General features: G+C 67.6%; 37 protein-coding genes, 2 rRNA genes and 1 riboswitch (2 of these 40 cut by a window edge). Of the genes, 25 read left to right on the top strand and 14 right to left on the bottom strand.

Annotation, left to right across the window (positions count from 1 at the left end):
* From JVH1_RS14530 to ehuA, 6 genes are all read left to right on the top strand, one after another.
* Positions 1 to 1,523, top strand: a 23S ribosomal RNA gene (locus tag JVH1_RS14530); it begins 1,613 nt to the left of the window's first position.
* A gap of 134 nt (positions 1,524 to 1,657) precedes the next feature.
* A 5S ribosomal RNA gene (gene rrf / locus JVH1_RS14525) occupies positions 1,658 to 1,774 on the top strand.
* A 226-nt stretch (positions 1,775 to 2,000) separates the two neighbouring features.
* Positions 2,001 to 2,885 (top strand): ectoine/hydroxyectoine ABC transporter substrate-binding protein EhuB, encoded by an 885-nt coding sequence (ehuB, locus tag JVH1_RS14520; protein ID WP_011596789.1) that lies wholly within the window; start codon positions 2,001 to 2,003, stop codon positions 2,883 to 2,885.
* A gap of 22 nt (positions 2,886 to 2,907) precedes the next feature.
* Entirely contained in the window at positions 2,908 to 3,639 is a 732-nt protein-coding gene (gene ehuC / locus JVH1_RS14515) for an ectoine/hydroxyectoine ABC transporter permease subunit EhuC (protein WP_009477432.1), read from the top strand.
* Entirely contained in the window at positions 3,636 to 4,280 is a 645-nt protein-coding gene (ehuD, locus tag JVH1_RS14510) for an ectoine/hydroxyectoine ABC transporter permease subunit EhuD (protein WP_009477433.1), read from the top strand. Before ehuC ends, ehuD begins: the two co-directional genes overlap by 4 nt.
* A gap of 19 nt (positions 4,281 to 4,299) precedes the next feature.
* Positions 4,300 to 5,061: an ectoine/hydroxyectoine ABC transporter ATP-binding protein EhuA gene (ehuA, locus tag JVH1_RS14505; RefSeq protein ID WP_043780719.1), complete on the top strand. Its 762-nt coding sequence runs from the start codon at positions 4,300 to 4,302 to the stop codon at positions 5,059 to 5,061.
* Between the two features lie 7 nt (positions 5,062 to 5,068).
* Here ehuA and JVH1_RS14500 read toward each other — a convergent pair whose 3' ends face one another.
* The gene (locus JVH1_RS14500; protein WP_009477435.1) at positions 5,069 to 6,073 is read right to left on the bottom strand and encodes a bile acid:sodium symporter family protein; all 1,005 of its coding nucleotides are present in this window, start codon (positions 6,071 to 6,073) and stop codon (positions 5,069 to 5,071) included.
* Positions 6,074 to 6,156: 83 nt separating this feature from the next.
* On the opposite strand from JVH1_RS14500, the gene JVH1_RS14495 reads away from it, so the two are divergent.
* On the top strand, positions 6,157 to 7,017 hold the full coding sequence (locus JVH1_RS14495; RefSeq protein WP_043780722.1) for a LysR family transcriptional regulator: 861 nt from the start codon (positions 6,157 to 6,159) through the stop codon (positions 7,015 to 7,017).
* A gap of 39 nt (positions 7,018 to 7,056) precedes the next feature.
* Here the strand turns inward: JVH1_RS14495 and JVH1_RS14490 are convergent, their stop codons facing one another.
* Positions 7,057 to 8,631: a hypothetical protein gene (locus JVH1_RS14490; protein WP_009477437.1), complete on the bottom strand. Its 1,575-nt coding sequence runs from the start codon at positions 8,629 to 8,631 to the stop codon at positions 7,057 to 7,059.
* Between the two features lie 314 nt (positions 8,632 to 8,945).
* Between JVH1_RS14490 and JVH1_RS14485 the strand changes: the two genes are divergently transcribed.
* Positions 8,946 to 10,328, top strand: coding sequence for an MFS transporter (locus tag JVH1_RS14485; RefSeq protein WP_009477438.1), 1,383 nt, complete (start codon positions 8,946 to 8,948; stop codon positions 10,326 to 10,328).
* 3 nt (positions 10,329 to 10,331) lie between these two features.
* On the opposite strand, the gene JVH1_RS14480 is transcribed toward JVH1_RS14485, so the two are convergent.
* Positions 10,332 to 12,023 carry a CdaR family transcriptional regulator gene (locus tag JVH1_RS14480; RefSeq protein ID WP_009477439.1) on the bottom strand — a complete coding sequence of 564 codons (1,692 nt, stop codon included), beginning with the start codon at positions 12,021 to 12,023 and terminating at the stop codon, positions 10,332 to 10,334.
* Between the two features lie 178 nt (positions 12,024 to 12,201).
* Between JVH1_RS14480 and JVH1_RS14475 the strand changes: the two genes are divergently transcribed.
* From JVH1_RS14475 to JVH1_RS14430, 10 genes are all read left to right on the top strand, one after another.
* Positions 12,202 to 12,648 carry a heme-binding protein gene (locus tag JVH1_RS14475; protein ID WP_005262083.1) on the top strand — a complete coding sequence of 149 codons (447 nt, stop codon included), beginning with the start codon at positions 12,202 to 12,204 and terminating at the stop codon, positions 12,646 to 12,648.
* Between the two features lie 152 nt (positions 12,649 to 12,800).
* Positions 12,801 to 13,520, top strand: coding sequence for a TenA family transcriptional regulator (locus JVH1_RS14470; RefSeq protein WP_009477440.1), 720 nt, complete (start codon positions 12,801 to 12,803; stop codon positions 13,518 to 13,520).
* Positions 13,521 to 13,588: 68 nt separating this feature from the next.
* Positions 13,589 to 13,945 (top strand): Rieske (2Fe-2S) protein, encoded by a 357-nt coding sequence (locus JVH1_RS14465; protein ID WP_009477441.1) that lies wholly within the window; start codon positions 13,589 to 13,591, stop codon positions 13,943 to 13,945.
* A gap of 16 nt (positions 13,946 to 13,961) precedes the next feature.
* Positions 13,962 to 15,200: an NAD(P)/FAD-dependent oxidoreductase gene (locus JVH1_RS14460; protein ID WP_009477442.1), complete on the top strand. Its 1,239-nt coding sequence runs from the start codon at positions 13,962 to 13,964 to the stop codon at positions 15,198 to 15,200.
* Complete coding sequence (locus JVH1_RS14455) at positions 15,197 to 16,639, top strand: aldehyde dehydrogenase family protein (protein WP_009477443.1); 1,443 nt, start codon at positions 15,197 to 15,199, stop codon at positions 16,637 to 16,639. The genes JVH1_RS14460 and JVH1_RS14455 overlap by 4 nt, the downstream gene beginning before the upstream one ends.
* 29 nt (positions 16,640 to 16,668) lie before the next feature.
* Entirely contained in the window at positions 16,669 to 17,031 is a 363-nt protein-coding gene (locus tag JVH1_RS14450) for a non-heme iron oxygenase ferredoxin subunit (RefSeq protein ID WP_005245019.1), read from the top strand.
* On the top strand, positions 17,028 to 18,620 hold the full coding sequence (locus tag JVH1_RS14445; RefSeq protein ID WP_009477444.1) for a gamma-glutamyltransferase family protein: 1,593 nt from the start codon (positions 17,028 to 17,030) through the stop codon (positions 18,618 to 18,620). The genes JVH1_RS14450 and JVH1_RS14445 overlap by 4 nt, the downstream gene beginning before the upstream one ends.
* Positions 18,613 to 19,053, top strand: coding sequence for a RidA family protein (locus JVH1_RS14440; RefSeq protein WP_009477445.1), 441 nt, complete (start codon positions 18,613 to 18,615; stop codon positions 19,051 to 19,053). Before JVH1_RS14445 ends, JVH1_RS14440 begins: the two co-directional genes overlap by 8 nt.
* 40 nt (positions 19,054 to 19,093) lie before the next feature.
* On the top strand, positions 19,094 to 19,741 hold the full coding sequence (locus JVH1_RS14435; RefSeq protein ID WP_009477446.1) for a GntR family transcriptional regulator: 648 nt from the start codon (positions 19,094 to 19,096) through the stop codon (positions 19,739 to 19,741).
* Positions 19,738 to 20,994 (top strand): MFS transporter, encoded by a 1,257-nt coding sequence (locus JVH1_RS14430; protein ID WP_009477447.1) that lies wholly within the window; start codon positions 19,738 to 19,740, stop codon positions 20,992 to 20,994. The genes JVH1_RS14435 and JVH1_RS14430 overlap by 4 nt, the downstream gene beginning before the upstream one ends.
* A 7-nt stretch (positions 20,995 to 21,001) precedes the next feature.
* Here JVH1_RS14430 and JVH1_RS14425 read toward each other — a convergent pair whose 3' ends face one another.
* Together JVH1_RS14425 and JVH1_RS14420 are read right to left on the bottom strand one after the other, a co-directional pair.
* Positions 21,002 to 22,318, bottom strand: coding sequence for a M1 family metallopeptidase (locus JVH1_RS14425; protein ID WP_009477448.1), 1,317 nt, complete (start codon positions 22,316 to 22,318; stop codon positions 21,002 to 21,004).
* Positions 22,315 to 26,205 carry a Pls/PosA family non-ribosomal peptide synthetase gene (locus JVH1_RS14420; protein ID WP_009477449.1) on the bottom strand — a complete coding sequence of 1,297 codons (3,891 nt, stop codon included), beginning with the start codon at positions 26,203 to 26,205 and terminating at the stop codon, positions 22,315 to 22,317. The genes JVH1_RS14425 and JVH1_RS14420 overlap by 4 nt, the downstream gene beginning before the upstream one ends.
* 220 nt (positions 26,206 to 26,425) lie before the next feature.
* On the opposite strand from JVH1_RS14420, the gene JVH1_RS14415 reads away from it, so the two are divergent.
* Together JVH1_RS14415 and JVH1_RS14410 are read left to right on the top strand one after the other, a co-directional pair.
* Complete coding sequence (locus JVH1_RS14415) at positions 26,426 to 27,127, top strand: YciI family protein (RefSeq protein WP_009477451.1); 702 nt, start codon at positions 26,426 to 26,428, stop codon at positions 27,125 to 27,127.
* Positions 27,127 to 28,362: an RNA polymerase sigma factor gene (locus JVH1_RS14410; RefSeq protein WP_009477452.1), complete on the top strand. Its 1,236-nt coding sequence runs from the start codon at positions 27,127 to 27,129 to the stop codon at positions 28,360 to 28,362. Before JVH1_RS14415 ends, JVH1_RS14410 begins: the two co-directional genes overlap by 1 nt.
* Here JVH1_RS14410 and JVH1_RS14405 read toward each other — a convergent pair.
* From JVH1_RS14405 to JVH1_RS14390, 4 genes are read right to left on the bottom strand one after another with little or no spacing between them, the layout of a single operon-like run.
* Positions 28,359 to 29,384: an agmatine/peptidylarginine deiminase gene (locus JVH1_RS14405; RefSeq protein WP_009477453.1), complete on the bottom strand. Its 1,026-nt coding sequence runs from the start codon at positions 29,382 to 29,384 to the stop codon at positions 28,359 to 28,361. The two genes, JVH1_RS14410 and JVH1_RS14405, sit on opposite strands and share 4 nt — an antisense overlap.
* The gene (locus tag JVH1_RS14400) at positions 29,381 to 30,379 is read right to left on the bottom strand and encodes a nitrilase-related carbon-nitrogen hydrolase (protein WP_009477454.1); all 999 of its coding nucleotides are present in this window, start codon (positions 30,377 to 30,379) and stop codon (positions 29,381 to 29,383) included. Before JVH1_RS14400 ends, JVH1_RS14405 begins: the two co-directional genes overlap by 4 nt.
* A 2-nt stretch (positions 30,380 to 30,381) precedes the next feature.
* Positions 30,382 to 31,002, bottom strand: a complete 621-nt coding sequence (locus JVH1_RS14395; RefSeq protein ID WP_009477455.1) for a TetR/AcrR family transcriptional regulator — start codon at positions 31,000 to 31,002, stop codon at positions 30,382 to 30,384.
* A 28-nt stretch (positions 31,003 to 31,030) separates the two neighbouring features.
* Positions 31,031 to 32,512, bottom strand: a complete 1,482-nt coding sequence (locus tag JVH1_RS14390) for a cytosine permease (protein ID WP_009477456.1) — start codon at positions 32,510 to 32,512, stop codon at positions 31,031 to 31,033.
* Positions 32,513 to 32,808: 296 nt separating this feature from the next.
* On the opposite strand from JVH1_RS14390, the gene JVH1_RS14385 reads away from it, so the two are divergent.
* From JVH1_RS14385 to JVH1_RS14370, 4 genes are all read left to right on the top strand, one after another.
* Positions 32,809 to 34,056 carry an MCE family protein gene (locus tag JVH1_RS14385; protein WP_009477459.1) on the top strand — a complete coding sequence of 416 codons (1,248 nt, stop codon included), beginning with the start codon at positions 32,809 to 32,811 and terminating at the stop codon, positions 34,054 to 34,056.
* A 79-nt stretch (positions 34,057 to 34,135) separates the two neighbouring features.
* Positions 34,136 to 34,250, top strand: a riboswitch (SAM riboswitch).
* A 51-nt stretch (positions 34,251 to 34,301) separates the two neighbouring features.
* Positions 34,302 to 35,597, top strand: a complete 1,296-nt coding sequence (locus JVH1_RS14380; protein ID WP_043780731.1) for an aminotransferase class V-fold PLP-dependent enzyme — start codon at positions 34,302 to 34,304, stop codon at positions 35,595 to 35,597.
* A gap of 4 nt (positions 35,598 to 35,601) precedes the next feature.
* Positions 35,602 to 35,694 (top strand): putative leader peptide, encoded by a 93-nt coding sequence (locus tag JVH1_RS14375; RefSeq protein ID WP_371112984.1) that lies wholly within the window; start codon positions 35,602 to 35,604, stop codon positions 35,692 to 35,694.
* 49 nt (positions 35,695 to 35,743) lie between these two features.
* Positions 35,744 to 36,370 carry a hypothetical protein gene (locus JVH1_RS14370; RefSeq protein ID WP_009477461.1) on the top strand — a complete coding sequence of 209 codons (627 nt, stop codon included), beginning with the start codon at positions 35,744 to 35,746 and terminating at the stop codon, positions 36,368 to 36,370.
* Positions 36,371 to 36,375: 5 nt separating this feature from the next.
* Here JVH1_RS14370 and JVH1_RS14365 read toward each other — a convergent pair whose 3' ends face one another.
* The 3 genes from JVH1_RS14365 to JVH1_RS14355 form a co-directional block, all read right to left on the bottom strand.
* Entirely contained in the window at positions 36,376 to 36,885 is a 510-nt protein-coding gene (locus tag JVH1_RS14365; protein ID WP_337460725.1) for a flavin reductase family protein, read from the bottom strand.
* A 179-nt stretch (positions 36,886 to 37,064) separates the two neighbouring features.
* Positions 37,065 to 37,538 (bottom strand): YbaK/EbsC family protein, encoded by a 474-nt coding sequence (locus tag JVH1_RS14360; protein ID WP_005244991.1) that lies wholly within the window; start codon positions 37,536 to 37,538, stop codon positions 37,065 to 37,067.
* Between the two features lie 34 nt (positions 37,539 to 37,572).
* Positions 37,573 to 38,664 (bottom strand): membrane protein, encoded by a 1,092-nt coding sequence (locus JVH1_RS14355; protein ID WP_009477464.1) that lies wholly within the window; start codon positions 38,662 to 38,664, stop codon positions 37,573 to 37,575.
* Here JVH1_RS14355 and JVH1_RS14350 point away from each other — a divergent pair.
* Positions 38,657 to 39,367 (top strand): TetR/AcrR family transcriptional regulator, encoded by a 711-nt coding sequence (locus JVH1_RS14350; RefSeq protein WP_051033752.1) that lies wholly within the window; start codon positions 38,657 to 38,659, stop codon positions 39,365 to 39,367. The two genes, JVH1_RS14355 and JVH1_RS14350, sit on opposite strands and share 8 nt — an antisense overlap.
* Before the next feature lie 2 nt (positions 39,368 to 39,369).
* Here the strand turns inward: JVH1_RS14350 and JVH1_RS14345 are convergent, their stop codons facing one another.
* Positions 39,370 to 40,437, bottom strand: coding sequence for an alpha/beta fold hydrolase (locus tag JVH1_RS14345; protein WP_009477466.1), 1,068 nt, complete (start codon positions 40,435 to 40,437; stop codon positions 39,370 to 39,372).
* Positions 40,438 to 40,512: 75 nt separating this feature from the next.
* Positions 40,513 to 41,537 carry the 3' portion of a hypothetical protein gene (locus tag JVH1_RS14340; RefSeq protein WP_009477467.1) on the bottom strand. It continues 295 nt past the right edge of the window, so the window shows 1,025 of its 1,320 coding nt (coding positions 296-1,320); its start codon lies beyond the right edge, outside the window; its stop codon occupies positions 40,513 to 40,515.

Below are 41,537 nucleotides of genomic sequence, written 5' to 3'. Positions count from 1 at the left end.
GGATGTGGATGCATGGGACCTGATCTGGTAGTAGCCAAGCGATGGGGTGACGCAGGAAGGTAGCTGAGCCAGTCAGTGGTAATACTGGTGTAAGCCTGTAGGGCGAATGGTAGGCAAATCCGCCATTCATACAGCCTGAGAGGTGACGCATAGCCGAATGAGGCGAATTCAGTGATCCTATGCTGCCGAGAAAAGCCTCTAGCGAGCTTTCACACGGCCCGTACCCCAAACCGACACAGGTGGTCAGGTAGAGAATACTAAGGCGATCGAGATAACTATGGTTAAGGAACTCGGCAAAATGCCCCCGTAACTTCGGGAGAAGGGGGGCCTCGTCCGGTGATCACTCTTGCAGTGTGAGCTGGGTGGGGCCGCAGAGACCAGTGAGAAGCGACTGTTTACTAAAAACACAGGTCCGTGCGAAGTCGTAAGACGATGTATACGGACTGACGCCTGCCCGGTGCTGGAAGGTTAAGAGGACCGGTTAGCCACTTCGGTGGCGAAGCTGAGAATTTAAGCCCCAGTAAACGGCGGTGGTAACTATAACCATCCTAAGGTAGCGAAATTCCTTGTCGGGTAAGTTCCGACCTGCACGAATGGCGTAACGACTTCTCAGCTGTCTCAACCATAGACTCGGCGAAATTGCATTACGAGTAAAGATGCTCGTTACGCGCGGCAGGACGAAAAGACCCCGGGACCTTCACTACAGCTTGGTATTGGTGTTCGGTTCGGTTTGTGTAGGATAGGTGGGAGACTGTGAAGCGCTCACGCCAGTGAGTGTGGAGTCGTTGTTGAAATACCACTCTGATCGTATTGGACCTCTAACCTCGGACCATGATCTGGTTCAGGGACAGTGCCTGGTGGGTAGTTTAACTGGGGCGGTTGCCTCCCAAAATGTAACGGAGGCGCCCAAAGGTTCCCTCAGCCTGGTTGGCAATCAGGTGTCGAGTGCAAGTGCACAAGGGAGCTTGACTGTGAGACTGACAGGTCGAGCAGGGACGAAAGTCGGGACTAGTGATCCGGCACCGGCAAGTGGAAGCGGTGTCGCTCAACGGATAAAAGGTACCCCGGGGATAACAGGCTGATCTTCCCCAAGAGTCCATATCGACGGGATGGTTTGGCACCTCGATGTCGGCTCGTCGCATCCTGGGGCTGGAGTAGGTCCCAAGGGTTGGGCTGTTCGCCCATTAAAGCGGCACGCGAGCTGGGTTTAGAACGTCGTGAGACAGTTCGGTCTCTATCCGCCGCGCGCGTTAGAAACTTGAGGAAGGCTGTCCCTAGTACGAGAGGACCGGGACGGACGAACCTCTGGTGTGCCAGTTGTTCCACCAGGAGCACCGCTGGTTAGCTACGTTCGGAAGGGATAACCGCTGAAAGCATCTAAGCGGGAAGCCTGTTCCAAGATGAGGTTTCTCACCCCCTCGAGGGGGTAAGGCCCCCGGCAGACCACCGGGTTGATAGGCCAGAACTGGAAGTCCGGTAACGGATGCAGGTGACTGGTACTAATAGGCCGAGGACTTACCACAAAGAAGCTACGCGTCCACTGTGCAGTATCTGAAACAACACACACGTTTCAGAACAGAAGAAAGAAGAACACCACCAACAACACTGTTTGTTGTGTGTTTCTTCGCTGATGTTCCGTGTGACAGTTTCATAGAGTTACGGCGGCCATAGCGGAGGGGAAACGCCCGGTCCCATTCCGAACCCGGAAGCTAAGCCCTCCAGCGCCGATGGTACTGCACCCGACAGGGTGTGGGAGAGTAGGACACCGCCGAACATCCGTTACCGAAAGCCCCCCAACCTTGTTGGGGGGCTTTCGGCATTCCCGGGGACATTCGCCGACCGCTATTTGATAACGCTGCGGTAACGTCCCCCCGGTTCCCCTATGGCGGATCCTTCGCCTGCGTAACGTGGCCCGGGCAGATCCGTTGGGATCGTGCCGTGCGGTGCGCGTCCTCCCGGATCACCCGAGGTGACGAAGGGAATCTGTGGTGACGAGCACGATGTCGAAACAACGTCCGGCAGTCAGGGCGGCTGTCGCCTTCGCAGGCATGATGGTGGCCGCCGGCTCCCTGGCGGGATGCACGAAGACCGACACGACCAGCGGCGGATCACTCCTCCAGCAGCTGCAGGACAGCGGAACGGTGACCGTCGGCTTCGCCGGCGAGGCCCCGTACAGCTTCGAGCAGGACGGCCAGCTGACCGGCGCCACCGTGGCCCTGCACCGCGAGATCTTCAAGAACCTGGGCATCGACAACGTCGAGGGCGTGAGTACCGACTTCGGAGCGCTCATTCCCGGACTGCAGGCCCGCCGCTTCGACGTCGTCAGCGCCGGCATGTCGATCCTGCCGCAGCGGTGCGAGCAGGCAGCGTTCAGTGAACCGGAGTTCAATTACACGACCGCGCTGATGGTGCCCAAGGGTAATCCCGCGAAGCTCACCGATATGCAGTCGGTGCAGCAGAGCGGGGTGCGGATGGCCGCGATGACCGGGGCGATCGAATCGGACTACGCGCAGCAACTCGGGATCGATGCGATGCAGGTGGCGTCGCCGCAGGACGGAATGGACGCCGTCGCCAACGGGCGCGCGGATGTCTTTGCGCTCACCGGAATCTCACTGAACTGGCTGGCGCAGAACAACCCGCAGGCCCCGGTGGAGGTGACGAACTCGTTCGTCGCCGAGATCGACGGGGTACCCCAGGTCGGTGCCGGGGGCACGGTCTTCCGCAAGGAAGACACCGAGTTGCGAGACGCCTACAACGCCGAGCTGGCCAAGATCACCTCCGACAAGGACAAGTACCTGTCCATCGTCGGACCGTTCGGATTCACCGCGGAGGAACTGCCCGATCCGAACCTGACCACCGCCAAACTCTGCGGCGGGGCCGGCTGATCGTCGTAGAGGTCTGCTGCCTGTGAAGGAAAACATCGATGCCTTCCTCGATGCGTGGCCGAGCATCCAGGAAGGCATCGTCGTCACGCTCCAACTGACTGCGGGAGGCGCCCTCCTCGCGTTCGTCCTCGCGCTCGCGCTCGGACTGGCTGCGCGTGCGCACAACATCGTGATCAGGGGATCGGCGCGCGCGTTCATCGAATTCTTCCGGGGTACTTCGCTGTTGGTGCAGCTGTTCTGGTTGTTCTACGTGGTTCCGTTGTTCGGCTACCTCCTCGACCCGGTGCTTTGCGGGATCCTCGCGCTCGGGCTGAACTACGGCGCCTACGGAGCCGAGGTGGTGCGGGGCGCGATCAACTCGGTGCCGCAATCGCAATGGGAGGCGGCGACAGCCCTGGACTTCAGTCACTGGCAGCGGTTGCGCCGGGTGGTCTTCCCGCAGGCCTGGGCGGAGATGATTCCTCCGTTGACCAATCTCCTGATCCAACTCCTCAAGGGCACGGCGCTCGCGAGCTATATCCTTCTGCAGGACTTGACCTTCGAGATCGACCAACTCCGGCAGACGACCGGAAACACGCTCTTCGCCTTCGGCGTCGGGCTCGTCATCTACTTCGTCATCGGCTACGTGCTGACACTGGTGATGAACGCGCTTGAGGTGCGGGCGAAGAATCGCCTCGGCACAGGTCCGTCCCTGCGTGAGATCTTCAGCCTCGCACCCTCCGATCCACGGGGACTGGAGGCGGCGAAGCAATGAGCGTCCAGTGGAGTTGGGATCGAGCGTTCGAGGCACTGCCCGTGCTGCTCGAGGGTTTCAAGATCACCCTCATCGCGACCGTTCTCGGGTTCCTGATCTCCGTCGTTCTCGGTCTCGTCATCGCATTGATCCGGCAGGCGGCGCCGCGGTGGGTGAGTGTCCCGGTCCGCGCCGTCAGCGAGTTCATCCGGCTGACCCCGCTCGTCGTGCAACTGCTGTTCGTGTACTACACGTTCACGGGACTGTCGCCGCTGCAGATCGGTGTCGTCGTACTCGGAATCCACTATTCGACATACATGGCCGAGGTGTACCGGGCGGGTATTGAAGCGGTGCCCGTCGGCCAGTGGGAGGCGGCGCGGGCGTTGTCCATCGCGCCCACCCGGACGTGGCGTGCGATCATCCTGCCGCAGGCCATCCGTCGCGTCGTCCCGGCGCTGGGCAACTACGCGGTGTCGATGTTCAAAGACACCCCGTTCCTGTTCGCCATCACGGTGGTGGAGATGGTGACGGCCGCGCAGCAGTTCGGCGCCCGGCATTTCCAGTACCTCGAACCGTTGACGCTGGCGGGTGTGATCTTCCTGGTCGCCAGCTACCCGACGTCCCTGCTCATACGGCGATTGGAGAGACGTCTTGCCCGATGACGCGAGCGCAGCAACCCCGATGATCCGATTCGACGATGTCGTGAAGCAGTTCGGCGACCACGTCGTGCTCGACCACCTGGACTTCCAGGTCGCGCGCGGTGACCGGGTGACCCTGATCGGTCCGAGCGGATCGGGGAAGACGACCATCCTGCGGCTACTCATGACCCTCGAGAAGGTGAACGAGGGCGTCATCTGGGTGGACGGGATACCTCTGACCCACGAGGAGAAGGGAAGCAAACTCGTGCCGGCGTCGGAGAAGTACGTGCGCCGGATACGACGCCGGATCGGCATGGTCTTCCAGCAGTTCAACCTGTTCCCCAACATGAACGTGATCGAGAACATCACCGAAGCGCCGATCCACGTGCTCGGTCTGGACAAGGCCGCGGCCGTGACGAGGGCACGCGAGTTGCTCGAGACGGTCGGTCTGTCGGACAAGGAGACCGCGCACCCGACGCAACTGTCCGGTGGCCAGCAGCAGCGGGTCGCGATCGCGAGAGCACTCGCCATGGACCCCGACATTCTGCTGCTCGACGAGGTCACGTCGGCGCTGGATCCGGAGTTGGTGGCGGACGTCCTCGACGTGCTGAGGAACGTCGCGCGCACCACCGACATCACGATGCTGATCGTCACGCACGAGATGCAGTTCGCGCGGGACGTGTCGAACCGGGTGATGATGTTCGACGCCGGGCGGGTCGTGGAAGAAGGCGACCCGGCGACGATCTTCACCGCGCCGAAGAACGAGCGCACCAAGACCTTCCTGAAGGCCGTATTGGCCGAATGATTTCCGGCTAGCTCGAACTGGTCGCGAGTTCCGTCTCCTCGGTGGCGGCGCGTCGGGCCAGCCGGCCCGCCATCCACGCGCACACCAGCAACTGCAGTTGGTGGAACAGCATGAGCGGCAGGACGATCAGGCCGATCGGCTGGCTCGCGAACAGGACGGTGGCCATCGGAAGCCCGGTGGCGAGGCTCTTCTTCGACCCGCAGAACGTGATCGTGATCTGGTCGGCCCGGTCGAAGCCGAGTCGCTTCGACCCGAACCACGTGACGGACAGGACCACGCCGAGCAGCACCGCGCACACCGCGAGCAGAGCCAGGAGCCGGCCGACGGACAGTGTGCCCCAGATGCCCTCGTTCATTCCCTCACTGAATGCGACGTAGACGACCAGCAGGATCGATCCCCGGTCGACGAGCTTGAGCGGTGCGCCGTGCTTCTTCACCCAGGGACCGATCCACCGTCGCACCGCCTGGCCGGCGATGAACGGGAGCAGGAGCATGACGAGAATGCCGATCGCGGAGGACGCGTCGAATCCTGCCCCCTCGCTCGTCATCAGCAATGCCACGAGGAGTGGTGTCACGAAGATGCCGAGGATGTTGGAGAACGAGGCGCTGACGATGGCGCCGGGCACGTTGCCCCGGGCGATCGACACGAAGGCGATCGACGACTGGACGGTCGACGGCAGCAGGCAGACGTAGAGGAGGCCCAGGTACAGCGGTTGGGTCAGGATCGTCGGAACCAGCACGCGCGCAGCGATTCCGAGTAGCGGGAAGATCACGAACGTCGCCGCGAGGATGGTGACGTGCAGACGCCAGTGACGCAGGCCGTGCAGCGCCTCCTGCGTGGACAGTCGGGCGCCGTAGAGGAAGAACAGAATTCCGACGGCAACCTTCGTGGCCCACGTGAACGCGGTCAGGGCCGTGCCGTCCGCGGGGATCAGGCTGGCGATCCCGACGGTGATCAGGATGCCGAGAATGAACGGATCGAGTCTTCTGAGCAGCGGGATCTTCGTCAGCATGGTTCGACCGTAAGGAATGCGCGGATATTTCGAAAGACGATAGTCGCGTTTACTGTAATGCCGAACCGTGATAACAATGGGTGATGTTCGATCCCGTTCATCTGCGGAGCTTTCTCGCGGTCGCGCGCACCCGCAGTTTCACCGCCGCGGCCCAGCGACTGAACCTGCGGCAGTCGACGGTCAGCCAGCACGTGGGAAAGCTGGAACTGGCCGCCGGGCGCCGCCTGTTTCTGCGGGACACGCATTCGGTCGAGCTGACCGCGGACGGCTCGGTGATGGTGGGTTTCGCGACGTCGATTCTCGAGCGGCACTCGGACGCCGAGCGCTACTTCACCCAGTCCGGTGTGCGGGGACGCGTCCGGTTCGGGGCGTCCGAAGATCTGGTTCTGCACGAGCTACCTCATATTCTGGGCGAGTTCCGCCGCAGCCATCCGCTCGTCGATCTCGAACTCACGGTGGCGTTGAGCGAAGTGTTGTTCCGGCAACTGCACGAAGGCCGGCTGGACCTGGTCTTCGGGAAGCGTCGCAGAGGAGACCGGCACGGCGAACTGGTGTGGTCCGACCGGTTGGCGTTCTTCGCGGCCCCCGACTTCGTTCCGGATACCGAGGGGCCGGTGCCGCTGGTGACGTATCCGCCGCCGTCGATCACGAGGGAAGCGGCGCTCGACGTCCTGGAGAAATCCGGGCGCGGCGCGCGGGTGGCCTGTGTGACGGACAGTTTGAACGGGTTGCGGGCCGCGTGTCTTGCGGGTCTCGGCGTCGTGTTCCATGCGGAGACGCTGCCGCCCGCGGGACTGGCGCCGGTGCGGATGCGCTCGTGCGACGAGTGGGGGCCCGCCGTCGACGTCGAATTCGTGCTGGAGGCCCGCCGGAGTGTTCTCAGCGAACCGGAGCAGGCGCTGCGCGCCGCCATCCTCGAGAACGCGGATCGACTGCGCGCGTGACCTCGGCGGGGAAACCGCCCCGCCGAGGTCGTCGAACTGTCAGAAGATGAGCACCGACAGCGCGGTGGACAGCAGCAGGCCGGACACCACGGGCACGAAACACTTCCTGGCGAGTTCGAGGACGGGCACACGGGCGAAGCCGGCCACCGCGATCAACGACGACCAGGCGACGAGCGTTCCACCGCCGGACCAGATGTTCCCCATCTGACCGATCGCCGCCAGGGTTGCGGGGTCCATCCCGACGGCAGGCCCGAGCGCGCCCGCGAGTGAACCGGTGAGCGGCAGCCCGGTGAATCCGGAGCCCTCGAGGCCCGCGATCATGCCGATGGCGAGAATGCCGAACGACGTGACGAACGCGTTCTGCGGCAGGTGGGACTGCGCGGCGTTGACCAGGTCGAAGAGCAGCGTCGGACCGGTCGCATCCGCGGGAAGTCCGAGAATGGCGGCGGAGAAGTCACCGTTGCCGATGAAGAAGAATCCGGCGATCGGGATCACGATGCCCATGGCCTTGAATGCGAAGACCAGGCCGTCGATCAGGTGCTCGGACGTCGTCTCGAGGAAGCCCTTCTTGTCGTTGGTCGCGGCCGCGGCGAACAGGATGAGCGCGGCGATGCCGCCGACCATCGCCGCCGCGTCGCCGCCCTTGAGGTCGGGCACCAGGTCGGTGAACTTGCCGACCATGAGGTAGACGATGAACGCCAGATACGCCGTGGGAACGAGTACTGCGAAAGTCTTTGCGGCACGGATGCTCTTGAACGTGTCGTCGATGACCTGCCGCGCGGAGGCCGTGACCGGTTCGGCGAGGACCGCCGTCGACGTCGGGGGAGTGGCACTCGTCGCCGCTTCGGCCGGTGTGCGACTGATCGCGGCGCCGCCGGTGGGGGTCGCACCGCCGTCGGGGGCGTCGCCGCCGGGCTTGCCGAAGTCGCTCTCCGCGCGTGACTCCCAGTCGGTGAGCAGTTCCGGCGCGGGGCGGCGCATGTGCCTGCGCTGCGTGAAGTAGGCGATGAGGAGTGCGGTGAGACCGACGATCAGGGACATCACCAGGGCGCGGTCCGCGACGACGTCCGGATCGACTCCTGCCGACTTCGCCGACAGGCCCGGCGCCACCTTGATGATGTAGTCGGACGACAGCGCCATGCCCTGTCCGCAGATCGCGATCGCCATGCCGACCGCCATCGGGGGAAGGCCGGCGCGGATGGCGACGGGGATGAGGACGGCTCCGATCAACGGAACCGCAGGGGTGGGCCAGAAGAACAGCGAGATCGTGTAGGTGACGACGGCCAGGACGATGAAGCTGCTGGTGCCGCCGCGCATGACGCGCCGGAACGGGGCGACCATCAACCGGTCGGCCCCCATCTGCCGGAGTGCGCCGAGCATCGCCGTCACCAGCGAGATGATGAGGAAGATGTTGAACAGCTCGCGGGCGGCGACGAGGCTCGCATTGAAAATCGACGCGAGGCCGGTGACGAGGCTGTCCGAGAACACGAAGGCGGTCAGGAACGTGCCGATGACGGCGGGGACGACGATGTTCTTCCGCATGAGCATCGTCCCGAGGATGACGATGATTCCTCCGAGATACACCCAATGTGCGGCGGTGAGACTTACATCCACGGTGCGCCCCTTCGAAATAGGTACAGACTAGTGGCACTAGTCACAGTGCAGTGATACTGCGCGGGGCGTTTTCCAGGGTCAACGTCCAGAGTGCACATCGATAACCAGCGTATTTGTGCATTGTGCCCGGCATTTTTCGCCGGGATTGCTTGTTGTCACGCGCAAGTAAAGGAATGCTCGGCAGAAGCCGTTTCACGGAATCCTGTGTTCATAATCAGGCTTGCCTAACCAAATGTGGCGAGCGGGGTGCGGCAGGGGTTTCCGGCGAGAACGGGCATCGCCGGAACGCGAATTCTCGGATGAAAGTGGACTCTATGAACACGGCGGTCGGTCAGGCTCAGAGTGCAACAGCGGGTGACGAACGCGGACCCGGCACGTCGCCCGCGCTGGCGGCGCTGCTCGCCGGAACGTTCGTCGGCACGGTCAGCAACAACATCGTCAACGTTCCGTTGAACGCGATCCTCACCGACTTCGACGCCGGTCTCGGCAGCGGCATCTTCGTCGTCGTCGGATTTCTCCTCACCTTCGCGGCGACGATGCCGCTGGCCGGGTGGATCGGAGACCGGTTCGGGCGCAGGCGCGTGTACTGCGCGGCCCTACTGGGAACCGCGGTCTGTTCGCTCGGCGCGGCGCTCGCACCGTCCCTGCCCGTGCTCGTGATGTGGCGGTCGCTCGGCGGGATCGCCGCGGCCGCGTTCGCGCCCGCGGTTATGGGCCTGATCGCGTGGCTGTTCGGGCCCGCACGGCGGGCGCGCGCCGTCGGCGCCTGGGCTGCGGTGAACGGGATCGGGCAGGCCGTGGGCCCGTCCATGGGCGGAATCGTCAGCGACTGGTGGGGCTGGCGGTGGGCGTTCGTGCCATTGGTGCCGGTCGCCCTGATCGGGTTCGCCGCAACCCTCCGCTACATCCCGCGCTACCCCGGCAAGAAGATGCGACTCGACGTGATCGGAGCGTCCACCGTCACGCTCGGCGCCGTCCTGCTGATCCTCGGCCTCACGACCGTCTCGATGGAGCAGGTGCCCGCCTGGGTCAGCATCGCGACCGTCGGCGGCGGAGTCGTCGTCACGGCCGGGTTCGTGCTCCACTGCCGGCGGGCGGCGAACCCGTTCGTGCCCATCGACCTGGTGATCGAATCGCGGTTCCTGCGCAGTGCGCTCGCTGCCTTCACCCAGATGTTCGCGCTGGGGGCCCTGCTGCTCGCGCTTCCGCTCTACCTGACGGGCTCGGGCAGTTCGACCACACAGGCGGGGCTGATGCTCTTCGTGCTACCGGTCGTCATGACATGTGTGGCACCCGTCGTCGGGCGTCTCGTCGACAGGATCGGGGCCCGGGTGGTGATGCGAACCGGGCTGGCCGTCTTGATCAGTAGTCAAGTGGCACTGGCGATCACGTTGTCCGCGGGCGTCCGGAACCCGGTCGCCGTCGGCGCCGTGCTCCTCGTCGCCGGAGTGGGGATCGGCATGGTCCAGACACCCGCCGCGGCCGGTTCGACCCGATCGCCCGCCGGGGCCGTCGGAACCGGCCTGGGACTGTTCAACCTCATCCGCTTCGGCGGCTCGGCCGTGGGCGCCGCCTGGGTGGGCGTGGCCGCACACCTGTCGGCCAATCCGTACGGACTGCTGTTCGCAGTGGCGGCACTCGTCGTGCTCGCCGGACTGGTCGGGACGTTCGCCGGCGAGAACCCGGTGGCGGGCTGAGGGCTAGCGGGTCACGATCTCGTGGTTGACGGTGTCCTGCACCTGGGAGAGCAGATCGAGACGGAGGGCCAGCCACAGCGTGAACTGGTTCTCGGGTTCCCGGATGTCCATGCCGATGAGCCGTGACGTGCGATCGAGCTTGGCGATCATCGTGTTCCGGTGGATCCGGAGGCGCCGCGCGGCGGCGTTGATGTTGCCGCCCTCCTCGAGGTAGGCGAACAGCAACTCCTCGGTGTCGGCGTGCGAACTCGACGCCCGAAGGGGACCCAGGACGTCACGGATGAGCCGTCGGCTCTCGTCGGTGTCGGTGGCGCGGGCGAGCACACTGAACCCGCGCAGGTCGTTGTAGGCCACCGAACCGGACAGCCCGAGCCGCTGGGCGATGCCCAGGGTGATGCGGGCCTCGCGGTAGCTGTCCCCGATATCGCGGGCGCCCGCCGCGGGACGTCCGTGGGCCACCGGAATCCGCTGACCCAAACGGGTTTCGAGATCGAGCGACATGGCGTGCGCGTACTCGCTGATCTCGGATTCGACACCAGGCGTGTCGACGGAGCTCAACGATCGGATCACCACGAGCACGTCGCCGATGACGGTGACGTGCGACCGTACGCCCGGACGCGGCAGGACGCCGGCGGCGTACCGTGCCAGCCGGACCATGCTCGCGCCGGGCCGTCCCGACGCGCGGTCGACGAGACCGGGAGCGACGAACACGATGTAGTGCAGGTCCAGATCGATTTCGTGCAGCGCGGCCCGGGTGCGCAGGTCGTGGTCGTTGGCGAAGTTGCCGTGCACGAGGGCCTGGACGAAGTCGCCGCGTGCCCGCTCCTCGGCCTCGTCCACGCTCCGCTGCCGGAGCATCTCGGTGCCGATGATCGTCCCGGCCTGTTCGACGACCACCCGGTGCTGCGCGATATCGTGTCTGCGAGGGTTCGCCCCGGGCACGACGACCACGATCCAGCCCTCGTAGCGGCCGGCGAGTTGCATGGCCCCGGCGACTGCCGTCGTGGGCGCGAACAGTCCCTCCGGATGCTCCAGGCGGAACACGTGAACGTTGTGCATCCGTGCCGGTGGTGATTCCTCGAGGCGCGGCAGGGCGTCCGCGAGAGCCTCCAGCAGGGCGACGGTGCCCGCGTCCTCGACATCCGGAAGTCCCGCGTGCGCGAGGAGGCGTCCCCGGACGTCCAGGGCGACGGCGACGTCCGAGGTCAGCGTCGCGACCTCGCGGATCAGCATCGGCAGGCCCGCGCCGCGGTGCAGCAAGCCCGCGAGCGACTGGTGCACGGTGAGGGCGTAGCGCATCACGTGCGCTTCCTGGGTGAGAGCGCGCTCGGCGAGGAGCCGGTTGAGTGCGGTGAACCCGACGGGAAAACCCAGCTCCACGACCGTGAGCCCGGTCGGCCAGACCGTGCCCGCGGGCGCCGACCCGTCGACGAGAAGGACCCCGGCTCCCCGCGCCACCAGCGATTCGAGTTCACGTCCGTGCGCGGGCAGCGTTTCGGGCCGGGTGTACACAGCGACCTCGGCGAGGGAGTCGGGCCTGCTCATCACCTCACCCCACGGCAGGCACCACGTCACCGGACCGCTCAGGGCGTCCGTACCGGACAGCAGCCGGGCCGACGCGAGCAAAGGCTCTTCCAGCAGGCCGCGTAACGACAGTCGCTCGTCCTCTGCGGCCGGTGTCGTGGTGTCGTCCACTGCGGACCCTCCTCGGGTGGTCGAAAAGTGCAGTATGGCGGAGCGCACACCTGCACTGCTTATGCACTATGCCCTGATTTCGCCGAGATTGCCGGATAGTTTGACCATGGTTCCTCCGGCGATGCCGGTGATAGAAATCGGTGCATCACTTCCTCCCGAATACGCAACGGAGAAGACAATGCATCAGGTTCACCGAATCACCCTCGACGACGCACTCCCACTGCTCGCCGCGGGACGCGCGAAAGCCGAGGAAATCGGCGTCAAGCAGACCCTGTGCGTCTGCGACGACGGCGGCAACGTACTGGCCCTGCACCGACTGCCGGGAGCGCGCCTCACCGGCGTCGACATCGCGATCGCCAAAGCGTTCACCGCTGCCGGCCACGAGCGGGCAACACACCTGTTCAACGAGGCTCCCGACGGTCCGGCGTTGCCCGGGAACGAGGCATTCGGCATCAGCCAGATGCTGCCGGGCAAGTTCGCGGTGTTCGTCGGCGGATTTCCCCTCGTCTTCGACGGCCAGATCGTCGGCGGCATAGGCATCAGCGGCGGAAACGGCAAGCAGGACAAAGCAGTCGGAGCTGCGATGCTGGCCGAGTTCGAAGCCCTCGCCGCAGTACCCAGCTGAATGCTCACGATGTGCCGACAACGTGCACATCGAAACCCTTCGAACGCAGTCACTTCGACCGTGGCCGGGCAGACCGCGAGTCGATAACGTCGAATTCACTCCAGTCGGAGCATCCCCAACCATTCTCATACTCGAGGAAGACGAGGCACATCATGACCGAACTTCTAGGCAGGGACGATTTCCGCGCAGCTCTGGAGAACGCCATCAAGGGCCGCGAGGCGAAGAATGCGTCGTTCAGCAAGGCGTGGGCCGAGGGCAAGCTCGAGAAGCACCATTTCGCGCGGTGGGCGGAGAACCACTACCACTACGTCGGCCCCTTCGCCGACTACCTCGCGAACATCTACTCGAACACCCCCGACACCTTCACCAACGCAAAGGATTTCACCCTCCAGAACATGTACGAGGAGGAACTGGCCGACATCCGGCACACCGACCTCCTCATCAAGTTCGCCGAGGCGTGCGGCACCACGAAGGAACGCGTCGAGGACCCGTCGAACATGAACGCGATCACCCGCGGTCTGCAGTCCTGGTGCTACGCGGTGTCGCAGCGTGAGCACTTCGTCGTGGCCACAGCCGCGCTCGTCGTCGGACTCGAGTCGCAGGTACCGAGTATCTACAAGAAGCAGATCGTCCCGCTGCGTGAGGTATACGGGTTCACCGAGGACGAGATCGAATTCTTCGACCTGCACATCACGTCGGACGTCGTGCACGGTGAGCGTGGATACCAGATCGTGCTCGACCACGCCGATACCCCGCAGCTGCAGCAGCGTTGCCTGCAACTCGTGCAGTGGGGAGCCGAGATGCGCTTCTCGTACACGAAGGGGCTCTACGACACGTACGTGGCAACCGACCTCGAGCTCGCGACCGCCTGACCGTGCGCAGGGAGGGGCCCGCATCGGGCCCCTCCCGACGCAGGCATCTCGCCCGACAGGAGAGAACGATGGAGACGAACTGGACCCGGCTGGTCACCGTCCGTGAGCTCGGCCGCCGCCGGAAACTTCGCGTCGAGGTCGGGGACACCGCGGTCGCCCTGTTCCAGGCGGACGACCGGATCTACGCCTTTCGTGATCTGTGCATCCATCAGGATCGGTCACTGGCGAAAGGCACCCTGCTGCACGGGCGGGTCATCTGCCCAGGTCACCAATGGGCGTTCGACCTCGACACCGGCTACGAGGAAGACCAGGACCTGTGCCAGCCGACCTACGCGGTGAAGGTCGAGGACGACATCGTCTACGTGGATCTCACCCGCAGCCCCGATTACGCCGAGACCGCGACTTCGCCGGCCGAAGTCGACTGAGAGAGCGAGTGACCCCATGACGTTGAACACCATCGTCACCATCGGCGCCGGCCAGACCGCTGCCGTCGCGGCGCGCACCCTGCGGCGCCGAGGATTCGACGGCAGGATCCTCCTCGTCGGCGACGAGTCGCACGCGCCGTATCAGCGGCCACCGCTGTCCAAGGAATTCCTTGCCGGGCAGGAGGATCGCGAATCGTTGATGCTGCTTCCCGACGCGTGGCGCGACAAGCAGAACGTCGAACTCCTCACAGACACGACGGTGACCCGGATCGACGCGAGCAGCGGATCGGTCCAACTGTCCGACGGGCGAAGCATCGCGGCCGACGCGGTACTCGTCGCGACCGGCGGCAGACCGCGCACGATGCCGGTGAACGGTCCTGCGCCCGAACGGGTGCACTACCTGAGGACGATCGACGACGCCGAACGGCTCGCCGCCCACCTTCGTCCCGGCGTCGGTCTGGTGCTGATCGGCGGAGGCTTCGTCGGACTCGAAATTGCCGCCACCGCAACAGCCCTGGGAGCCGAGGTGACCGTCCTCGAAGCCGACCAGGTGCCACTCGCCCGAATCCTCGGGCCCGAGATGGGCGAGGTCTGCACTCGATTGCAACGGGAAAACGGAGTCACCGTCCGCGGCGGCGTCCGGGTCGACACCGTGACGACCAGGCCGGACGGCGTGCTCATCGCGCTCGACGGCGGAGAGGTGATTTCGGCCGACGTCGTGGTGGTGGGCATCGGGATCGTTCCCAACGTCGAAGTCGCGCAGGCCTCCGGCCTGGCCGTCGACGGCGGAATCCTCGTGGACGCGCAGGGGCGGACCTCGATTCCACACGTCTACGCCGCCGGCGACGTGGCAGCGCGCTTCTCCGACGCGGCAGGCAGGCACGTTCGCGTCGAACACTTCGACAACGCGAGCAAGCAGGGGGCGGCGACCGCGAACCTCATGCTCGGACGGGTCGGAGTGGTGGACCCCGCGCACTGGTTCTGGTCCGATCAGTTCGGCAAGAACATCCAGTTCACCGGCGCCGCCCGCTACACCGACCTGGTGTTCCGGGGCAGCGCCGACGGCGGCGAGTTCACCGCCTTCTATCTGGACAGCGGTGTCGTGCGCGGCGCCTTCACGCTCGACCGCGGCGACGAGATCAGCGCGGCCAGAGAACTGATCGGCCGGTCGATCGCGCCTGCCCGGTTGGCGGACGAGGACGTCGACCTGTTCGACCTGATGGACGATGACGAGGAATTGGTGACGGTGTCATGATCGAGGGACTCAATCTCATTGACGGGCAGTGGGTCCCGTCGTCTTCCGGAGCGACGTTCGAGCGGCGTAACCCCGCCGATCACGACGACGTGATCGGCGTGTTCCCGGATTCCACCGAGGCCGACGTGGATGCCGCCGTCAGCGCGGTGGCCAAGGCGGCGCCGCAGTGGGCCGCGACGCCCCCGGAACGCCGCGCGGCAATCCTGGAAGCCGCGGCCGCGCACCTCGAGGCACGGACAGGCGACCTCGTCGACGAACTCGTCCGCGAGGAGGGCAAGACCCGGGCCGAGGCGACCATGGAAGTCGGTCGGACTCCGATGAACCTGCGCTTCTACGCGGGCGAGGCGCTCCGCACCACCGGCAGTACATATCCCACCCCGGGGGAGGGACTCGTCATCACCCTGCGCGAACCTGTCGGAATCGTCGGGGCGATCACCCCCTGGAATTTCCCGCTCAACATTCCGTCGCGCAAACTCGGGCCGGCGCTGGCCGCCGGAAACGTCGTGGTGTTCAAACCATCCGAACTCACCCCGCTGATGGGACAGCGGCTGGTCGAGGCGCTGCTGGCCGGGGGACTTCCGGCCGGAGCCCTCGCCCTGGTCCAGGGTTCCGGTCGCGCCGGCGGCGCGGTCGCGGCGGACGAGCGCGTCGATGCCGTGACGTTCACCGGCTCCACCCAGGTGGGCCGTGCGATCCACGCGGCGGTGGGTCCGTCTCGCCGCAGTCAGCTCGAGATGGGCGGCAAGAACCCCGTCGTGGTCCTGGGCGACGCCGACGTGGACAAGGCGGCCGCACTGATCGTCAAGGGCGCCTTCGGATTGTCCGGGCAGGCGTGCACGGGCACCAGCCGGGTGATCGCGGTGGACGCGATCCACGACCGGTTGCTGGACCGCGTGGTCGAACTCGCCGAAGGGATCACCGTCGGCCCGGGCGCCGACCCGGGTGTGGGCATGGGGGCTCTCGCGAGCAAGGCACAGCTCGCCAAGTTCCTCGAGTACGTCCAGATCGGCCGCGACGAAGGAGCCGAACTAGTCTGCGGCGGAGCAAGTCTCGACAGGGGGAACGGCTATTTCGCCGTCCCGACCGTGTTCGCCGGTGGCAGCCCCGACATGCGGGTGGTCACGGACGAAGTGTTCGGACCACTGCTGGTCTTCCTGCGGGCGTCCGGCTTCGACGAGGCCGTCGCGCTCGCGAACGACACCGAATTCGGGCTCAGTGCGGGAATCGTCACCAACGACGTGACGAAGGCTCTCGCATTCGCGGGCCGTTCCGAATCGGGTCTGGTGAAGATCAACCAGCCCACCACCGGCATGAGCATGAACGCGCCGTTCGGCGGATACAAGGCCTCGAGCACGCAGACCCACAAGGAACAGGCCGGCGACTCGATGATGCAGTTCTACCAAGCCGAAAAGACCGTCTACCTCAGCCCTTCGGCCTGAGAACTACCTGTCGACAGAGGGAGAAGACCATGGAATTCACTCGCGTTGCGCGCTCCGGACAGGTTTCCGAAGGCATCGTGCGCCGCTTCTTCGCCGGCGAACACGAGTTCGCCGTGGCCCGCCTCAACGGGAAGGCCTACGCCACATCCAACTACTGCACACACCTGGACTGCCTGCTCTCGTCCGGGAAACTCGTCGACGACGGCATCGGATGCTCCTGCCATGGAAGCGTATTCGATCTCGAGACCGGGGAACCCGTGTGCCCGCCGGCGACGGTGGCCATCAAGACCTACCCGGTCGAGGAACGTGACGGCGAGATCTTCGTCGGCATCGACCCCGACGACACCAGTTCCATCCCGCGCCGGCGGGCCGCGCGGGGGTGCATGAAGTGAACCCTCGACCGTCCACTCTCTCCGCCGACGGCATGGTCTCGTCCAGTCATCCCGCGGCGAGCACGGTAGGTGCCCGCGTTCTGGCCGACGGAGGCAACGCCATCGACGCGACTCTGGCCATGGCCGCGATGACCTGGCTGACGTTGCCGGGGCAATGCGGGATCGGCGGCGACGCGTTCGCCGTCGTCCGCGAACCGGACGGATCGGTGTGGACGGTCGGGGGCAGCGGCTTCGGGCCCGACGGCGGTGACGTGGACTTCTACACCGAACGCGGGCTGCGGTCGATTCCCCTCGACGGGGCGCTGGCGGTGGCGGTTCCCGGGGCGCCGGCCGCCCTCGGCGCATTGCACGCGGGTGGCGCCACCCGCTCGCTGACGGACCTCTGGGCACCGGCGGTGCGCGCGGCAGAGAAGGGGCTTCCCTGCTCGGCCAAGACTCGCGACGACGTGCGAGAAGCGCAGACCGCGATCGCCGCCGACCCCGGACTGCGTGCGGTGTACCTCCCGGACGGCCGATTGCCGCAGGTCGGGGAGCGGCTGCCGCAGCGCGACCTGGCCCGGACCATCGAGGCACTGGCGCGCGGCGTGCACGGTTTCTACACCGGTTCCTTCGCTCAGCAGGCGGTCGAGGCGCTCCGCGCCGGTGGGGCGCCGTTCGGCGGGGACGAGTGGGCGGCAGGCGCCGACGTGCGACCGGAGGCCGCGATCAGCGGGCACTACGCCGGCGCGGTCGTTCACCAGACACCCCTGCCCACCCCCGGATGGATGGTGCTCCAGCAGGCGGCGCTGAACGACGGCGTCGTCGGCTTCTCGCCGTGGCTCACCGCTCCGGCAGTCGATCGCATGGCGCGAGCGGCCCGTCTGGCCTTCGAGGATCGGTTCGCGACCTGCGGCGCCGGCAACGACGGGTGGAGGGCCGTGCTCGAGCCGGCCGCGATCGGGGCGGCGAGAGACCGGCTGGACGGCCGTCGGGCGTCGTCGGGCGCCTTCAGCGTGAGCGCCGGTGACACCACCTCGACCGTGGCGGTGGATTCCGACGGCCGCGCGGTCAGTTTCATCCACTCGCTCGCCTTCACGTTCGGGGCCAAGACGACCGTCCCCGGCACCGGAGTGGTGCTGAACAACCGATTCGGCCGCGGGGCCTATCTGATCCCGGGACATCCCAACGCCGCGGCGCCGCGGCGTAAACCGCTGCACACCCTGAACGCGTGGGTGATCACCGATACGTCCGGGAATCTCCTGCACGTCGGCAACACCCCGGGCGGGGACGGGCAGGTGCAGTGGAACATGCAACTGATCTCGCATCTGCTCGATCACGGACTCGACCCGGCGGAGGCCGTCGCGGCACCCCGCTTCACGGTCTTCCCCGGCAGCGACGCCGATGTGGTCGGCCGCCCGGCGGAACTGCGGTGCGAGTCCCGCATTCCGGAGGAGGTGCGCACGGAGTTGGAGCACCTGGGGCACGACGTCGCACTGCAGGGTCCGTGGGCCGCCGGTGGAAGCGCGCAGATCATCTCCCTCGACGTCGCGCGCGGCCTGCTGTCCGGCGCCGCCGACCCCCGCCAGGAAGGAATAGCACTCGGTGTCTGAGCAGGAATCCGTCGCCGCCGCCCCACGACCCCAGGGCCGCTACATTCCCGCGGTCGTGCACGACGGGATCGCGTACAGCGCCGGGATGACGCCACGCCGCGACGGTGTGCTCACGGTTACCGGCGTCGTCGGACGGGACCTGGACATCCCGCGGGCCCGGGAGGCGGCCGGGGTGGCGGCGAGGAACGCGGTCGCTGCGATAGCCGCGGCCGTCGGCGGCACGGCGGCCATCTCCCGGTGCCTGCGCATGAGCGTCTTCGTCGCGTGTGCCCCGGAATTTCGCGAACTGTCCGCGGTGGCCGACGGCGCGTCGGACGTGCTGGTCGAATGCCTGGGACTCGACGCGCTGCCGGTGCGCAGCGCGATCGGCGTGTACGCCCTGCCGTCCGGCGCCCCCGTGGAGATAGAGCTCACAGTGGCTGTCCGTGTATAGACCTGCACCCGGCTCCGGAGTATAAATACATCTTGTGTCTATGTTGTATTCCGCCGCGGAGCAGGCCTATCGCGAGGTCAAGGAGCTCATCCTGTCGGGCGGTCTGCCCGGCGGTGAGCTGATCAGCGAGGGCGAGATCGCCGGACGCATGGGGCTCAGCCGCACCCCGGTGCGCGAAGCCTTCCTCCGGCTCGAGTCCGAGGGCTGGATGCGGCTGTACCCGAAGCGGGGCGCGCTCGTCGTGCCCGTCGCCGACGGCGAGGCAGAGCACGTGGTCGACGCCCGGCAACTCGTCGAGACGCACAGCGTGCGGGTGCTGGCCGACCAGCCACACGCCCGTGAACTCCTCGTCGCCCGCCTGCGCGAAAACCTCGTGGAGCAGCGGGAGATCGCCGAGCGAGGCGACGTCGCCGCCTTCAGCGCCGCGGACGCCGACTTCCATCGGATGATCGTCGAAGCGGGCGAGAATCCGCTGCTCGCGACGTTCTACTCCAGCATCCGCGAGCGTCAGCGCCGCATGACCGCACACTCGATCACCCGTGACCCGGGACAGCTGCCCCGGATCATCGCCGACCACGAGCAGTTGACGGAACTCGTCGAGGCGGGTGACGCCGCCGGGTTCGACGCCGCGGTGCTCGTCCACATGCGCCAGGTCCACGCCCTCAACCCGAGAGGAGTTGCGCGATGACCGTCGTCCGCGAATCCCCGATCGAGGTGCCGCAGACGCTCGCGTCGCCGCGCGCCTGGCTGCTGGTGGCCGCGACCATGTTCGCGGTGGCGTGGGGCGGCAACGAATTCACGCCGCTCCTCGGCATGTACCGCGCCGATCACGGTTTCTCGCCGGTCACGGTCGATCTGTTCCTGTTCGCCTACGTCGTCGGGATCGTGCCCGCCCTCCTCCTCGGGGGACCACTGTCCGACCGGCTGGGCAGACGGCCGATCCTGCTCCCGGCACCGTTCCTGACGGTCGCCGGCTCCGCGCTCCTGGCCCTCGGCGCCGACTCCGCCGCCATGCTCATCGTCGGCCGCGTCCTGTGCGGTGTCGCGCTCGGCCTCGGCATGGCCGTCGGCGGCAGCTGGGTGAAGGAACTGTCGACCGCGCCGTGGGATCCCGCGGCCACGGACGGTGCCGGTGCGCGTCGGGCAGCGATGAGCCTGACCGGCGGATTCGGCCTCGGTGCGGGCGTCGCCGGCGTCCTCGCGCAGTGGGCGCCGCTGCCGAGTGTCCTGTCGTACGTCGTGCACAGCGCGATCGCCCTTGCCGCTGCCGTCGCACTGTGGCGGGCCCCCGAGACCCGCGCGGCCCAGCCGGTCGCCGAACGAGTCTCGCTCGCCCGCGACCTCGCGATCCCCTCCGCCGCTCACAAGCGATTCCGGTTCGTGATCGCGCCGCTCGCACCCTGGGTGTTCGGCACGGCGGCCGCCGCCTACGCGGTGCTGCCGTCGCTGATGTCCGGGCACACCGGTGGGCTGCCGCTCGCGTTCTCGGCGCTCATGTGCATGGTCGGCCTCGGGGCGGGATTCGCGATCCAGGCGCTCGGCCGCAAGATCGACACCACCCGCAACGCGCGTGCCGTCGTGGTGTCGCTGGTCGTCGTCCTCGTCGGAATGGGCGTTGCCGCCGTCGCCGCGTCGGCGCTGACCGTTCCGCTCGCGCTCGCCGCCGCCGTCGTGCTCGGCTGCGGATACGGCTTGGCCATGGTGTCGGGACTGCAGGAGATTCAGCGGATCGCGGGCTCGGACGACCTGGCCGGACTGACCGCCGTCTTCTACTCGCTCACGTACCTGGGATTCGGGACGCCGGCCGTGATGGCCTATCTGTCCGAGACGTTCCCGGCGGTGACGTACCCGAGAATGTTCCTCTTCGGCGCGATCGCGGCCGCCGGCTGTCTCGCGCTCGCACTCACCAAGTGGCGCGCGCACCTGCCCAACCCGGAGTGACCGCAGCTCACATCGGCGGCAGAGTCTTCTCGCCGAGCCAGGAATCCCACAGCAGGCGCAGCGGCTCGTCGGTGTAGTGGGTGGCCAGGTCGGTGAATTGCTCGCTCGTGACGGTGGAGTGGCGATGGGCCAGCGTCCACTGCCGCAGCAGCCCGAAGAATTTGTCGTCGCCGAGCCGGCGTCGCAACGCGTGGAGTGTCAGCGCGCCGCGCTTGTAGACGCGGTCGTCGAACATCAGCTGCGGTCCCGGATCGGCGATCACCAGGTCCTGCGGTTTGCGGGCCAGGCCCTGATGCGCCTGCTGCGCGAGCTGGTGCGCCGAAGGCCCGCCGGAGTTCTCCGACCAGATCCACTCCGCGTAACAGGCGAAACCTTCGTGCAGCCAGATGTCCCGCCACTGGCCGAGTGTCAGACTGTTGCCGAACCACTGGTGGGCGAGTTCGTGCGCCACCAGACGTTCGTATCCGCGCCGGCCCGTGCAATGGTTGGCACCGAAAATCGACAGTCCCTGAGCCTCGAGCGGGATCTCCAGCTCGTCGTCCGTCACGACCACCGTGTAGTCGGCGAAGGGGTACGGGCCGAACAGTCGGGAGAACACGTCCATCATCTGAGGCTGCCGGCCGAAGTCCACGTCGAACGTCGAACGCAGCCGCGGTGGGTGGACGGCGAACATGGGGACACCGCCGGAACCGAGGCTTCGGCGTTCGTACGGCCCGATCTGGATGGTGGCCAGATAACTCGCCATCGGCTCGGTCTGCTCGTACACCCACGTCGTCTGGCTGGCCCGCGTCTGCCTGCTCACCAGCGCACCGTTGGCCACCGTGTAGTACGGCGAATCGGTCGTGATCGCGATGCGATAACTGGCCTTCGAACTCGGGTGGTCGTCGCACGGGAACCAGGACGCCGCCCCGTTGGGCTGGCTGGCAACCAGCGCGCCCTCGGACAGCTCCTCCCAGCCGACCTCACCCCACACACTGCGGATCGGTTTCGGCGAACCCCCGTACTGGACGGTGAGCACGAGGGCGCCGCCCGCGGGGATCGCCTGCGCGGGCGTGACGATCAGCTTGCCGTTCCGATGCAACCACTTCGTGTTGCGGGAACCGTTGGTGGCGACCTTCGTGACGTGCAGATTGGACGCCAGATCCAGGGCGAACCGGGAGCGGGCCTCGGTGGTGACCGCGGTGATCGTGGCCTTGCCTGCCAGCCGGTTGCTGTGCACCTTGTAGGTGAGGTCGAGTTCGTACCGGGACACCCGGTATCCGCGGTTTCCGTTCTGGGGGAGATACGGGTCGACCGGCTCGTCGATCCCCTTGTCAGCCTTCACGTGGCCGCCCAGGGGGCGATCGGATTTCCCTGCCACCGCGTGGACGGCGGCACGGTGTCGCCGCGCATGACGAGCGAGGCCGGGCCGACCGTGGCGCCTTCGCCGATCCGGGCGGCGGGCAGCGCGACACAGTGCGGGCCGAGGGTGGCGCCGGCTCCGAGGATGACGGTGTCCATGGACATGATCCGATCATGGAACAGGTGAGTCTGCACGACACACCCCCGTTCCACGGTCGCGCCGTCGCCCAGCGTCACGAGATCCGCCTCGGGCAGCCAATAGGTTTCACACCACACACCCTTGCCGATGGTGGCTCCGAGGCCCCGCAACCAGACGTTGAGGACGGCGGTGCCCGTCGCGGCACGGGCGAACCAGGGTGCGGCGACCGTTTCCACGAAGGCGTCCGACACCTCGTTCCGCCACACGAACGAACTCCACAACGGGTGCTCGATCTTCCCGATCCGGCCGACCACCAGCCACTTCGCGATCACGGAGATCAACCCCGCGACCGCACCCGCGACGAGGAGGACGACGCCGCTGGCCAGTGCCGCGAGCCAGAAGCCGATGTGGTGAGCCATCGCCTGCAGCGCGAACAGCACGCCGAGGCCGATTCCGAACGTCACCGTCACCGGGATGAGGCGGCACGTCTCCACGACCGCGCGGGCCACCTTGAGCCGGACCGGGGGACGGAACGTGCGGGAGGCGTCGGTGTCGCCGGGCGCCCTGCGGAGGCGGACCGGGGGACTGCCCAGCCAGGACGAACCGGACTTCGCCTTCGACGGCGTGGCCGACAGCACCGCGACGAGACCGTTCTTGGGCACGCGCCGACCCGGACCGGTCATCCCGGAGTTGCCGAGGAAGGCGCGCTTGCCGACCTTCGCGTGTTCGATGTGCATCCACCCGCCGCCGAGTTCGTAACTCGCGATCATCGTGTCGTCGGCGAGGAATGCGCCGTCCGCCACGGTGGTGAACTTCGGCAGCATGAGCACGGTCGACGCTTCCACGTTCTTGCCGATCCGGGCGCCGAGCAACCGCAGCCATCCCGGCGTCAGGAGGCTCGCGTACAGCGGAAACAGGAACGTGCGGGCGGAGTCCATGAGGCGTTCGGTGGCCCACACCTGCCAGCCGATGCGACTGCGGACCGGGTGGTACCCCTCACGCAACCCGATCGACAGCAGCCGGACGGACACGACCGTGAGGACCGCGAACACGGCGAGGCTGACGAGGGTCGCGGCGGGAAGGATCACCAGCGACTGGAGTACGGCGGACCCGATCGTGCCTGCGTCGCGGATCCACCACCCGATGACCACGATGCCGGCGACGAGGGCGAAGATCGGCAGTCCGGCGATGAGCATCGACGTCACGCCGAACGCGGGAACCCAGTAGGCCGCGCGGCGCGGGGTCTCCTCGGGCCACGGGTGGACGGCCTTGCCGACCTTGACCGCCGGTGAGCCGGCCCAGTGCTGATTGGCCTTGACGCGTCCGAAGACGGCGGAACCGGCCTCGACCTCGGCGTTGCGCCCGATGGTGGCGCCGGGAACCAGCGTGGACCGGGCGCCCACCGACGCACCCGGACCGATCTTGATGACACCGATGTGGACGACGTCGCCGTCCACCCAGTGTCCGGACAGGTCGACCTCGGGTTCGATGGAGCATCCGTCGCCGAGCTCGAGCATGCCGGTGACCGGTGGGAGCGTGTGCAGGTCGACGCCCTTGCCGACCTTCGCGCCGAGCGCCCGCGCGTAGTAGAGCATCCACGGCGCGCCCGACAGGTTCGCGGCACCGCTGGCCTCGGTCAGACGCAGCGCCACCCACAGCCGCAGGTGTTCGCTGCCGCCTCGGGGATACGTTCCCGGCTCGAGTCCGCGCAGCAGGATCCGCGAACCGATCACCGAGATCGCCATCCGGCCGACCGGGCTGATGAACGCGAAGAACGCGAGCAGAATCCACCACCACGACACCGTGGGCGCCCACGGCACTGTCGTGAACCAGGAGAAGACGTTGTTCGCGATGGCCAGCCACGTGACCCACTGCAGGCCCGTGAGCGTCGTCAGGGGAACGGTCGCCGCGATCTGCGCGAGCTGGCTCCGACGCGGAGTCGGCGTGACGAGGCGGGGTTCGGCGGCGTCGATCGGCGCCAGCTCGTCGAGGTATTCCGCGAGCGAACCGAGCCGCGGGTGGTCGTAGAGTTGCGCGACCGTCACCTCGGGGAACCGTTCGCGCAGCGCCGTGACCAGCTGGGCCGCCGAGAGCGATCCACCGCCGAGCTCGAAGAAGTCGTCGTCGGGGCCCGTGATCTCGGCACCGAGAATCGCCGTCCACAGCCCCGCGACCCAGGCCTGCGTGCCCTCGAGACCCAGTTTCTCCGCGGCGTCGTCGACACCCGGCGGAGGCCAGGGCAGGGCGTTCCGGTCGACCTTGCCGGACGTGCGGGTGGGCAGTTCGTCGACCAGCACCAGCCGGGGAACCAGCGCCGCCGGGAGTTGCTCGGTGAGCGCGGTGTGCGCCGCCTTGAGGTCGAAGTCGGGGTTGGTGCTGGCCAGATAGCCGACGAGGACCTGGTGACCGGCACCGGTCCTGCGGACGGCCGCCGCCGCGCCGCCGACGCCGGGAAGGTTCTGCAGGGCGTTGTCGACCTCGCCCAGTTCGATCCGCCTGCCACCGAGTTTCACCTGATCGTCCGCGCGACCCTGGAACAGAAGTCCGCGGCGGTCGAGGCGGACGAGGTCGCCACTGCGGTACGCGCGATCCCAGCCGAGTGTCGGCATCGGTGCGTACTTCTCGGCGTCCTTCTGCGGGTCGAGGTACCGGGCCAGACCGACACCGCCGATGACCAGTTCGCCCACCTCGCCCTCGGGGACGGGTTCACCGGTTGCGTCGACCACTGCGAGGTCCCAGCCGTCCAGCGGGAGGCCGATACTGACCGGACTCTTGCCGTCCATCAGGGCGCCGCACGCCACGACTGTCGCCTCGGTGGGCCCGTACGTGTTCCATACCTCGCGTCCGTCGACGGCGAGTCGCTCCGCCAGTTCGGGCGGGCAGGCCTCGCCGCCGAAGATCAGCAGGCGCACGGCCTCGAGGGCCTCGGCAGGCCACAGCGACGCGAGCGTCGGCACCGTCGAGACGATGCTGACGTCGCGCGCGACGAGCCACGGGCCGAGGTCCATGCCGCTGCGCACCAGGGACCGGGGCGCGGGCACGAGGCAGGCGCCGTGACGCCACGCGAGCCACATCTCCTCGCAGGACGCGTCGAACGCGACCGACAGTCCGGCCAGCACCCGATCGCCGGGCCGGATCGGGTCTTCCTGCAGGAATATCCGGGCTTCGGCATCCACGAACGCCGCCGCGTTGCGATGGTTCACCGCGACCCCCTTGGGGGTGCCGGTGGAACCGGAGGTGAAGATGATCCAGGCGTCGTCGTCGACGGTCGGCGGACGGGCGCTCGGCGACTCGGCCCTGTCGGGGGCGGTGCCCGCGGTGATCCCGGTGCCGGTCATCACGCACCGGACCTGCGCCTCACCGAACACGAGTTCGGCGCGTTCCTCGGGGTCGTCCGCGTCGACCGGCACGTAGGCGGCGCCGACGGCGAGCGTCGCCAGGATCGCGACGTAGAGCGAGCAGGATCCGGACGGCATTCGGATTCCGACGCGATCGCCGGCCCCGACTCCCGATTCGGACAGGACCTCCGCGGTCTGCCGGATCTCCTCGAGCAGTTCCTGGTAGGTGAGCGACGTCGAGCCGTCGTCGATCGCCGGGGCTTCGGGGTTCGCCTCGGCCGTCGCGAACAGGATGTCGACGAGTGTGCGCGGCGCCGGTGCGAATTCACGGCGGAGGAATTCCCGGGGTATACGGAGCGACAGGTCCGAATCCGTCGGCGACTGGAGAGACAATCCAGAATTCCTTCTCTGAGCGGGTGGTGGTGCGTACGGCTCGTTATCTCACGATCAGGTGGCCAGATGGTGAACAGTTGGTGGTCGGTAGGGCTTCTTCGACCATTCTTCACCCGCAGTTGCCGGTTCTCTCACCTCACATGTCGAAGTTTCCCCCGCTACTTCGTCGTCTGGTCAGAAGGAGCACCCGAGTTCCTTCTTTTCGAGGAAGGATGACCTCATGTACTACCTGGCATTGCTGGCGGACGAGAAGAACGCCACCGAATGGCCACCGGACAGTCCGGAGTTCGCGGTGGCCGTTGCGCGCCACCAGGCGTTCACGGAGAGAGCGGGCTCCGCGATCGTCGGAGGTGGTGCCTTGTATCCGAGCGCGGAGGCGGCGACCATCCGGAACGACGGCGGCCGCGCGCTGATCACGGACGGTCCGTTCGCGGAGACCGCGGAGGTGATCGGTGGTTTCTACGTCCTCGAGGGACCGAACCTGGACGAGGTGCTGAATGTGGCGCGGCACATCCCCGAGGCGATCATCGAGTTGTGGCCGATGTTCGAGTGGATGCCCGTGACCGATCAGACAGGCTGCTGGATGGCGCTGCTCCGCGAACCGGTGGCGGCGGCGGTGGCGCCGGGCACACCCCAGTGGGACGAGGGAATGGCCGAGCACGAGAAGTTCGGTCGCCTCGCCGGGTCCGCGGTGCGTGGCGGCGGGGCCCTCTATCCGCCGGACTCCGCGACGACGATCCGCGTTCGCGACGGGGAACTCCTTCTCACCGACGGGCCCTTCGCCGAGACAGCCGAGGTCGCGAACGGCCTGTACGTGCTCGCAGCCGAGGACCGGGAGAGTGCGATCGCGTTGTCGGCGAAGATCCCGGTGACGCCGAAGGGCTGCATCGAGCTCCGGCAGATCGTCGCCTACGCCGAGTAATGGACGGCGACACACTGAGCCGCGTCTTCCGGGAGGAGTCCGGTCGGGCGCTGGCGACCGTGGCACGGATGGTCGGCGACCTGTCCCTCGCGGAAGATGCGGTGCAGGAGGCGTTCGCCGAGGCGATCCGCAGCTGGCCGGAGGCGGGACTGCCCGAGAACCCGGGAGCCTGGATCACGACCGTCGCCCGCAACCGGGCACTGGACCGGTTGCGACGGGAATCGTTGCGCGGCGACAAGGAGCACGATGCGGCGCGGCTCGTTCCACCTCCGGACGAGGAAGAGGTGTGGCCGGTGCGTGACGACCAGTTGCGGCTCATGTTCACGTGCTGCCATCCCGCGCTGTCCCCGGAGTCGCAGGTCGCGTTGACTCTCCGCCTGGTGGCCGGGCTGAGGCCGGCGGAGATCGCCCGGTTGTTCCTTGCCCCGGAACCGACCGTGTCCCAACGGCTCAGCCGCGCGAAGTCGAAGATCCGGACCGCCGGTATCCCGTTCCGGGTCCCGCCCGACCATCTGCTGCCCGAGCGGACCCCGCAGGTACTCGCGTGCATCTATCTGGTGTTCACCGAGGGCTATTCGGCCACGTCGGGCGACACGGCGATCTGCGACGAACTCTGCGAGGAGGCGCTGCGGCTCGGCCGGTTGCTGTGCGAGCTGATGCCGGACGAGGGTGAGGCGTGGGCGCTGATGGCGCTCATGCTGTTTCACGACAGCAGACGCGCTCAGCGAACGGACGGCGTGGGCGATCTCATCCCCCTCGAGGAGCAGGACCGGCGGCGCTGGGACCGGGCGAAGATCGAGGAAGGCGTCGTGTGCCTGCGGGCCGCACGGCGCAGGGGAGGCGGTCCGTACAGCGCGCAGGCCACGATCGCGGCCGCCCACGCGACGGCGCCGGACTGGGCGGCCACCGACTGGAACGCCGTCGTCGCCGGTTACGACGAACTCGGCACGTACGGTGACTCGCCCGCCGCTCGGCTCAATCGCGCTGTCGCAGTGAGCTTCCGGGACGGCCCCGACGCCGGCCTCGCCGAGTTGGACGCACTCGCCGGGGAGCCGAGGCTGGCGCGGACGCACACCGTGCACGCGACCCGCGCCGACCTGCTGCGCCGAGCGGGCAGGCCCGCCGAGGCGAGCGCGGAGTACCGCGCCGCGATCGGTCTGGCGGCGAACGAACCGACCCGGCGATTCCTGGCGAGGCGGCTCGCGGAAGTGGACAGCGAGAACAGTGCCCGCTAGATCCGCCCGCGAGGCTGGTGCTGGGTGATGCAGTGGATGCCGCCGCCCCGCGCGAAGATCTGCCGGGCATCGACCGTGACGACACGGCGACCGGGGTAGACGCTCGACAGGATGTCGCGGGCGAGGGCATCGTGAGGGTCGTCGAAGCCGCACGCAATGACGCCGCCGTTGACGACGAGATGATTGATGTAGCTGTAGTCGACCCAGCCCTCCTCGTCACGCAGGACAGTCGGGGCAGGTACCTCGACGATCCGCCACGGTGCACCGGAACGGTCACGGCTGTCGGACAGTACTTTCAGGATCTCGGCGGACACCTCGTGGTCGGGGTGGGATCGGTCGCGCTGGGAGTGCACGAGGGCCACCCCGGGTGCGGGCAGCGCCGCGACGATGTCGACGTGCCCCTTGGTGCCGAACTTCTCGGAATCCCGCGTGAGGCCGCGGGGGAGCCAGACCACGTGCTCGGCGCCGATCGTGCGCGCGAGTTCCGTCTCGACTCCCGCCGCGTCCAGGCCGGGGTTGCGCAGCGGGTCGAGTTGCACGGTCTCGGTGACGAGCACGGTTCCGCGACCGTCGACCTGGATCCCGCCGCCCTCGTTGACCATCGACGACGGGACCGGCTGCGCACCGGACCACCGGGTGACGGCCCCGCCGATCGACCGGTCGCGATCCCAGGTGGCCCACTCCTGTTGCCCCCAGCCGTTGAACGTCCAGTCGACGGCACCGAGGCGGTCGTCCTCGTCGAGGACGAACGTGGGCCCGATGTCGCGCATCCAGGCGTCGTCGAGGGGAGCCTCGACCACGTCGACGTCCGCGGACAGGTACTGCCGGGCGACGTCCCGGTCCGCCGGATCGACCACCATCGTGACCGGTTCGAATTCGACGATCGCGTGGGCGACGGCCGTCCACGCGGTCCGCGCCTCGTGCGCGTCGTCCTCGGTCGCGGTCATCGAGGCCCCGAGGGGCGGGAACGCCATCCACACCCGTTCCTGCGGTTCGGTCTCACTGGGCATACGCCAGGTCACGACCGGGCCTCCGCGGCCGATACCGTCGTCGGAAGTCCGTAGGGGTGCGCGTGGTCCACGGGATCCGTCAGCCGGGTGTACGTGTCCGGCCTGCGGGTGGTCAGGAACGGGAAGAGATCGAGCCAGTCCTTCCGCTGATCGAGGTCGAGATCGGCCACCAGGACCGCCTCCTCGTCGCGGGGAGCCGACACGAGCACGCGGCCGTACGGGTCGGAGATGAACGAGGAACCGTAGAAGTCGATGCCGCCCTCGTTGCCGCAGCGGTTCGGGACCACCATGAATGTGCCGCTGGTGATGCCGTTTCCGACGATCACGTGCTGCCAGATCGGCTGGGTGTCGAAGGACGGGACGCTCGGCTCCGACCCGATCGCGGTGGGGTAGACGAGGATCTCGGCGCCGCCGAGCGAATACATCCGCGCGACTTCGGGGAACCACTCGTCCCAGCACGTCGGCAAACCGATGGCCGCACCGTCCAGTTCGGCCGGGCGGTGGACGGGGTAGGCGTCGTCGGCGGGACCGCCGCGGAAGTAGGTGTCCTCGTAATAGCCGGCGCTGACGGGGATGTGCAGCTTGCGGGTCCGGGAGAGCAGTTCACCGGACGGGGCGACGAGGATGGCCGTGTTGAAGCCGAGACCGTCCGGGCCGTCGGCTCGTTCGTAGAGGGAAGCGTGGACGCAGACCCCGTGCCGGGCAGCGGCGGCGGCCGCGAAACTGTACGTGGGGCCGGTCGTGAGGTCCTCGGAGTCGCGGCCGGGGGTCCCGGTCGCGCGGGTGTCGGCGGGGTACTTCGACAACGTGAGTTCCGGCAGGAACACCACCGCGGCGCCGAGTGCGGCGGCCTCGCCGATCGCGTCGGTCAACGCGGTGCGCAGTGCGTTCGCGTCCGGTCGCCAGCGGTGCTGCACCAGCCCGGCCCGCAGCGGTGTGCGGGCGGATTCGGTGAAGCGCGCCGGTGAGGACGGTGCGGGCAGTGCGGTGATCGTGCGAATGGTCATCGTTATTCCTTCGGTGTGGGTGTGACGGGAGTGTCGGCAGTGTGGTGGGTGGGCTCGGACATCACGACGTCGATCGCGCCGAGCAGATGGGAGCGGGCGTCCTCGGTGGAGATCTCCTTGCAGAGCCACCGCCCGGACAGGCCCTCGACGAGGGCGGTCATCGTGACCGCGGTGGGCTGGGGGTCGAGCGAGCGGGAGATCTCGCCGGTGGCCTGCGCCTGCACGATCGCGTCGGCGATCTCCGACACCCACGCCGCGGTGGTCCGCGCGAGGGGATCCCGCAGCGCCTCCTCGTACACGGCGGAGGCGCGTAACTCGTTCCAGGCCAACGAGTTCTCCACGACCTCGGGACGGTCCTGGATCTCCCCGAGGAGGGAGCGGGTGAGGCGGTCGCGAGCGGAGTCGCCGGATCCCTCACCCTCGCTGCGGTACGCGCGGGCACGGTCGTTGATGTAGTTCAGGGCGGCCTCGAGGAGGCCGATGCGATCCTTGAAGTGGTAGTACAGCAGTCCCGGCGACACACCCGCGACCTCCGCGACATCGTTGACGCGAAGCCCGCGGATACCTCGTTGGGCAATGGCCGTCGCGCTGGCCTTCAGAATCGCATCGCGTCGCTCGCTCATCGGTGAATCTCCTTCGGTTCGTGCCGTCCTAGGGCCTCGGCGCCTCGACCGGGGCCACGTGTTCGGGCCACAGTCGCAGCGCGACGAGGTAGCCGGCCACGGCGATGGCCGACGATCCGACAAGACTGACATCGACACCGTGCGCGATGTCGGCAAGGGGCCCGGAGTACAGCGACGTGTCGACGGCGAGGACGCCGAACACGGATCCGGCCGCCCACGGGATGACGGCGCGCAGGTTCCAGCCCCGGGTGAACCAGTAGCGTCCACCCTTGCGGCCCAGGTTGAAGGCCTGGAGGTCGACCGCGTCGTACTGCCCTCGCCGCGCAACCAGGAAGCCGGCGACGTTGATCGCCACCCACGGCGCGGCGAAACCGTTGAGCACCAAGGTCATTGCGGTGATCGAATCGGCGGCGTCGACGACGAACACGCCGATGTAGAGCAGGGCCACCGCGAGCGCCGACGTGATCAGCGTGGTGTGGACGCGGCGCAACCGGGGGATCAGCGCTTCCAGGTCGAGGCCGCTGGCGTAGACGTTGAGGACGCCCTGGCCGAGTCCTCCTGCGAGGGCGACGAGGACGATCGGCAGCACGTACCAACCGGGCGCCTCGGCCACCAGGTCGGCAACGTAGGAGTCGCTCAGCGTGGTGAACGTCGACGCGGTGAACGATCCGAAAGCCGCGGTCAGGAACAGCCCGAAGAAGATGCCTGCCATGGTGGCCGCGACGATCGCACGGTCGCTGAACCGCACCCGGGAGATCCGCCTGCTGTAGTCGCCGAGCGTCGGGGCGTACGACAGCGGACCGCCGACGGCGAGGACCACGGCCAGAATCCAGGTGGGCCAGAACCCGCCGAGGAGATAGTCGCCGCTGCCCGCTCCGCCGTCGAAGCGACCCCCGAACGCGAACACACCGAGCAGGAGCAGCGCGGCGACGACGGGCAGCACGAACTTCTGGAGCGCGACCACCGTGCCGTGGCCGAACAGCGCGACGGCCACGATCTCGGCGGCGATGATGCCGTAGCCGAGGGCGAGCATGCCGTTGTCGACCGGTGTGCCGAGCAGGCGGTGGGCGGCGGCGATCAGCGCGTCACCCGAGGTCCAGACCGCGATCGCGGCGTACGCGAGGGCGAAGAGCAGGGTGAGCCCCGAGCCGATCATCCGTCCGCTCACTCCGAAGTGCGCACCACTCGACACGGTGTTGTTCGTGCCGGTGCGCGGGCCCAGAAGTGACAGAGGGGCGATGAGGAGCGTGCCGAGTCCGATGCCGACCGCGCTGGCCGCGACCGCACTGCCGAACCCGAGTCCGAACGTGATCGGGAGCCAGCCGAACACGATCACCGAGAACGCCAGATTGCCGCCGAAGAACACGGCGAGCATGTTGAGCGGTCGCGAATCGCGTTCCGCTTCGGGGATGTACTCCACGCCGATCGTCTCGACGTGTCCGAAGCGGTCCTCCGGCGGGGAGGGAGCGGTGTCGTCGACGGGCGTCGTCGGATCGAGATTCGTGGACACTGCGGACCTCACATTCTGGGGCGGAGGTGACAGTCATCACGTCCTGTTGGGAAACGAACGTATTCCAAACTGAAAATTCAGTCAAGGCCGGGGAGTGACGTGTGCCACCGAGGGCGGTGCGGAGTTTGCGCTGCTACGGCGACCGGACTAGATATATGTGTGACTTCTCGTCTCATGTATCCCTCTGTCATCGGAGTGCCTGTGCCTGTCGCCACCATCACCAGTCGTCTCGCGAACCGGTGCCGGCTCCCCGAAGTGGGGACGACGTTCGGTCGACGCGACATCGAGGGTGGACGGTGAGGTCGCCGCTCGTCCGGTGGCAGCTGATCGGCTTCGTTCTCGTGGCCCTCATGGGCCTCGTCTACGTGGGTGCCAACTACGTGCGCCTGGGCAATCTCCTCGGGTTCGGCGAATACACCGTGAACCTCGAATTGGAGACGTCGGGCGGCATCTTCACCAATGCGGAAGTCACGTACCGCGGCGTGCCGGTCGGCCGCGTCGGGGACTTGTCCCTGACCCCGGACGGCGTCGTCGTCGAACTGCGGATCGACACGAGCGCGCCCGACATTCCCGCGTCTGCGAAAGCCGTCGTGGCCAACAGGTCGGCGATCGGCGAGCAGTACGTCGACCTTCGGCCCGCCGCCGATCGCGGGCCCTTCCTCGCGGACGGATCCCGTATCGCCGTCGCCGACACGTCGACGCCGGTACCCGTCGAAGAATTGCTGGCCAGCACACAGGGATTGACGGAATCCGTGCCGATCGACGCGCTCCACACCGTCGTGACGGAACTCGGCGCGGCGTTCGACGGCAAGGGCGAAGACCTTCAGTCGCTCGCGGACTCGTTGTCGGGGCTGTCGGCGTCGGGCGCGGAATCGCTCGACCGGACGTTGGCTCTGGTGCGCGACGGTCGCACCGTGCTGGACACGCAGTCCGAACAGTCCTCGGCGATCAAGGATTTCAGTGCCGACCTGGACTCGCTCGCGGATCGGCTGCGCAGCAGCGACCCGGACGTCCGGCGGCTGATCGACAACGGAAATCCGGCGAGCGATCAAGTGGGACAACTCGTCTCGGAGGCCGGACCCGGTGCCACGACGAACCTCACCAACCTGTCCGCCACGGCGAAGACGATCGCGGTGCAGGCCACGGCTCTGCAGACCCTGTTCGTGTACCTGCCGGGGGTGGCGGCGGCGTCGTCGACCATTGCGCCCGACGACGGAACCGTGCACCTGGGCCTGGTGGCCGAGACAAACAATCCGCCGTCGTGCACCGTCGGCTACGAGGGCACCCAGGCGATCCTCCAGGAGATGAGGCGGAACGACCCGAACTTCGACGACACGCAGCAGGACTTCCCGCAGAACACCGCCGCGTCCTGCGAAGCCCCACAGGGCAGTCTCACCGGCGTCCGCAGTGCGAACCGGATCGTGTTCGGCGACCCCGCCACAATTCAGCCGTGGGACTCCACGCCCAAGAAGGACCCGAACAAGCTGGACCTCAACCCGATTGCGAATCAGCTCGCCCCGCTCCTCGGGGTGACCCCCAACTGACGCGAGTTCCGCGGCCCGGATCCCGGCCCTCCCGGTTCCGGGTTGACAACTGCGCGTCGATCCTGCAATCTTCGAAACAGGTCACGAGTACCAGCGTCAAGCCCCGGCTAGCTGGTCGGCAACCCTCCACCGCGGCGGGGTGCTCCGGGTGACGACCAGGCTGAGGTCCATACCGGACCCGGCAAGCGCGGACTCCGAGAGGGCACCGACCCTGCGACGAGTCCCTGACTACGAGGGATGTCGTGATGACTGCTGTACTGACCGCTGACGTGTGTGTTGCCCCCCTAGCCCAGGTTTCGGGCTCCGACCTGCGGGTTCCGCTCGTTCAGGGCGGCGACTGTGCCTACGTCAACTTCGACTACGCCGCCAGTGCGCCGGCGTTGGCACAGGTGACCGACCGGATCGGGGCACTGCTCCCGACGTACTCCAGCGTGCACCGCGGCGCCGGCTACGCGTCGCGGGTCTCGACCGAGTGCTACGAGAAGGCCCGCGACTCGGTCGCCCGATTCGTCGGAGCGAGTGAGGACCAGGTGGTGGTCTTCACCCGGAACACGACCGACTCGCTGAATCTGCTCGCCGGCTGCGTCCCCGGCAGCACCGTGGTCCTCGACATCGAGCACCACGCGAACCTGCTGCCGTGGAAGAACTCCCGCGTCGTGAGGGCGGCGGACACGCTGGAGGAGACTATCCGCCTGCTCGTCGCCGAACTGTGCTCCAAGCCCACCGCCCTGCTCGCGGTGACGGGTGCATCCAACGTGACCGGCGAGGTTCTGCCGATCGCCACCCTCGCCGAGGTGGCGCATCGTTGCGGCGCACGGATTCTCGTCGACGCCGCTCAGCTCGCGCCGCACCGGCGCATCGACGTCGAGGAGTGGGGCGTCGACTACCTCGCGTTCTCCGGGCACAAGCTGTATGCCCCCTTCGGTGCCGGTGTGCTGGTGGGCCGCCGGGACTGGCTGGACGCCGCCGAGCCCTATCTCGCAGGCGGCGGGGCAGTCCGGAACGTGACCGTCGAATCGACCCAGTGGGCGCCCGCCCCTGCCCGGCACGAGGCGGGAACCCCCAACGTGCTCGGCGCGGCGGCGCTCGCCGCCGCGTGCGATGCACTGTCCGAGCTGGACTTCGGCACGGTGGCCGCACACGAGGCCGCGCTCACCGGCCGGCTCCTCGACGGCCTCGGCTCCGTCGACGGCCTGGAATTCCTGCGGCTGTGGTCGGACGCCCCCGACACCGTGGGGATCGTGACGTTCACGATCGACGGGTTCGAGCCGGGAGAGATCGCCGCCTACCTCTCCGCCGAACACGGAATCGGAGTTCGCGACGGGCGGTTCTGCGCCCACCCGCTGCTGGGGCGCCTCGGCAGGCCCGACGGCGCCGTGCGGGTGAGTGTGGGTCTCGGAAGCTGCTCAGAGGACGTGGATCGGCTGGTCGACGCGGTGCGCACCCTGGTGGCGGGCCGCCGGAGCTGGACCTACGCCAAGGAGAGCGGCCAGTGGAATCCGGTGCCGGAGACGCGTTTTTCGCGGGACGCGCTAGTATGACGGCATGGCATCGCGGGCTGGGAGCACAATGATTGCTCACTGGTGCCGTCGGCATGTCGATCTGTGCCGAACCGCCTCGGGTATGTGTTCGAGCTGACCGTTCTTCCAGCTCTGTTTCATTCACACGTCATTCCCGAGGAACCCCTATGTCTCGAGACAATGCCTTCGTATCCCGTCCCCTTCGCATCGCCGTCGAACTGACCGGCTCCGGCCACCACCCGGCGGCCGAGGGTGCCACCGGTACGCGGCCGATCAACGGCGCGGACTACTGGGTGGACCTGACCGCCGACTCGACGGATCAGCTCGACCTCACGTCGTTCCCGCCGAACGTCGTCCGGATCCGGGCGTCCGATCTGCGTGAGGCGCAGCAGGAACGCGCGCGGATCCGCGCCGAACTCGTCGCCGACGGTCGCGACCCCGACAGCGTCACCGTCCTGGTGGACCTCGAGGTGCTCATCGCCGGAGAGGCCCGCGCCGCCCGCAAGGAGCTGGCCCTCCTCGACAGCGCCCTGGAGGCGCCGCGTGCTCCGGTGTCGTTGCAGTACATCGGAACTCCGGTCGGCCTCGCCGGGCTCATCGCAGACATCCAGGCGGCCGGCGTCGCCGACGGTGTGACCGTGCTGCCGCTGTCGCTGCCCAGAGTTCTGGAGCAGCTCGTCGACGGCACCCTTCCGTGGCTGGAGGAGCGAGGTCTCGTCACCTCCGCCGACGCCGTCGACGAAGCGCTGCGCCGCTTCGACCTCCCGCTCCGCGAGCGGGTACTGGCATCCTGACCAGGTCAGTTGCCGTCGTTCGCTGAACCGAGAGGAGTGGGCCGGTAATACCGGCCCTCGTGATACAGCAGGGGAGCCGAAGCGGAGTCGTCGTCTGCCTCGGCATGGACGCGGGTGACGAGGCCGATGACGAGCGTGTGATCGCCGACGGGGATCAGCTGGTCCACAATGACCCGCAACCAGCTGGGAGTTCCGTGGAGGACCGGTTCGCCGGTGTCGAGTCGCGCCCAGAGCGACTCGTCGGCGAACCGCTGGTCGGCGCTTCGGGAGAATCGCTGAGCCAGGTGCTGCTGGTGCTCCCCGAGGAGGTGGATCACCAGCGAATCCGCGGAATGAAGTGCATCGATACTGGACGACGTGTTCGCGATGTTGAACGACACCAACGGTGGGTCCAGCGAGACCGAGGAGAACGAGGACGCGGTGAAGCCGACCGGGCCGGACCCCGAATCGAGGGTCACGATGGTGACGCCCGCCGGGTGACGGCGCAGGGCTGCGCGGTAATCCTCGGCGCCGATTCCGGGCGCGAGGTGAGGGTCGCGGGGGAGGTCCGAACCATCGACGGTTTCGGCGTTCTCGGCTCTGTCGGACAAATCATTCTCCGGGTCGGCCCGTGTGGGCACTGTGTCATTCTCGTTCACGTCACTCTCGTTCACGAGATCTGACGTCAACTATAGGGGCGTGAACCGCCCGGGATTCAGTCGACGTCGATCGCCAGGCCCGCGGTGATCCGCACCAACTCGGAGAACGATGTGCGGAAGACCGTGTCCGGGTGCCCGGCGGCCGCCCACAGTTCCGCGTACTCCGACAGGGCGTTGTCGACGTACGTCGGAAGGTTCGTGGGATGTCCGAGCGGAGCGATACCCCCGATCGGCTGTCCGGTCGCGATCCGCACCATGTCGAGGGGCGCCCGGGTCAGATTTCCCTGCAGTCGTTTGCCCGTGTTCGCCAGATCCACCTCGTGCGCGCCCGACACGAGGAGCAGGATCGGATCGTCGTCCAGGAGGAAGACCAGCGACTTGGTGATGGCCCCGATATCGACCCCCAGAGACTCCGCCGCCTCGGCCGCGGAGTGGGTGGAGTCGGGCTGGGTCACGATCACCCCATGGTGTCCTCGCGCGATCAGAGTCTCGGCGACATGCGCGGCGTGGGGGTGCAGGGGCGTCGGCATGAACCAAGAGTAGGTCCATTCCTCCGGCACGACATCAAGAAGCGTCGTCCGACACGACATCGGAACGGGGCGTAGTCGATTCCGGCTTCCGGAGGCGCCGGGCGGTGAACCCGAACAGCAGTCCGAGCCCGACCGCGGAGTAGAGCGCGAGGGCGAGCGCGGGCTGCCCCAGCCCCACGTCGTCGAAGTACACGATGCTGCGAATTCCCTCGGTGCCGGCGCCAGGGGTGATCCAGCGTCCGATGGCCGCGTAGAAGGCGGGGATCACGTTCGAACCGAACGCACCGCCGGCGCTGGGATTGCCGAGAATGACGAAGACGGCGATCGCGAGGGGGACGGCGAGGATGCCGACCGAGGCGCGCAACCCCAGCGTGAACACGGCGGTGCCGAAGACGACACCTGTTCCGAGGAGCCACAGCGGGAACCAGTGGCCTGCGAATGTGCCGAGCACGTGAGTGGTGATCAGGGCGCCGAGGGCGCCGGACAGCACGGCGTAGCCGAACAGGACAGCCGCGTGCACGGACGCCTGACGGAGGCTTCGCGGGGCGCCGACGAACAGGCCGATCGCCGCCGCGAGCAGGTAGCCGCCGACAACCCACCCGACCGCCAGATAGAAGCCGGACAGTCCGCGGTTGTCGTGCGCACCGACCGGAATTTCGTCGCGGACGGTGAACTGGCGACCCTGGCTGTTCTCCGCCTCGGCGAAGACCGATTCGAGCGCGCTGGAGATGGAACTGCCGCCCGCACTCGCCGTGATCAGGGTGTCGGGGCCGACGGGGTTCATGACGAACGCACCCTGGATCTCGCGGTCGTGGAGGAGCCGCCGGGCTTCCGCGGTGTCCGAGACGACACGGGCGCGCAGCGGCCTGCCGTCGATCGCATCGAGCCGGTCGGCGACCTGCTGGTCCGTGCCTGCGGGCAGTCCCTCCCCCGCGACGACACCGATCTCGATGTCGCGGGGCGTGGGCTGATGGAACGCGGCCACGTAGCTGAGGATGAAGCCGAGCTGGAGGAGGAGAACGCCGAAGACCAGCGCGACCATCACCTTGGGTGCGCCGTACTTCGACACCGGACTGTCGTGGTGCACGGGAGCCGGGGTGGGGGGTTCGCTGTCGGTCATGGTCATCGGACGTCCTCGATCCTTGTCGATACCGTGGGTATTGAATACCCTAAGTATCGTGACTGAAGATCGTCAACCGGACAGTCGTCACACCGAATGGGCGCCCACGACGCGTCCCGGACGTGACGTCGTGCGTCAGCGCCTCCTCGACGCCGCGGCGGAGGAATTCGCCGAGCGCGGCTTCAGCGCGGCCAGGCTCGCCGAGGTGGCACGCCGGGCCGGATTCACCAAGGGGGCGGTCTACTCGAACTTCGAGTCGAAGCAGGACCTGTTCGCCGAACTCTTCGCCGCGCGCTCACTCGAACTGGCGGGACGGGTCCTCGCCGAGATCGCCGGCATGAACCCCTCGGACGCCGCGGGCAAAGGCGGCGAGGCGATCGCGTCGTGGATGGTGCGCGAGCCGGGATGGTCGCTGCTGGTTCTCGAATTCGGCGTGCTCGCGGCACGTGACCCGCAGATCGCGCAGGCCTACCTGCGGGAGCGGCGGCAACTGCGGGGAAAGCTCGTCGAACTGATCGGTGAACGCGCGCAGGAATGGGGGGTCGACGACACGTTCGACGTCCGCACCACGGCCATCTCGCTGATGGCCCTCATCTCCGGTCTCGTGCTCGAGCACTCCGTAGACCCCGAGGAAGTGGATCAATCGACGATGGGCGCCGCAGTCACCGCCCTGTTCGCGGGTGCCGTCGCGAGGGCCGGGCTGACCTGATCTCAGGCGGTGTGCGCGACGACCCCGTCGAGGAAGCCGTCGATGTGCGCCCACGTGGAGTCCCTCGCCTTCGGGCCCGCGACGAGTCCCAGGTGGCTGCCCGGCGCGGACTCGAACCGCACCGACGGAGAACCGGTGAACACGTCCGTCGCCGCCCGGACCGACGGGATCGGGGCGATGACGTCCTCGGTGCCGCCGATCGCGAGAACCGGCACCGCGAGATCGGCCAGCGCGATCGCGCCGTTCCGGGTCTCGAAACTTCCCGCGGCGAGCGCGTTCCCGAGGATCAGCTGGGTGCAGACCTGGCGGAAGAACCGTGCGGGATAACCCGGCATGTCGGCCATGAACCGGTCGATGGACTCCATGCGCGCGAGGGTCTCGGTGTCGTGCAGGTTCCGGGCGATGAACCACGGCTTGGTGAGCTCGCGCTGAAGCGCGGTGAAGCGGTAGCTCGCCTGGACCAGCGGGGCAGGCAGCCCGCCCATCGCCTGAGTCGCGGTGGTAAGGGGGCGATCGCCGGTGAACCGGCCGACCATCCGCAGCGGCGCGATCATGGTCACCGACTCGTAATCGATCGGCGTGCCGATCGCCGTCACGGAACCGATCGGCAGATAGTTCCGGCACGCAGCCGTGAGCAGCGACATCGTTCCCCCGAGGCTCCAGCCGATGAGGTCGACGGGTGCACCGTCGTGGAGTCGGGACACACGCTCGACCGCCGCCGGGATGAAGTCGTCTATCCAGTCCTCGAACCCGAGGCCGCGGTCGGAGTAGCCCATGGTGCCGTAGTCGACGAGATACGCCGCCTTGCCCGAACCGGCCAGGTGCGCGGCCAGGCTCTGGCCCGGCCGGAGGTCGAAGCAGTGTGCGGGCGCCGCGAGCGGGGGGACGAGTAGGACGGGCCGGCCGCCGTCGGTCTCGGTGGCGTCGAACCGGTAGAGGTCCTGATGGGGCGCCTCGTGGATGCGCGTCGACGGGGTTCGCTGGACCGGCGCGATTCCGCCGCCGAAGGACAGTCGCCAGGCGTTGCGGGTCAGCGTGTTCAGCGTCGGGTTCCAGGCGATGTCGAGCACGGATTTCCTCTCGTGGCGGCGCAGATCGTTGAGATATCTGTGACTTCAATATACAGGTAATCTCGCGGTCGCCCGTCAGCGGGAGGCGAGCAGAACCCGCAACACCGTCGCCGGCCGGAGCAGCGCCCCCGGACGGTCCAGAAGATGCGTCACCCGGAGGAACGCCGACCCCACGGCCGGGTCGACGGACGCCGCCCGATCGAGCCGTGACGTGTACGCATTGACCAACCGGACCCGCGCCGACCGCCGACCGGGCACGGCCGGGATCCGCAGGTCGTTGTCGACGGTAAGCGTCCACGCGGCATCGATACACCGGTTCGCCCCACGGAGGAACCGGCGACCGAGATGCGTCCGCCCCGACCGCAGGCAGTCCCGCAGGATCGTCGCCTCCACCGCGGCCACGCTCATGCCCTGGCCGTAGATCGGGTTGAACGAGCAGATGGCGTCCGCGAACGGTAGATAGTTCGACGGCAGATCGTCCGCGGAATAGTGCCGCCGGACGGTCGTCGGGATCCGGTACTGCACTCCGGCGTCCACCGGCTCGGCCGTGCGCAGTGCGTCGTACATGTCGGGGGCGGGAAACGACTTCACGAAGTCGAGGAAACCGTCCGGATCCAGTGGCGGCACGTCGTCCCCGTACCCGGCGAGAGTGACGATCCAGGTGCCGTCCTCCTGCACGCCCATGAATCCGCTGCGCGGACTCGACGGTCCCGGCGCCATCCCGATGCCGGAATCCCCGTCCAGATGCGGCGGGTCGAGCCGGAAGTGCCTCGTCGCGTAGCTGACGTCCACGGCCAGCTGCGTCTCGGCCGGCGGCGCGAACCCCAGCTCGCCGAGCCGGGCGACAGTCTGCGAACTGCGGCCGGACGAGTCCACGACGAGATCGGTCTCGACGACCTCCGGTGGGACGCCGCCCCGGTGCTGCATGGTCACGCCGGTCACCCGGCCGCCGTCGACGGTGACACCCGTGACGTCGGAACGGTCCCGTATCCGCACGTTCGGCAGGGCCTCGACCCGGCTGCGCATCTGCCACTCCACGAGCGGCCTGCTCGCGAGAATGCCGGGGACGCCACTGATCTCGCGCGCCATCCGATGCCCGT

This window comes from Rhodococcus sp. JVH1, assembly GCF_000280725.2.
GTDB lineage: Bacteria > Actinomycetota > Actinomycetes > Mycobacteriales > Mycobacteriaceae > Rhodococcus_F > Rhodococcus_F jostii_A.
The sequence above is the reverse complement of the archived record's forward strand: the minus strand, read 5'-3'. Positions and strand labels throughout refer to the sequence as shown.

What these genes read in the sequence shown, in the direction of transcription:
- JVH1_RS14465 (WP_009477441.1), top strand. Translation starts at nt 13,589, where the DNA reads ATGGAGACGAACTGGACCCGGCTGGTCACCGTCCGTGAGCTCGGCCGC.
- JVH1_RS14455 (WP_009477443.1), top strand. Translation starts at nt 15,197, where the DNA reads ATGATCGAGGGACTCAATCTCATTGACGGGCAGTGGGTCCCGTCGTCT.
- JVH1_RS14355 (WP_009477464.1), bottom strand. Translation starts at nt 38,664, where the DNA reads ATGACCATGACCGACAGCGAACCCCCCACCCCGGCTCCCGTGCACCAC.
- ehuA (WP_043780719.1), top strand. Translation starts at nt 4,300, where the DNA reads ATGATCCGATTCGACGATGTCGTGAAGCAGTTCGGCGACCACGTCGTG.
- JVH1_RS14400 (WP_009477454.1), bottom strand. Translation starts at nt 30,379, where the DNA reads ATGACCATTCGCACGATCACCGCACTGCCCGCACCGTCCTCACCGGCG.
- JVH1_RS14470 (WP_009477440.1), top strand. Translation starts at nt 12,801, where the DNA reads ATGACCGAACTTCTAGGCAGGGACGATTTCCGCGCAGCTCTGGAGAAC.
- JVH1_RS14485 (WP_009477438.1), top strand. Translation starts at nt 8,946, where the DNA reads ATGAACACGGCGGTCGGTCAGGCTCAGAGTGCAACAGCGGGTGACGAA.
- JVH1_RS14350 (WP_051033752.1), top strand. Translation starts at nt 38,657, where the DNA reads ATGGTCATCGGACGTCCTCGATCCTTGTCGATACCGTGGGTATTGAAT.
- JVH1_RS14395 (WP_009477455.1), bottom strand. Translation starts at nt 31,002, where the DNA reads ATGAGCGAGCGACGCGATGCGATTCTGAAGGCCAGCGCGACGGCCATT.
- ehuB (WP_011596789.1), top strand. Translation starts at nt 2,001, where the DNA reads ATGTCGAAACAACGTCCGGCAGTCAGGGCGGCTGTCGCCTTCGCAGGC.
- ehuD (WP_009477433.1), top strand. Translation starts at nt 3,636, where the DNA reads ATGAGCGTCCAGTGGAGTTGGGATCGAGCGTTCGAGGCACTGCCCGTG.
- JVH1_RS14500 (WP_009477435.1), bottom strand. Translation starts at nt 6,073, where the DNA reads ATGCTGACGAAGATCCCGCTGCTCAGAAGACTCGATCCGTTCATTCTC.
- JVH1_RS14450 (WP_005245019.1), top strand. Translation starts at nt 16,669, where the DNA reads ATGGAATTCACTCGCGTTGCGCGCTCCGGACAGGTTTCCGAAGGCATC.
- JVH1_RS14415 (WP_009477451.1), top strand. Translation starts at nt 26,426, where the DNA reads ATGTACTACCTGGCATTGCTGGCGGACGAGAAGAACGCCACCGAATGG.
- JVH1_RS14370 (WP_009477461.1), top strand. Translation starts at nt 35,744, where the DNA reads ATGTCTCGAGACAATGCCTTCGTATCCCGTCCCCTTCGCATCGCCGTC.
- JVH1_RS14380 (WP_043780731.1), top strand. Translation starts at nt 34,302, where the DNA reads ATGACTGCTGTACTGACCGCTGACGTGTGTGTTGCCCCCCTAGCCCAG.
- JVH1_RS14460 (WP_009477442.1), top strand. Translation starts at nt 13,962, where the DNA reads ATGACGTTGAACACCATCGTCACCATCGGCGCCGGCCAGACCGCTGCC.
- JVH1_RS14435 (WP_009477446.1), top strand. Translation starts at nt 19,094, where the DNA reads ATGTTGTATTCCGCCGCGGAGCAGGCCTATCGCGAGGTCAAGGAGCTC.
- JVH1_RS14360 (WP_005244991.1), bottom strand. Translation starts at nt 37,538, where the DNA reads ATGCCGACGCCCCTGCACCCCCACGCCGCGCATGTCGCCGAGACTCTG.
- JVH1_RS14495 (WP_043780722.1), top strand. Translation starts at nt 6,157, where the DNA reads ATGTTCGATCCCGTTCATCTGCGGAGCTTTCTCGCGGTCGCGCGCACC.
- JVH1_RS14475 (WP_005262083.1), top strand. Translation starts at nt 12,202, where the DNA reads ATGCATCAGGTTCACCGAATCACCCTCGACGACGCACTCCCACTGCTC.
- JVH1_RS14410 (WP_009477452.1), top strand. Translation starts at nt 27,127, where the DNA reads ATGGACGGCGACACACTGAGCCGCGTCTTCCGGGAGGAGTCCGGTCGG.
- JVH1_RS14375 (WP_371112984.1), top strand. Translation starts at nt 35,602, where the DNA reads ATGGCATCGCGGGCTGGGAGCACAATGATTGCTCACTGGTGCCGTCGG.
- JVH1_RS14430 (WP_009477447.1), top strand. Translation starts at nt 19,738, where the DNA reads ATGACCGTCGTCCGCGAATCCCCGATCGAGGTGCCGCAGACGCTCGCG.